The 57671-nt window shown below is 39.0% G+C and carries 62 protein-coding genes, 1 pseudogene and 1 riboswitch (1 of these 64 running past the window's edge); of the genes and pseudogenes, 21 read left to right on the forward strand and 42 right to left on the reverse strand.

The window, feature by feature from the left end; genetic code table 11:
* Positions 1-155 precede the first annotated feature (155 nt).
* The 5 genes from M3206_RS14160 to M3206_RS14180 form a co-directional block, all read right to left on the reverse strand.
* Positions 156-581 (reverse strand): VOC family protein, encoded by a 426-nt coding sequence (locus M3206_RS14160; RefSeq protein WP_251313165.1) that lies wholly within the window; start codon positions 579-581, stop codon positions 156-158.
* 170 nt (positions 582-751) lie between these two features.
* On the reverse strand, positions 752-1255 hold the full coding sequence (locus tag M3206_RS14165; protein ID WP_251313166.1) for a DUF5643 domain-containing protein: 504 nt from the start codon (positions 1253-1255) through the stop codon (positions 752-754).
* Positions 1256-1350: 95 nt separating this feature from the next.
* Positions 1351-1770 carry a DUF4179 domain-containing protein gene (locus M3206_RS14170; RefSeq protein WP_251313167.1) on the reverse strand — a complete coding sequence of 140 codons (420 nt, stop codon included), beginning with the start codon at positions 1768-1770 and terminating at the stop codon, positions 1351-1353.
* Positions 1763-2062 carry an RNA polymerase sigma factor gene (locus tag M3206_RS14175; RefSeq protein WP_251313168.1) on the reverse strand — a complete coding sequence of 100 codons (300 nt, stop codon included), beginning with the start codon at positions 2060-2062 and terminating at the stop codon, positions 1763-1765. The genes M3206_RS14170 and M3206_RS14175 overlap by 8 nt, the downstream gene beginning before the upstream one ends.
* A gap of 8 nt (positions 2063-2070) precedes the next feature.
* The gene (locus M3206_RS14180; protein WP_251313169.1) at positions 2071-2283 is read right to left on the reverse strand and encodes an RNA polymerase sigma factor; all 213 of its coding nucleotides are present in this window, start codon (positions 2281-2283) and stop codon (positions 2071-2073) included.
* A 152-nt stretch (positions 2284-2435) separates the two neighbouring features.
* Between M3206_RS14180 and M3206_RS14185 the strand changes: the two genes are divergently transcribed.
* Positions 2436-2828, forward strand: a complete 393-nt coding sequence (locus tag M3206_RS14185; protein ID WP_251313170.1) for a (deoxy)nucleoside triphosphate pyrophosphohydrolase — start codon at positions 2436-2438, stop codon at positions 2826-2828.
* A gap of 24 nt (positions 2829-2852) precedes the next feature.
* On the opposite strand, the gene M3206_RS14190 is transcribed toward M3206_RS14185, so the two are convergent.
* On the reverse strand, positions 2853-5660 hold the full coding sequence (locus M3206_RS14190; protein WP_251313171.1) for a DEAD/DEAH box helicase: 2808 nt from the start codon (positions 5658-5660) through the stop codon (positions 2853-2855).
* Positions 5661-5807: 147 nt separating this feature from the next.
* The gene (locus M3206_RS14195) at positions 5808-6554 is read right to left on the reverse strand and encodes a L,D-transpeptidase family protein (RefSeq protein WP_251313172.1); all 747 of its coding nucleotides are present in this window, start codon (positions 6552-6554) and stop codon (positions 5808-5810) included.
* Between the two features lie 382 nt (positions 6555-6936).
* Here M3206_RS14195 and M3206_RS14200 point away from each other — a divergent pair.
* Positions 6937-7268, forward strand: a pseudogene (locus M3206_RS14200) (N-acetyltransferase family protein).
* 430 nt (positions 7269-7698) lie between these two features.
* On the opposite strand, the gene M3206_RS14205 reads toward M3206_RS14200, so the two are convergent.
* Together M3206_RS14205 and M3206_RS14210 are read right to left on the reverse strand one after the other, a co-directional pair.
* On the reverse strand, positions 7699-8874 hold the full coding sequence (locus tag M3206_RS14205) for a toxic anion resistance protein (RefSeq protein WP_251313173.1): 1176 nt from the start codon (positions 8872-8874) through the stop codon (positions 7699-7701).
* Complete coding sequence (locus tag M3206_RS14210; RefSeq protein WP_251313175.1) at positions 8861-9526, reverse strand: 5-bromo-4-chloroindolyl phosphate hydrolysis family protein; 666 nt, start codon at positions 9524-9526, stop codon at positions 8861-8863. The genes M3206_RS14205 and M3206_RS14210 overlap by 14 nt, the downstream gene beginning before the upstream one ends.
* Before the next feature lie 952 nt (positions 9527-10478).
* Here M3206_RS14210 and M3206_RS14215 point away from each other — a divergent pair.
* Positions 10479-11579, forward strand: coding sequence for a PRK06851 family protein (locus M3206_RS14215; protein ID WP_251313177.1), 1101 nt, complete (start codon positions 10479-10481; stop codon positions 11577-11579).
* An 84-nt stretch (positions 11580-11663) separates the two neighbouring features.
* Positions 11664-12116: an SgcJ/EcaC family oxidoreductase gene (locus M3206_RS14220; RefSeq protein WP_251313178.1), complete on the forward strand. Its 453-nt coding sequence runs from the start codon at positions 11664-11666 to the stop codon at positions 12114-12116.
* A 40-nt stretch (positions 12117-12156) separates the two neighbouring features.
* Here M3206_RS14220 and M3206_RS14225 read toward each other — a convergent pair whose 3' ends face one another.
* The 5 genes from M3206_RS14225 to recQ form a co-directional block, all read right to left on the reverse strand.
* A complete protein-coding gene (locus tag M3206_RS14225) occupies positions 12157-12348 on the reverse strand; it encodes a hypothetical protein (RefSeq protein ID WP_251313179.1) in 192 nt (63 codons plus the stop codon).
* A gap of 93 nt (positions 12349-12441) precedes the next feature.
* Complete coding sequence (locus tag M3206_RS14230; RefSeq protein ID WP_251313249.1) at positions 12442-13281, reverse strand: 1,4-dihydroxy-6-naphthoate synthase; 840 nt, start codon at positions 13279-13281, stop codon at positions 12442-12444.
* An 8-nt stretch (positions 13282-13289) separates the two neighbouring features.
* Positions 13290-13943 (reverse strand): futalosine hydrolase, encoded by a 654-nt coding sequence (locus M3206_RS14235; protein ID WP_251313180.1) that lies wholly within the window; start codon positions 13941-13943, stop codon positions 13290-13292.
* An 18-nt stretch (positions 13944-13961) separates the two neighbouring features.
* Complete coding sequence (locus tag M3206_RS14240) at positions 13962-15158, reverse strand: class I SAM-dependent rRNA methyltransferase (RefSeq protein WP_251313182.1); 1197 nt, start codon at positions 15156-15158, stop codon at positions 13962-13964.
* Positions 15155-17302, reverse strand: coding sequence for a DNA helicase RecQ (recQ, locus tag M3206_RS14245; protein WP_251313184.1), 2148 nt, complete (start codon positions 17300-17302; stop codon positions 15155-15157). Before recQ ends, M3206_RS14240 begins: the two co-directional genes overlap by 4 nt.
* 267 nt (positions 17303-17569) lie before the next feature.
* Between recQ and M3206_RS14250 the strand changes: the two genes are divergently transcribed.
* From M3206_RS14250 to M3206_RS14265, 4 genes are all read left to right on the forward strand, one after another.
* Complete coding sequence (locus tag M3206_RS14250; protein ID WP_251313185.1) at positions 17570-17917, forward strand: ASCH domain-containing protein; 348 nt, start codon at positions 17570-17572, stop codon at positions 17915-17917.
* Positions 17918-17928: 11 nt separating this feature from the next.
* The gene (locus M3206_RS14255; protein WP_251313186.1) at positions 17929-18369 is read left to right on the forward strand and encodes a hypothetical protein; all 441 of its coding nucleotides are present in this window, start codon (positions 17929-17931) and stop codon (positions 18367-18369) included.
* A 365-nt stretch (positions 18370-18734) separates the two neighbouring features.
* Positions 18735-18935 carry a DUF3311 domain-containing protein gene (locus M3206_RS14260; RefSeq protein ID WP_285876980.1) on the forward strand — a complete coding sequence of 67 codons (201 nt, stop codon included), beginning with the start codon at positions 18735-18737 and terminating at the stop codon, positions 18933-18935.
* Positions 18936-20438 carry a sodium:solute symporter family protein gene (locus M3206_RS14265; protein ID WP_251313187.1) on the forward strand — a complete coding sequence of 501 codons (1503 nt, stop codon included), beginning with the start codon at positions 18936-18938 and terminating at the stop codon, positions 20436-20438.
* A 423-nt stretch (positions 20439-20861) separates the two neighbouring features.
* On the opposite strand, the gene M3206_RS14270 is transcribed toward M3206_RS14265, so the two are convergent.
* Complete coding sequence (locus M3206_RS14270; RefSeq protein ID WP_251313188.1) at positions 20862-21305, reverse strand: hypothetical protein; 444 nt, start codon at positions 21303-21305, stop codon at positions 20862-20864.
* 15 nt (positions 21306-21320) lie between these two features.
* A complete protein-coding gene (locus M3206_RS14275) occupies positions 21321-21758 on the reverse strand; it encodes a LytTR family DNA-binding domain-containing protein (protein WP_251313189.1) in 438 nt (145 codons plus the stop codon).
* A gap of 243 nt (positions 21759-22001) precedes the next feature.
* On the opposite strand from M3206_RS14275, the gene M3206_RS14280 reads away from it, so the two are divergent.
* From M3206_RS14280 to M3206_RS14295, 4 genes are all read left to right on the forward strand, one after another.
* Positions 22002-22778, forward strand: coding sequence for a ferritin-like domain-containing protein (locus M3206_RS14280; RefSeq protein ID WP_251313191.1), 777 nt, complete (start codon positions 22002-22004; stop codon positions 22776-22778).
* Positions 22779-23067: 289 nt separating this feature from the next.
* Positions 23068-23949 carry a cidABC operon transcriptional activator CidR gene (cidR, locus tag M3206_RS14285; RefSeq protein ID WP_251313192.1) on the forward strand — a complete coding sequence of 294 codons (882 nt, stop codon included), beginning with the start codon at positions 23068-23070 and terminating at the stop codon, positions 23947-23949.
* Positions 23950-24128: 179 nt separating this feature from the next.
* Positions 24129-24665 (forward strand): acyl-CoA thioesterase, encoded by a 537-nt coding sequence (locus M3206_RS14290; protein ID WP_251313193.1) that lies wholly within the window; start codon positions 24129-24131, stop codon positions 24663-24665.
* On the forward strand, positions 24662-25036 hold the full coding sequence (locus tag M3206_RS14295; protein ID WP_251313194.1) for a hypothetical protein: 375 nt from the start codon (positions 24662-24664) through the stop codon (positions 25034-25036). The genes M3206_RS14290 and M3206_RS14295 overlap by 4 nt, the downstream gene beginning before the upstream one ends.
* A gap of 41 nt (positions 25037-25077) precedes the next feature.
* Here M3206_RS14295 and M3206_RS14300 read toward each other — a convergent pair whose 3' ends face one another.
* From M3206_RS14300 to M3206_RS14320, 5 genes are all read right to left on the reverse strand, one after another.
* The gene (locus tag M3206_RS14300; RefSeq protein ID WP_251313195.1) at positions 25078-25443 is read right to left on the reverse strand and encodes a YbaN family protein; all 366 of its coding nucleotides are present in this window, start codon (positions 25441-25443) and stop codon (positions 25078-25080) included.
* A gap of 55 nt (positions 25444-25498) precedes the next feature.
* On the reverse strand, positions 25499-25975 hold the full coding sequence (locus M3206_RS14305; RefSeq protein ID WP_251313196.1) for an acyl-CoA thioesterase: 477 nt from the start codon (positions 25973-25975) through the stop codon (positions 25499-25501).
* Between the two features lie 158 nt (positions 25976-26133).
* A riboswitch (cobalamin riboswitch) is annotated at positions 26134-26313 on the reverse strand.
* Positions 26314-26364: 51 nt separating this feature from the next.
* On the reverse strand, positions 26365-27177 hold the full coding sequence (locus M3206_RS14310) for a cytochrome c oxidase assembly protein (protein WP_285876982.1): 813 nt from the start codon (positions 27175-27177) through the stop codon (positions 26365-26367).
* Complete coding sequence (locus M3206_RS14315; RefSeq protein ID WP_251313197.1) at positions 27164-27679, reverse strand: DUF2243 domain-containing protein; 516 nt, start codon at positions 27677-27679, stop codon at positions 27164-27166. The genes M3206_RS14310 and M3206_RS14315 overlap by 14 nt, the downstream gene beginning before the upstream one ends.
* 97 nt (positions 27680-27776) lie before the next feature.
* Entirely contained in the window at positions 27777-28382 is a 606-nt protein-coding gene (locus M3206_RS14320) for a methyltransferase domain-containing protein (RefSeq protein ID WP_251313198.1), read from the reverse strand.
* 266 nt (positions 28383-28648) lie between these two features.
* Here M3206_RS14320 and M3206_RS14325 point away from each other — a divergent pair, with 266 nt between their 5' ends.
* Entirely contained in the window at positions 28649-29989 is a 1341-nt protein-coding gene (locus M3206_RS14325) for a GntP family permease (RefSeq protein WP_251313199.1), read from the forward strand.
* Positions 29990-30079: 90 nt separating this feature from the next.
* Here M3206_RS14325 and M3206_RS14330 read toward each other — a convergent pair whose 3' ends face one another.
* The 20 genes from M3206_RS14330 to M3206_RS14420 all read right to left on the reverse strand — a co-directional run bounded on the left by M3206_RS14330 (position 30080) and on the right by M3206_RS14420 (position 50270).
* Positions 30080-30289, reverse strand: a complete 210-nt coding sequence (locus M3206_RS14330; RefSeq protein WP_251313200.1) for a hypothetical protein — start codon at positions 30287-30289, stop codon at positions 30080-30082.
* A gap of 121 nt (positions 30290-30410) precedes the next feature.
* A complete protein-coding gene (locus M3206_RS14335) occupies positions 30411-31535 on the reverse strand; it encodes an NAD(P)/FAD-dependent oxidoreductase (RefSeq protein ID WP_251313201.1) in 1125 nt (374 codons plus the stop codon).
* A 108-nt stretch (positions 31536-31643) separates the two neighbouring features.
* Complete coding sequence (locus M3206_RS14340) at positions 31644-31799, reverse strand: DUF1540 domain-containing protein (protein WP_251313202.1); 156 nt, start codon at positions 31797-31799, stop codon at positions 31644-31646.
* Between the two features lie 72 nt (positions 31800-31871).
* The gene (locus tag M3206_RS14345; RefSeq protein WP_251313203.1) at positions 31872-32579 is read right to left on the reverse strand and encodes a VCBS repeat-containing protein; all 708 of its coding nucleotides are present in this window, start codon (positions 32577-32579) and stop codon (positions 31872-31874) included.
* Between the two features lie 133 nt (positions 32580-32712).
* Positions 32713-34548: a M6 family metalloprotease domain-containing protein gene (locus M3206_RS14350; RefSeq protein WP_251313204.1), complete on the reverse strand. Its 1836-nt coding sequence runs from the start codon at positions 34546-34548 to the stop codon at positions 32713-32715.
* Between the two features lie 317 nt (positions 34549-34865).
* Complete coding sequence (locus M3206_RS14355; RefSeq protein ID WP_251313205.1) at positions 34866-35930, reverse strand: PQQ-dependent sugar dehydrogenase; 1065 nt, start codon at positions 35928-35930, stop codon at positions 34866-34868.
* Between the two features lie 136 nt (positions 35931-36066).
* Positions 36067-36462, reverse strand: a complete 396-nt coding sequence (locus M3206_RS14360; RefSeq protein WP_251313206.1) for a VOC family protein — start codon at positions 36460-36462, stop codon at positions 36067-36069.
* Positions 36463-36619: 157 nt separating this feature from the next.
* Positions 36620-37858, reverse strand: coding sequence for a serine/threonine transporter SstT (sstT, locus tag M3206_RS14365; RefSeq protein WP_251313207.1), 1239 nt, complete (start codon positions 37856-37858; stop codon positions 36620-36622).
* Positions 37859-38246: 388 nt separating this feature from the next.
* Complete coding sequence (locus M3206_RS14370; RefSeq protein ID WP_251313208.1) at positions 38247-39917, reverse strand: M4 family metallopeptidase; 1671 nt, start codon at positions 39915-39917, stop codon at positions 38247-38249.
* A gap of 280 nt (positions 39918-40197) precedes the next feature.
* Entirely contained in the window at positions 40198-41160 is a 963-nt protein-coding gene (locus tag M3206_RS14375) for a tRNA dihydrouridine synthase (RefSeq protein WP_251313209.1), read from the reverse strand.
* Between the two features lie 198 nt (positions 41161-41358).
* Positions 41359-41667, reverse strand: coding sequence for a hypothetical protein (locus M3206_RS14380; protein WP_251313210.1), 309 nt, complete (start codon positions 41665-41667; stop codon positions 41359-41361).
* 69 nt (positions 41668-41736) lie between these two features.
* Entirely contained in the window at positions 41737-42405 is a 669-nt protein-coding gene (locus M3206_RS14385) for a P-II family nitrogen regulator (protein ID WP_251313212.1), read from the reverse strand.
* Positions 42389-43888, reverse strand: coding sequence for a DUF1538 domain-containing protein (locus tag M3206_RS14390; protein WP_251313213.1), 1500 nt, complete (start codon positions 43886-43888; stop codon positions 42389-42391). The genes M3206_RS14385 and M3206_RS14390 overlap by 17 nt, the downstream gene beginning before the upstream one ends.
* A 254-nt stretch (positions 43889-44142) precedes the next feature.
* Entirely contained in the window at positions 44143-45402 is a 1260-nt protein-coding gene (locus tag M3206_RS14395) for an MFS transporter (RefSeq protein ID WP_251313215.1), read from the reverse strand.
* Positions 45403-45827: 425 nt separating this feature from the next.
* Positions 45828-45872, reverse strand: coding sequence for an erythromycin resistance leader peptide (locus M3206_RS19225; protein ID WP_121128006.1), 45 nt, complete (start codon positions 45870-45872; stop codon positions 45828-45830).
* Positions 45873-46013: 141 nt separating this feature from the next.
* Positions 46014-46670: a molybdate ABC transporter permease subunit gene (gene modB / locus M3206_RS14400; protein WP_251313216.1), complete on the reverse strand. Its 657-nt coding sequence runs from the start codon at positions 46668-46670 to the stop codon at positions 46014-46016.
* A complete protein-coding gene (modA, locus tag M3206_RS14405; protein WP_251313218.1) occupies positions 46660-47475 on the reverse strand; it encodes a molybdate ABC transporter substrate-binding protein in 816 nt (271 codons plus the stop codon). Before modA ends, modB begins: the two co-directional genes overlap by 11 nt.
* Positions 47476-47528: 53 nt before the next feature.
* The gene (locus M3206_RS14410; protein WP_251313219.1) at positions 47529-47726 is read right to left on the reverse strand and encodes a hypothetical protein; all 198 of its coding nucleotides are present in this window, start codon (positions 47724-47726) and stop codon (positions 47529-47531) included.
* Positions 47727-47757: 31 nt separating this feature from the next.
* The gene (gene rlmD, locus M3206_RS14415; RefSeq protein WP_425590738.1) at positions 47758-49134 is read right to left on the reverse strand and encodes a 23S rRNA (uracil(1939)-C(5))-methyltransferase RlmD; all 1377 of its coding nucleotides are present in this window, start codon (positions 49132-49134) and stop codon (positions 47758-47760) included.
* Between the two features lie 230 nt (positions 49135-49364).
* Positions 49365-50270 (reverse strand): diacylglycerol kinase, encoded by a 906-nt coding sequence (locus M3206_RS14420; RefSeq protein ID WP_251313220.1) that lies wholly within the window; start codon positions 50268-50270, stop codon positions 49365-49367.
* A 313-nt stretch (positions 50271-50583) separates the two neighbouring features.
* Between M3206_RS14420 and M3206_RS14425 the strand changes: the two genes are divergently transcribed.
* The 8 genes from M3206_RS14425 (at position 50584) to M3206_RS14460 (ending at position 56847) form a co-directional block, all read left to right on the forward strand.
* Entirely contained in the window at positions 50584-51075 is a 492-nt protein-coding gene (locus M3206_RS14425; protein ID WP_251313222.1) for a GNAT family N-acetyltransferase, read from the forward strand.
* Positions 51076-51129: 54 nt separating this feature from the next.
* Entirely contained in the window at positions 51130-51339 is a 210-nt protein-coding gene (locus tag M3206_RS14430; protein WP_251313224.1) for a hypothetical protein, read from the forward strand.
* A gap of 56 nt (positions 51340-51395) precedes the next feature.
* Positions 51396-52226, forward strand: coding sequence for a TIM barrel protein (locus tag M3206_RS14435; protein WP_251313226.1), 831 nt, complete (start codon positions 51396-51398; stop codon positions 52224-52226).
* A gap of 21 nt (positions 52227-52247) precedes the next feature.
* On the forward strand, positions 52248-53048 hold the full coding sequence (locus tag M3206_RS14440) for a CPBP family intramembrane glutamic endopeptidase (protein ID WP_251313227.1): 801 nt from the start codon (positions 52248-52250) through the stop codon (positions 53046-53048).
* 121 nt (positions 53049-53169) lie between these two features.
* Positions 53170-53991 (forward strand): ABC transporter permease subunit, encoded by an 822-nt coding sequence (locus M3206_RS14445; RefSeq protein ID WP_251313229.1) that lies wholly within the window; start codon positions 53170-53172, stop codon positions 53989-53991.
* On the forward strand, positions 53988-54923 hold the full coding sequence (locus M3206_RS14450; RefSeq protein WP_251313231.1) for a hypothetical protein: 936 nt from the start codon (positions 53988-53990) through the stop codon (positions 54921-54923). The genes M3206_RS14445 and M3206_RS14450 overlap by 4 nt, the downstream gene beginning before the upstream one ends.
* A gap of 15 nt (positions 54924-54938) precedes the next feature.
* Entirely contained in the window at positions 54939-55922 is a 984-nt protein-coding gene (locus M3206_RS14455) for an ABC transporter ATP-binding protein (protein ID WP_251313233.1), read from the forward strand.
* Entirely contained in the window at positions 55915-56847 is a 933-nt protein-coding gene (locus M3206_RS14460; RefSeq protein WP_251313235.1) for an ABC transporter ATP-binding protein, read from the forward strand. The genes M3206_RS14455 and M3206_RS14460 overlap by 8 nt, the downstream gene beginning before the upstream one ends.
* 263 nt (positions 56848-57110) lie before the next feature.
* Here the strand turns inward: M3206_RS14460 and M3206_RS14465 are convergent, their stop codons facing one another.
* A protein-coding gene (locus M3206_RS14465) for an efflux RND transporter permease subunit (RefSeq protein ID WP_251313237.1) crosses the window boundary here: on the reverse strand, positions 57111-57671 show its final stretch. 2523 nt of this gene lie beyond the right edge of the window; only the last 561 of its 3084 coding nucleotides appear in the window; its start codon lies off the right edge, out of view; it ends in the stop codon at positions 57111-57113.

A 57671-nucleotide genomic window follows, 5' to 3' on the forward strand; every position in this document is an offset into this window, starting at 1 on the left:
AGAGTTACTTGGTGACGTCCTTCAGTAGTATGCTTAGATAACATGTATATTTCTCCCCTCAAACATTATCTACTTTAATTGTACAATAAAAAAAGCTTGTAGACATGACTTTGTCTACAAGCTGAGAAGATCGACTAGTTAAAGTCGATCTTCTTTCAGGTACTACTTTCTTTATTTTTCTCAGGGTAATCACATAGTTCAATAATTTGCCCTTGTGAATGAACAGGATTCATATAGATCAATCTTCGACCATAAGGATTGATACGATATGTATCTTTTAAAAAGGTGTATCCTTTTTTCTCAAAGTCTTCAATTGTCTTCATTAGATCATCTACTGCATAAGCTAAATGATGAACACCCTTCCCATTCTGCCTGATAAAACGTTCAATCGGAGAAGTTCTACTCGTAGGTTCCAACAGCTCAATAACCTGGTTTTCCATTTCAATCACGGCAATATGCGTTTCGACTCCAGGCTTCTCACTCGTATAGCGTTCCGTAAGTTTCCCACCTAAGACCGTTGTATAAAATTCAATCGCCTCATCGATCCTTCTAACGGCAATGCCCGTATGATCAAGCCGCATTACATTCACCTCTTCCACTTGTTGAGTAGAATTATAAAGATTTAATCTCTTTTTCGCAAAAAGGGTGATTCTTCAAAAGAGAATCACCCTTTAAATTTTATTTTATTCTTATTTTTTCCTTGCCCTGAACCCAGTCCGGATAATAACTCAGCTTTAGTTTAATCGGCTCTTTACGTGTATAAAGAGCTGGAACAATCTACAATCACAAACAAATCATCTTTATGAACAGCTTGAGCTTTATTTAAAAGGAGATACAACTCTTTCGGCTCATGAAAATAATTACTCTGTAAGTAGATTTCTTGTTTTTCATTATATGAACCAGTTCCTGTTATACCATTCGTAATCTTACCCCAAACCTCACCTTTTTCGTCAATAATTCGTAAATCCTCAAGATGGAGAATCTGTTTGTTGTAACTTGGATCTGCTTCTAGATACACAGCTATTCTTAGAGGATAAACGATTACTTTCTCAACATTAATCTTTTGGCCTTCTAATTCCATCGTTTTATTGATGGGATATACTTTTTTCTTTTTAAAGTCTTTTAACGTAATCGGCAAAGAGAATTTTTCTCCACTTACTTCAATATCAACCATATATTCTTTTGTAGTTAACGGCTTTTCAAAGAAATACTCAATCTCTCCACTATATGAAATGTTGACCTTTCTTTGATTCATGTGGAGCACCATAAGAAATTGTTGCCTCGTCAAGGACAGTTCCATCTGTAGCTTTGATCTTTACCTGATCAATCTGCAAAGATTTCTGCTTTTCTTCAGAGTGGAGAGTAGTATAGAACAATTCCCATTTCATCTGCTATTGTTCCATCCAAAGTAACTTTCAAACCATTTTTTACTTCAGAAGAAACACCTAGTTCCTGATAATATTTATTTTCAACTGCAGCCATTCTTCCCTTATCCTGCCTGATGAGGTCGACGATTTTTTCCATACCAGGAATCTCAGCGATATAGTTTGCAAACACTGGAGAAATTCGAATCGATGAGAATAATCCAATGAATAAAAGAGCGGCTGCTATAAAACTATAAAAACTTTTTCTCTTTCTTTTAGATTTTCGTTCTCCTTTAGCTTTATTAAAACCTGTCAAAATAGCCTGATCTAAATTTTCAAGGGATAAAGGAACATGGTCATATTCCTTTTTAAAGTCGTTCAATTGCTCCTCTTTTCTTTTAAACATTGAGGTTATCCCCTTTCTCTTCAAGTTTTTCTCTTAGTGCTTTCAATGCTTTGTTTAGCCAAGTCTTAACTGTTCCTTCTGGACATTCCATGGTCCCAGCAATATCTTTTATCTTCAAGTCATGAAAGTATTTTAAAGTAAGTATTTCACGGGACCGTTCGTCTAGCCCAAGCATCGCATCCCGGAGTTCCATCTCCGAGTGATCCTCTTTCATCCCAATGGATTTCAACAATGTTTCATTATTAACAACTCGTTTTTGCTTTTTAAGTTGGTCATTGCAATAGTTGATCATAATTCGAATCAGCCAAGTTTGAAATAAGTTGGTTCTTTAACTTTCCGAATTCCTTTATAAGCACGGTATGTTACTTCTTGTATCGCCTCAAGAGCTTCTTCCTCATTTCGTAAAAAGGAGAGCGCTGTTTTATATAGATCCACTTTATATATGTGAATAAGCTGCAAAAAAGCATCATCGTTCCCTTTAACTGCTTTTCTCACTAACTGTTCTGTCTCCAACTTTTCGCCTCCTAACCCCTTACCTATATATTAGACTCTGGAAAATGGAAAAAGTTTTAGAAAACATAAAATAATTTATTAAGGTTTTAGCTTGTTACTAAAAAAATGATATGATGATCAATAGAAATAAAACCATGCCATGGAGGATTACATTGAAAAAGTTAGTAAAAGTAGTAGCCGCTGTTATCGAAAATGAAAACAATGAAATCTTATGTGCTCTAAGATCGCCTAAAATGTTAATCCCGAATATGTGGGAGTTTCCTGGTGGAAAAGTTGAACCCGGTGAGGATTTATTTTCTGCCCTAAAAAGAGAAATTAATGAAGAATTAGGATGTTCCATTGAAACCATTGATCTCTTTAATGAACATACTCACGAATATGAGACATTTAATATTAATCTCATTGCGATTAAGAGCAAAATAACCAAAGGGATTCCTAAAGCCAATGAACACTCTAAATTAATATGGCTAAAAAGAGAAAATCTTTCGGCATTAAAATGGGCTCCTGCAGACATTCCAGCTGTTGAGCAACTAATGAACGAATAAAAGTCTAGACTTCAAACAAGAAGTCTAGACTTTTATTATGAATTCATTATATAAACTTGCTGGAACTTCATTCTCAAGCTTAATTTTAACAGTTATCGGTTTTTCACCCTCATAAGCAACTGAGTCTCCTTTACCGATATAAATAAAAGGTTCTGTTTTCCCATCAATTTTCCCAAACTTACGCACAAAAAGATGTAAATGGACACCTCTTTGTTTATTATGAATGATATTTTGTCCTCTTTCAGAGTGCTGCGTAGTACTATTTACAGATTGCCACTGAAGATACTGTTCGCTCAGGAATTTATCCTGATAATTTATACTCTCTTTAATGTCTTCCTCTTTATGTAAATCAATAAAAAGAAAGTATTCCTTACCATTGGCTAGTAAACCCGAGCCTCTAAAAGAGCTATGAGTTTTTCTGTAATTCGAAAGAAATGCAGCATCCATCATCTGATACTGCTCATATAGTTTAAAATGCGGTACCCCATAATATTCTTTTTTGTATTCCTTTTCGTATCTAAAGATTCCATATGTCACAATATCTTCTACAAATTTTCTGTATTCACTATTCTCCAGAACTCTTTTATACAAATCTGTTTTAAAAAGTTTATTGTCTACTAAAACAAATAACCGAGGCTTACTTTTCTTCTGACCACTATCAAAATATTTATGATCCAAACATTCAAAAGCATGCAATATACTGTCTTTATCTACATTTTTAATTAACTTTAAGATTTCATTTTTTGCTTCGTTTATACCAATAGACTCATGTTCTAATAAAAAGTTAATAATGACAAACTCATAGATCCTCTTAAGTGGCAGATGACTAGACAATTCTTTTATAGTGGCTTCAAAATGATCGCCTAACAAAAGGGTTTTTAGCTTTTCATCCTTTTCTACTTTAGCTACAAAATGCAAATAAGATTTCTCTCTATTTATAAATTTTATAGGATCAGGAGCTCCATCAAATTTAAGGTAATCCAACAGAAGGTATGGGATATGCCCTTGATTTAACTTCTTGAATTCAAAGTATTCTTCTTTTAGGTATTTCATAGAGTTGAAATTTTCATTATCGATTTGCTCTAGTATTCTTTCTTGCGATATTTTGTCCATGTGGATATGTGTGCAACCTGGGATATTCGCGAAACCCGTGACTATCGCAATCTTCAAACTCTCTTTATCGTAATAACGACTACCATTGAGAGCTAAAGCGATTAAGAATGTTTTATTATGGTTCCCTATGAAATCTAATACGGTAAGAAAACTTTTAGTAGCATGTTTTCTTAGTCCTCTTCCTAATTGTTGAATAAAAACAATAGGTGAATTTGTTGGTCTTAACATGAGGACAGAATTGACAGAAGGTATATCAACTCCTTCATTGAAAATATCCACTGTAAATATAAATTCTAATTTGTCGGAGTCGTCTTCTAATCTATTAATATACATTTCTCGTTGAGATGGAGAATGCTCTCCAAATAAACATACACTGTTGTAACCTCTTTTATTAAACTCTGTCGCCATGTATTGTGCATGTTCTATACTTGCACAGAAACCTAAGCACTTTCTTTTATCACCATCATGACCATAAAACTCCATCTTTTCTATTATAAAATCCACACGTTCGTTTATTTTTAATCTTTTCGTGATCTCTGCTATATCATCAATATGAACATCACTAAGATCAATACTTTCAATATCAGTGATCCCAAAGTAATGAAAGGGAGTGACAAGATCATCTTCTAAAGCTTCATGTAGTCTCACTTCTAAAGCTACGTTATTATCAAATAGATCAAAAACATTCCCACTATTTGTCCTCTCAGGAGTAGCTGTCATTCCCAAAGTAAAATTAGGGTTAAAATAATTTAATACTTCTCGATAAGATGGACTAATAGCATGGTGTGCTTCATCAATAATCATATACTCAAATTCATTTCTATCGAATTCTTGGTAACATTTTGATAGGGTTTGTATTGTAGCAAAAATGTAATCAGCATTTTTCTGTTTGGAATTCCCCGTTAACAAACCAAATCTTAGACCTTCATTAGGTAAAAGTGTTTCGAATGTATCTTTTGCTTTCTTAAGGATTTCTTCTCTATGAACGATAAATAACAACCTCTTAGGTCTATTACGTTTTACATCAAAAGCTGACATATACGTTTTACCCGTTCCTGTAGCAGCGATCACGAGTGCTTTCTTCTCATTAAAATGTCGGAGTCTTTCTAGATTTTCTACTGCACGTTTCTGCATCCTATTAGGGACAAAATAACCTTTATGTTCATAAATGACTTGTTGAAATGGTGTTTTCTTAACACTCTTTAAGAATGCTTCATAATCTTGAATAAAATCCTCATTAGCTTCAGCACTTGATTCCCATAATGCATTGTATTCTTTTAATACTTTTTTTATAAAATTAGCATCCTCTTTAGCGATAACTTCAACATTCCATTCTATATTGCTTTTGAGCGCACTTTGAGTGATATTTGATGAACCAATAATAACTTTGAATGAATCTTTGTATTCAAATATATAAGCCTTTGTATGAAACCCTACATCTTTATCTGTAACAAAAACTTTTAGTTCGACGTTATCAAATTCTTTCATTTTTTCTAACGCTTTTGCATCTGTAAAGTTCAGGTAAGTTGAAGTGATAATCTTACCTTTCACTCCCTTTTCTCGTGCTTCTTTTAATGGATCAAGCAAAAGTTGAAGCCCGCTAAAATTCACAAAAGCCACACTAAAATAAAACGAGATACACTCATTCATTGAATGAATAAGTTCCCCAAGTAAGTTTTCTTTATCTGAGTTGACGATTAACTTCTTCTCAAAGTCCATAATAATCCCCTAATACCAAAATTTTCTTTCTGTTACTTAGAAATACTACTATAAGCAGCTTTTAATAAAAAGATCATAATCTTAGTTAAAGTGCTTTTTTCAAAAAAAAGAACTCATTAATGAGTCCTTTTTTAAACACTTGTTTAATTAAAACATCCCCAACGCCTTCTTTGTGGCTGGTCCTACAATCCCATCCACTTTTAATTTTTTTGCCTTCTGAAACTTCCGAACGGCTGCGTCTGTATTTTTCCCAAAGATACCATCAATGCCTTTTGTGCTGTATCCTAATTGCGTTAATCTTCGTTGCAGCTCCATGACTTCGGCTCCGCGGCTTCCTTTTTTCAGATTCACGGTTGAGGCTACTGGCACTGTTTGAGCGTTAGTAATTTTATATCCATTCGCTGCTGCTATTGTTGGAAGTGTCTTGCTTGAAGTAGTGATAACGACTGGTGTATTCACTGGAATTCTGGCGTAAAGCCATTGCACATCGTTGTTATACATGCGGATACATCCTGCACTGACATATTTTCCAATGGAACTTGCATTATTGTTTCCATGAATCGCATAGGTTGTTCCCCAAGTCCCTCTTGCATTTAGCCCGAGCCATCGGTTGCCTAGCGGGTTTCGGGGATCTCCACCCGGTATTTTCCCTGTATAATAAGGCCGATTTAAAATCTTGTTTACAATTTTAAATTTCCCTTCTGGTGTGTAGGAGGGTAGTTTACCTGTCGCAACTTTGAACACTTTCGATAATTTATTATTCTCGAAATACGCTAATTGGTTTGTAGATTTATTGATCACGATAAAGGACGAAGATGCTGCATGGGCCGGTTGCACGAAAAAGAACATAAAGCAAAACATGAGTAACCCGATCATTAATTTTTTCGTTTTCATTCTTTCTCTCCTATTCCTTATTGAAATAACAAATCCTCATATTCTATGCGAGGGAACAGGAGATGCATTACTGTTTTGTAAAAAAAATTAATCAAAAAAACATGAATATTCGGGGTAACCCATGAATAGACTGATAGGTTATATTTAATTTAAGAATGAATAGCTAAAGGAATGAGTATACTTGCGCAAACTAAATCATGAAAAACAAAAAAGAAGTGACGATACGGGAAGCAAATAAAGAAGATGCCCAATGCATTATCGACTTTTACAACGTGGTTGGTGGTTAAACAGATTTCCTTTCTTTCGGAGCAAACGAATTTAAGCGGGATTTAGGAGAGTATGAAAACCACATTACAGAAACCTAAATGAGCCAAATTCTATTATGTTGCTGGCCCTCATAAATTCTGAAATCATCGGTATCGCCACCATTCATTCCTCACAAAAAGAACGAATTAAACATGTTGGAACACTAGGGATCGTCATTTCTAAAAAGTATACGGGTTTGGGATTAGGCAAGTACTAATGAACGACCTCATCGGATGGGCTAAACAAAATGGCGTGACCAAAAAGATCAGTCTCGTCACCAATGAAACCAATACCGTTGCGATCGAGCTTTATAAAGCGTTGGAGTTTGTGGTGGAAGGAGTACTGAAAAAAGACAATTTTATTAGAGGTGAATATCGAAACACGGTAATGATGGGGTTATTACTTTAAGGATTTATAAGTGGGCTGATCAACGTCAGCCTTTTTTTAATGAAAAGATCGAATAGAGATTTTCACGGTACGTGTTCTTTTATTCTGTTACACGTTCGCGCAAAATGACCCTCGTTTCGCTCAAAATCCTCGAGTTACGCTCAGAATCGCCGAGCTACGCTCTAAATTCCTAGTCTTCGCTAAGAATGGGCGACTTTTCGCTCAAACTTGCTGGTTTAAGTCTTACTTAGTATTTAAAACGGCTTGATAGACAGTCACGTTTGCTTGAACTCATAACCTCATCTAGTTTTGATTCATCAAAACGTCCTTTTTTCTCTTTTTTGATTTAAAAAAGGGCTTGAACTCAAAAGATTTATAACTTTTGAATCAGCCCCACATTTTTTTATTCAATTGTGAAGTAAACTGCTAAAATCCCTGTATCCATTCACTCTTATTCCCCTTTAATCTCAAGCAGCTTCTGTCTTAATCCGATCTCCATGGATGCGAGTTCTTCTTCTGCCAGACGGCGCTTCATGCGTCCTTCTTCTTGAATGCGAAGCGTTTCTTCGAGTGTAGAGAGCAAGTTTTCCTGGGTTTTCTTTAAAGTTTCAATATCGATTAAGCCGCGCTCATTTTCTTTAGCTGTTTCAATCGTATTGCTTTTGAGCATCTCTGCATTTTTTAATAAAAGTTCATTCGTTGTTTTAGAAACTTGTTTTTGAGCTTCTACCGCATTACGTTGTCTGATCAATGTGAGTGCAATCGCTACTTGGTTTTTCCATAGCGGGATCGCAGTCATGATGGACGATTGAATCTTTTCAATAAGTGCCTGGTTCGTATTTTGAATAAGGCGAATCTGGGGTGCACTTTGAATGGTGATTTCACGGCTTAATTTTAAATCATGGATGCGTTTATCTAAGCGATCAGCAAATTGGACCATGTCGTTTACTTCCTGGAACTTCATTTGATCATTTGTTTGCTCCGCTACTTTTCTCATTTCAGGGATCGTGACTTGATTCAATTCTTCCAGCTTCAACTCGCCTGCAGCAATATATACATTCAGCGCCTCGAAGTATTCCTTATTGTTTTCATACAATTTCTCCAGCATAACGATATCTGACATCAGTACATTTTTGCTTCCATCCAGTTTTACCGAAATGCGGTCAATTTGTGCACCAGTCTTCTGATACTTGGAAAGCACTTCTTGAACAGAACCGGAAATCTTACCAAACATGCGGCCGATCAATGTTGGTTTATTCGGTTTTAGTTCTTCAGGATTTACATCTTGAAGCTTTCTCATCAAGTCACCAATGATCTCACCGATTTGGCCTGTGTCTTTCCCTTTCACATGTTCCAGCATCGTGTTAGAAAAGGAATGAAGCTTCGCTTGTGCAGGTGCTCCGTAAGTGATCATTGACTGGTGGTTGCTCGGATCGATCTGCTTAGCTAATTGATAAGCCTTTTCTTTATTTTCTTCTGGCAGAACATCAATCAAACGAATCTGTTTGTTTTCCCCTTCTTGCAAGTTTTGTTCCTTCTCTTCACCAAACGGATTAGCCAGCAAGTCATCCATCAGGTTGGTTGGTTCATTTGTATGATCAAACAGGGGTGCGTTATTTTCTTTCATTTATATCTCCTGCCTTTTTAATAGATTGTGATTCTTTCAATGATTGAATCGAATACTTTGCGACATCGATTTCATAATGAAGATCTTCTATATCATTTGACAAAACCTGGTACAAATCCTTTTCGATGTATTCCTTTAACTCATCGAGGGTTCGTTTCGTTTCTACTAAAGATTTGGTAAGTTCCTTTGTTTTTCGAGGCTGTGCTGATAGAAACATATATTTTTCCGTAAGTTCAACAGCTGAATCCAAATGCGAAAAGTAAAATTGTTCAGCTAGATAAAAACGTCTTGGCTCTTTTTGAGTTAAGCTATATATCTTCCGCACGACCCGCACTAGATCCACTCTTTGCTTTAAGGTTGGCAGGTCTCTGACAGAAAGCAGTGCTTTTTGGAGACGATTGATCTTTGGTTTGGCTTCGTCTAAATTGTGTCTGATGTATTTATATTCTCGTCTTGATAGTTGATGGCTGTTCAAAAATCGCTGCTTTTGCAGAAGCCCTGTTGCTGTATAGGCGGCAGCTCCACCTGCCACGGCGATTCCAGATGACATAAGATACGACTGTTCATACGCAATGATACTCGCCAGCCACACTCCTACTGATGATGGGACAGCAACAAACATGCGGATAAAAAAAGCTAAAAATCCGTTCATTGTAATCGACTCCTGACATGAACTCTTTATTAATCATACGAATGTACAAGTTTTATAGTTTCATTTTTTCATGAAAAAAGTTCCTTATACATAGTTTCTAGTCTTACCTTATCGGAACCTTCCTAAAATAACCATGGCTTCAGGAAGTAATGTGCTCTAAGACTTAAGGCGTATTTATTAAAAAAACTCACCTGGGTTAATACAGGTGAGTTTGGATTAGCTATATTTACCTTCATTGTAACGTATGTAGGATTAGAACCAAACAAAACAAAGACGCTGAATATGCATATATCACATAAACAGCGCCTTTAGCTTATACTCACACTATTCACTTAAACTTTCTTTCCTTTCTTACTAATACACAATGCTAGTTATTTATCCCATAACTAGACTTCAATTAATTGTCCGTTCAATCAATTGCCTTGCATTAGATCAATATTTTTCCTTCACTCTGGTTTCCCACATGCCCACACGCTGCGAAAATAGTTTTCACCGGCTATTTCCATCTGCAACATGATCCTAGCATGCTTCGCTCACATACGTCATTGGAATCATCCTCTTTCGTATTGTGTATTGCGCGTTCCCGCATATTCACACATCTCGAAATCAGTTTTCACGGGCTGATTTCTACCTGGATGTGATTTAATATGCTTCGCTTACTTGCGTCATTGGAATCACGCCTTCCTTGTAAAGGTGGTGTTTCTTTGTAAATACATATTAACCTATTTTGAACGTATTTCAAATATTCAGAATAATCAATATTATGTGATTTCAGTTGATTTTATTCCTCTTTTGTTTGTCATACTTCTTTTTTCGTAATGTTTCTTTATCTTTCATCATATTTCAACAATCTAATTATTAAACTTTTTTATTAGGCTCTCACCTATTCGATTCTTCTCTCATAGAATGCATCTAGGAAACACAACTAACTATAAGAGGAGTGTTTTTAACATTGGCTGGAAAAATATTAAATTACTATGCTGGCGGCAATACAGCAAGAGGTTTTCATAACTTATTTGAATCGAACTTAAATGACCTTGAACGTCTTTTTATCCTTAAAGGAGGACCAGGAACGGGAAAATCCACTTTGATGAAAGCCATCGGGAAGAAATGGAACGAAGAGGGTTACGATGTTGAGTATATACATTGTGCTTCTGATAACGGTTCGATCGATGGGATCATTTTACGTGATTTGAAGGTTGGTATTGTGGATGGTACGGCTCCGCATGTTATTGAACCAAAAGCTCCGGGTGCCATTGAGGAATATGTAAACTTAGGTGTTGCCTGGGACTCAAGTAAGCTCGCTAAGAACAAGGAAGAAATCCTGAAGCTATCCGAGGACATTTCTGCCGATTTCCAAACGGCCTATTCGATCTTTCACGAAGCACTTCTTGTTCATGATGAATGGGAAAAGATTTATATCAAGAACATGGACTACAATAAGGCAAATGAACTGACAGATGAACTGATGCATAAATTCTTTTCGAAAAAGCAGAACAAACAAGGCAAGGTCTATCATCGTTTCTTAGGGGCGGCTACTCCGCTAGGAGCGAAGGATTTTGTTCCAAATTTAACAGAAGGTTTAAAGGAAAGATATCTTATTAAAGGACGTCCAGGCTCGGGTAAGTCCACCATGTTAAAAAAGCTCGCAGCCAACGCAGAAGCCTCTGGTTACGATGTAGAGATCTACCACTGTGGTTTTGATCCAAACAGCCTCGATATGATTATTGTGAGAGAACTTGGCTTTGCGATTTTCGACAGTACTGCTCCACACGAGTATTTTCCTGAGCGACCAGGAGATTCCATTGTTGATATGTACGCAAAAACGATTACACCAGGTACAGACGAAAAGTATGCAGCTGAGCTAAAAGTGATTAGCTGGCGATATTCTGAAAAAATGAAAGAAGCCATCAGCTTTTTAGCAGAAGCGAAACGAAAACATGATGAGTTAGAAAAATATTATATAGAAGCGATAGATTTTACAAAGATTGATGAAATTCAGAAGTCACTCCATGCAGAGATTGAAAAGAGAGCAGCTGCAAGACAAAAATAACTTAGAATAGGCCACCATTTTTCTTATGGTGGCTTTTTTTGATATGATGAATACACGTTAAATCATACATATGGAGGACTAGCTATGAATACGAAGGAAGGCAAATTGGTTCAAGATCTATATCACCGCTTTTTAAACTCGTGGAACGACAGAAATGCTCAAGGAATGGCTGACCACTTCACCGGTGATGCTGAGATGATCGGCTATGATGGCAGTCAGGCGATCGGACGTGAGGAAATTTATTCACATTTAAATCCGATCTTCGAAAACTTTCCTACCCCGCCTTATTACGGAAAAGTGAAGAGTGTTTCTTTTTTAAGCGATAATGCTGCGATTCTTCGTGCTATAGCTGGGATGGTACCGATCGGAAAGACAGAACTTTCTCCTGAGCTGAATACTCATCATACAGTTGTTGCTATAAAAGAAGGCGAAAGCTGGTTCATTAAGCTATTCCAAAACACACCAGCACAATTTCATGGCCGGCCTGAACTTTTAGAAAAAATGACGGATGAACTAAAAGAATTGTTAACTAAATAAAAGAACCCGCTGGTGTCAGCGGGTTTAACTTTTTCTATAACTAATGCTTACCTAATAAGTTCAATATTCCTTTGTAGATCAATACTGCTGCAAACACTAACACAGTTAGGATAGCGATAATATTGATCGCTGGAGCGAACGGAGCTAAAAACGTTCCGCCTAACGGCAAGCCAAGGAGAAAATAACCAGCTAGTAAAGCACCAATCAATGTTAACACGTTTGTATTAGACATGTTGCGCCTCCTTATAACAGATTTTCCTGCTTGTTATAAGGTATGCATGATAGGGCCAAGTGGTTAAAAGCGGAAAATATGCCGCATTTCTCGTTAATCGTTTAATAGATTCGTATAGTCTTTGTTCGGTACAATGCCTTCTTGACCTGCACGATTTAGAAGCGTAGTAATCGCTTCAAACCCTTTTTCACCAAGATCAGCGGTAAAATCATTTACATAGAGATTGATGTGAGACTGAGCCACTTCTGGAGACAGCTCGCTCGCATGCTGCATCACATAATCTTTTGACGCTTCAGGATTTCTCCATGCATATTCTACTGATTCTTTTATCCATTTTGTAATAGACTCTAAATCTAGTGAACGGCGTGCGATGATCGCGCCTAATGGAATCGGGAGTCCAGTATCTTCTTCCCACCAATTCCCCATATCCGCAAGCATCGTCAGTCCATAGTCTTGATAGGTAAACCGTGCTTCATGAATAACGAGACCAGCGTCAATTCTTCCATCCTTAACGGCAGGCATGATCTCATTAAACGGCATCACAATGATCTCACCTACTCCGCCTGGAACATTTTGTGCTGCCCACAAACGGAATAGCATATAAGCAGTCGAGCGTTCACTTGGAACAGCCACCTTTGCCCCAGAAAGCATTTCAGGGTTCACATCACCTGCTTGGTTTACGAGAACGAGCGGACCACATCCACGTCCTAGCGCACCACCACAAGGAATAAGAGCATATTTATCAAGTACCCAAGGCAAAGCAGCATAAGAAATTTTCAAAATATCGAGTTCATCTGATCGAGCTGCTAAACCATTTGTTATATCGATATCTGTATAAGTAACATCAAATTCAGGAGCATCTGGTACAAGGCCATGAACCAGAGCATGAAAAACAAACGTATCATTCGGACAAGGAGAAAAAGCAATACTCATTTTACTCATTACAAAACCTCCGCAATCACTTTACTTGCTGATTCTAGTGTAACTAAAGCATCTTTGATCCGCCAAGCAGAACGATCTCGAGGGCCGATTGGATTGGAAATGGCGCGAATCTCTAAAACTGGTATGCCAAACTCTTTTGCAGCTATCGCGACCCCGTACCCTTCCATCGCTTCAGCTAAGGCACCTGGTTCACGCTGCTGCAGTTTAGCAGTTGTTTCTTCCGTCCCTGTTACTGTCGATAGCGTTAAAATGTTTCCCGCTTTTACTTGTATATCTGCTGCTTTACTCGTTTCCAGTAGAATCTGAACTACATCACTATCTGTTTTCACACGGGTGGAAGCTCCAAACCCAAGCTCGTCCAATGTAATAAAACCTTCTGGCGATTCAGCCCCTAAGTCTGCCGAAATAATTTCGTTAGCGATTACGAGTGAACCAACCTCTGCTTTCCCTGTAAAACCTCCAGCTATGCCCATGTTCACAACAAGATCATATTCATCAGCTGTTAAACCCCTTGCCGTCTGAATCCCAGCAGAAATAGGACCGACGCCTGCTAACTTAACGTCGATCCTTGAATCTGTGCCAATCCCTCGCAAAATGGCATCTCGTTCTGCTTCTACTGAGGTCATGATTAAAATGCGGCGATATTTATTCATCTAGATCCCTCCGCGTTTTTAACTTAACTTTTTAATGAAAACAACTTTCAGGTAGTTACCTTCTTTAAACTCTTTATGCGTTTTGAAATCGGTAGGAAGCTTGAATTCCTCTAAGATTTCATAGGCTCCACCCGTTTGTTTAAAGGCTGAAGCAATAAAATCTTTGAACTTTCTCATACCGAACGTACTGCAGTTAGAAGATGCTACAATGACTCCATCTTCTTCTGTAATTTGAATCGCTTGTGCCAACAGTTCCGGATAATCCTTTCCTGCACTGAACGTATGTTTTTTCGAACGGGCAAAGCTTGGCGGATCAAGAATGACCAAATCAAACAATAGCTCTTTTCGAACCGCATACTTAAAATAATGGAATACATCTTCAACAATGATGTCATGTTCCTCATAGTCCAGACCATTTACACTAAACTGTTCCTGCGTTTTACTGCGGCTTCTATTAGCAAGATCGACGCTCGTCGTTTTCGTTGCTCCACCTAGTGCAGCTGCTACTGAGAATGCACCTGTATAAGAGAATGTATTTAATACCGTCTTCCCATTCGCATAACGGTCACGAATCGTTTTTCGAACGTCTCGCTGATCTAAGAAAACACCGACCATCGCGCCATCGTTTAAATAAACAGCAAAGTGGATTCCATTTTCCCGAACGAGTAAAGGACTTGGTGCTTGCTCGCCTTCTACAAAATCATCATCATCGATGTATTTTCCTTTAACAGCAAAACGCTTCTTCTCGTATAGTCCCTTTACCTTCACTATCTTTTTAAGAGACTCGATCACTTCATTCTTAAACGTATAGATTCCTTCACTATACCAAGTCAAAACATAATAACCGTTATAGTGATCGATGGTTAGGCCACCGATTCCATCTCCTTCACCGTTAAAAACACGGAACGCAGTTGTCTCATAATCATTGTACAAAGCTTCTCGGTGATCGATCGCTTTCTTAATTTTCTTTTCAAAGAAGTTTTGATCGATCATTTCTTGTGGATTTTGAGTGAGGACCCATCCTCTTCCTTTGTTCTGCTTGCCATAGTATCCTTTTCCAAGGAACACACTCTTGTCATCAAAAAGTTCGATGATTGTACCTTCTTCTTTAACATGGCTGATATTTTGAAGCGCATCCTCTGTAATAAGAGGATAACCTGCTTTTAAGCCTTTCACATAAGAAGGTTTTACTTTTAACCGGACGTTCTTTTTCATAATGTCACCCGTTTCTCATTCTCATTTTGAAGCAAAAACACTTTGATCATAAAATAGCTTACTTCATCAGGAAGCAACTCTTTAATCGGCTTTAACTTATCGCCTCCAGCTTGCTGGATGGCACTTTCAATCTCGAGAATATATTCATCTGGAATAAGATCTTCCATATGAACGTCCATCCCTTCCTGCATGCATTGTATCAAGTGGCTTTCCACTGTACTCACTGCTAGATCCCGATGCTCAGCTATTTCCTCAACAGACATTTCCTCTTTATAAAACGCGTATGTTTCAAGGTGAGAATTTGGTGTCGGTTTTTTCCGAACTGGGCCTGTCTCCGTAGTAGAGCCCTTACTTGCAAGTTCTTTACGCTCAGGGTTTTGTACTAAAAACTCCTGAATAGCCTCAATAAACTGCTCACCATACTTCTCTAGTTTATTTTGGCCAACTCCTGTAACCGTTAAAAATTCTTCTTTTGTTTCAGGAAGCTTTACGCACATATCTTTTAACGCGGTATCTGCAAAAATAACGAACGGCGGTACATTTTCCTTTTCCGCGATTTGCTTTCGTACCATTCTAAGTTCTTCAAACAATGGATCGTCATTAGACACCTGCTTGGTTTGAACCGCTTCTTTTCGCATAACCTTCTCTTTACCCAACAGAACTTCTTTTCCTTTTTCTTTTATGTAAAGAGTAGGGAAAGAACCATGCTCAACAGCAATAAGTTCTTGAGAGATAAAAAACTCGATAAAATCGGTGACTTCTTTCATGCTTTTTTCTTTCAGCATGCCATAGGTCGGCAATTTATCAAAACGCAGCTCCAGTACTTTTTTATTTCTAGACCCTGTGAGCACTTGGGCGATAATCGTTTTACCGAACCTCTTCTGTCCCATTCTTACGATACAAGACAGTACGATTTGAGCCTCCCTCGTCACCTCAACGCTCTCCCTGGAGTCTGTACAATTTCCGCAACGTCCACACGGAGATATCACTTCGTCACTGAAGTATCGAACAATCATTTTTTGCAAGCAGCTCTCGGTATGACAGTAATCTACCATTAGCTGCAACTTTTCAAGTTCCTGTGAGATACGATCTGCTTCACTTGATTGATCGATCAAGAACCGCTGTACTTGAACGTCCTGTGACGAATAGAGCAGAATACATTCACTCGGAAGTCCGTCTCGTCCAGCACGGCCAGCTTCCTGATAATAACTTTCCATATTTTTCGGCAGCTGAAAATGGATGGCATATCGAATGTTCGATTTATCAATACCCATCCCAAACGCAGATGTCGCGACCATGACGGAAGATTCATCCTGCAGAAACTGCTCCTGCTGCTCCATCCGTTCTTGATCGCTCATCCCGGCATGATAGCGTGAAACCTGTATTCCACTCTTTCTCAGTTGTTCATACAGCTGATCAACCGTTTTTCGTGTCGCTGCATAAATAATGCCTGCTTCTTTTTCATTCTTTTTTATAAAATCTTTTAAGAAGGATAAACGGTCTTGTCCTTTAATGACGGAAAAAGAAAGATTCTCACGTTCAAAACCTGTTAACACCGTCTTGTTTTCATCAATATTAAGCGACCAGCAAATATCCTGACGGACCCTTGGTGTAGCTGTTGCGGTTAATGCCAGCACAACAGGCCGCTTCGGCAGATTTCCTATCATTCTTTGAATCCGCTGGTAGCTCGGACGGAAGTCGTGTCCCCATTGTGAGATACAGTGCGCTTCATCCACGGCTACTAAAGGAATATCAATCTGTTTTAAGTGATCCATAAAGTCATAAGATTCAAGTCTCTCTGGTGCAATATATAAAAGTTTATATTCCCCACGCTTTGCTTTTTCTATCCGCTCTCTTGTCTCAGCCGCTGTTATCGAACTATTAATGAAGGCTGCGGAAATCCCTAACTGCAATAATGTATCAACCTGATCTTTCATCAATGAGATTAAAGGAGAAATGACAATCGTAGTTCCTTCAAAAACAAGGGCTGGAATCTGATAGCAGATCGATTTTCCTCCGCCTGTCGGCATGACACAAAGCGTATCTTCACCTGCTAAAACTGACTGTATCGCTTGCTCTTGTCCATTCCGGAAAGAAGAATAACCGTAATGCAACTCTAGCATTTGCTTTGCTTTTTGTATCAAAACTTTCCTTGCCCCCTCAGGATTAGTCATCTCTTGATTATAAAGGTACATTCCGAACATAGCAAAGACACATCTTACCGTTTTCGTTCATGCAAACGGCCGTTTTTGGATAATTAACTGTTTGAAGTAAACGAATGGAACTTTTTGTGTTAGAATCCTTCTTGATTATGGTGTACGTAAACTTTTTCTGATTTAGTGTCGCTAGGAGGCTAGCCATAATATGTGGTACATTAGAGAATGGAGAAATTAATAAAGGAGCGATTACATATGACAAATCATGAAAACAACAATTTACCCCCAAAAACCTGTTCGATCGAAAGACTTGTAACCATGCCATCCGATGTCGAATTGGTGATTGCGGGCAAAAAGACTGCTACTCGCCGTAATGGAAGATATGCCGATGTAGGGGAAATCATGGACCTTAACGGCCACAAATTTGTAGTAGACAAGGTATACTCTCAAACATTAGGAGAATTAACCGACAAACACGCACAAGATGAAGGGTTTGAAACAGTAGAAGCATATAAAGAAGCGATTCTATCATACCACCCTGGAATGCCTTGGCTTCCACACATGCAAGTATGGGTTCACGAATTTAGTCCAGTTAAAGGTTAATACATACTTCAATGGATTTACTGTATAGGGGTTTACTTTATATTCATGTTGTTAGCGTTATCGTATCTGTCGGTCCCTTCTTTATCCTTTTTCCGATCATAAAAAAGCTTCGGACGGCAAGAGGTACTGAATTAGACGCACATGTGAGTACTTTTCGCTTTATTGTATGGCTGGCTAAACACGCTGGGCATGTCCTAGTAGGATCTGGAGCTTTATTATTAATTTTGGGACCGTGGTCATGGAGAACGCCATGGGTACTATTAACGCTGCTTCTTTTATTTTGCTCACTTTTCTTTTTGGCGCGTGCGTTTTCACCAACGCTGCGTAGATTTACGGAAGACGGCAGTGATCAAAATGAGTTGGCAGACAAATTAAAGAAAGCGGTTTGGATCTACCTTATTCTATTGATGATCATGTTGTGGTTCATGGTGGTAAAGCCGTATTTATGGTAGAGAGATTCTAAGCTGGCCGATAGTGCTGGCTTTTTTTGTGGAATTTTTTGGCGATGCGTTGTTGTTCTTGATGGTAGTTGATTTGCGCTCCAGGTTGTACGCTTTCCGCGGGGCGAAAACAACCTAATAAAACACTTTATATTTAAAAAGAATCACCCTTTGTTTATAGAATAGATATCGTAATAAGTTCTTAGTAGTCCTATTTCGGTGAAACGAAATAGGACTTTTTAGTTGTAAACCCTTTCAATTTCAAATTAGCGTAAATATTTTAAAAATTTATTTAATTCCCCTTGTTAGTGGGATTTAAAGCTGTTATGATTGTGAACATTATATTTCACAAAACACCTTAGAAGGAGCACAGCATCATGAAAAAAATTCTTTTGATCTTATTCATTGTTTTACCAATTTTAGCTCAACTTGTTGTCTTACCATTCGTTAACAGGATTGACCCTATTATTTTAGGATTGCCGTTTCTTCAATTCTGGTTGTTTTTATGGATTGTTCTAACTCCTTTTTGCACCTTTGGCATCTATCAACTTCAGAAATCACAAGGAGGCTTGGATTAAATGCAGCAGGGAAATCTTACAGCACTTTCAATCACAATTTGTATTATCTTAACAGTCGTTCTTATCGGTTTTCTTGCAGGCAGAGATAAAGCTACCCGTAGTTCTGTTGAAGAATGGTCTGTCGGTGGACGCCGATTCGGAGGTCTTCTTGTTTGGTTTTTAGTCGGAGCCGATCTATATACAGCTTACACATTTTTAGGATTAACAAGTACAGCTTACACAGCAGGAAGCTTAGCTTTCTTCGCAATCCCATATTCCGTTCTAGCATATTTTATCTCGTACTTTTTCCTGCCAAAGCTTTGGAAAGTAGCCAACCATCATAAGCTCACTACTCTGGCAGATTATGCCCGTGAGCGCTTTGATTCTAAACTACTTTCATCCCTAATCGCTATCGTGGGTGTACTGATGCTCATTCCGTATATCTGTTTGCAGCTTAGCGGTATTCAAGATACCCTTCAAGTTGCTGGGACAGGCTTTATCAACGTAAAAGTAGTCGTGATCACATCATTCTTGCTCGTTGCTCTTTATACATTCTTTAGCGGAATTAAAGGACCGACGTATACAGCAATCATTAAAGATGTGCTCGTTTGGGCAATCATGCTGTTTATGGTCGTATCCCTCCCGATCATGCATTTTGGCGGCTGGAATCCAATGGTAGATAAGATCGTTACTGAAGCACCTCAGCTTCTGACGATTCCTACTGAAGGACCTAAAGGCATACCATGGTTCATCACAGCTTCTTTTGTTTCAGCTCTTGCTTTGTTTATGTGGGCTCACGCTGCAACGGGTGTGTTTACAGCGAAAAGTGCGGATGCTATTCGTAAAAATGCTCTGTATCTGCCGCTTTACAATATTGTTTTAATTCTTGTTGTATTTTTAGGTTTTATCGCATTCTTAGTTCTGCCAAATGGTACAGATCCACGTTTTGCCTTATTAGCATTGATCCAAACTTCGTATGGCGGTATCGGACAAGGTTTGGCTTATTCAACCATTGCACTGGCTTCACTTATTCCATGTTCAATCATGGCAATCGGTGCATCGAACCTCTTTGCGAATAACATTTACCGTGATTTGATCAACCCAAAAGTAAAAGGTGCAAAACTAACGATGATCACACGTGGCATGGTGTTCGTCGTAATCGGACTAGCTTTATTGTTTGGACTTGTATTCCCACAAGCACTTGTTTCACTACAGCTTTTGGGTGTATCCGGTATGGTCCAGATTTTCCCGGCAATCGTAGTAAGTCTTTTCTGGAGAAACCAATCTAGAGAAGCTACAATCATCGGCTTGCTTGTCGGACTAACAGTTACGTTCACTGTTTATTCAACAGGAACATCCCTTGGCATCTATGAAGGTTTCTGGGGACTAATGGCTAACTTTGCTACAATCGTGGTAATGAATCCACTTTTTGTTAAAAAAGCAAAATCCACTACAAATGATGTGAAAGAATACTTGTTTGAAGAAAAGACAAAGAAAGTAGATCTTGTACGTAAAGGCGCGTAAAAGCATAAAAAGGAAGGGGCTGATTCAAAAGTGGAAAAAACTTTTGAGTTCAAGCCCCTTTTTTATATCAATCAAGATAAAAAAGTCAGTTTTGATGAATCAAAACTGACTTTTTAAGATAACAAGCAAAAGTGACAGCCTATCAAGCCGTTTTTTAATGTTATATAAGGCTCGAATAAGTAAGCTTGAGCGAAAGTTCACTCATTTTGAGCGAAGATCTGGAATTTTGAGCGTAGCTCGTCGATTCTGAGCGGTACTCGAAGATTTTGAGCGAAGAGTGGGGTATCTTGAGCGAACGTGTAACAGAATAAAAAAACACGTACCGTAAAAAACTTACACACCTCTCTTAAATCAAAAAAGAAGGCTGACATGTCAGCCACCTTTCAAAAAATCTTTTACAGACTCAGAAAATAACTTACGGCACTAATTCCCCTGTTTCTGTTCTTGGTAATGCAACATTTTTTTATTAAAGCGCATGCCAAGTACTTTATAGTATAGAGAAAAGCCGAAAATACCGCCTAAATAGATAAAGTGATATAAAAGGAGTAGTTTATAAAAAGTTTTTGTTCCGATTACAAACCAATCGAACAACTGTGACATCCCCAAAAGTACTGCACCTAGTAAAAAGTACTGAATCAGCAATTTGTTAAAGGTGTTTAATTTAACTTTGCTTTCATCCTCCCATAATAAGTATTGAAGACACGTTACAAAAATACTCAAAAAGAAGAGCTGTACAATCATCTCAAATGAAATTTCTCGAACCCCCAACATAAATCCGAACACCACATAAATAATAATCCCTGCTGAAAAGAACAATCCAACCATCGTTTTAAATACAAGGGTTTGCTCCATTATTTTATTCCACATCTCAAATCCTCCTTCTTATAATCCAAGTTTTTCTTTTAACACAGGAACATATTGCCGTGAGACCATCATGTTCTCACCATTCTTAAGCGTTACTTCTACCCTTCCTCCAAGTCGAGGAGTAAGAGATTTAATCTTATCGAGGTTCAGGATGGTTGCTTTTGTAGCCCGAAAGAAATTCCCGTCACCGAACATCTCCTCGATCTGATAAAGCCGCATGGATACTTCATAAACAGCTTGTTTCGTATATGCGAAATTTTTTTTATCTACAGATTCAAAATAAAAAATATCATTCGGCAAGAGAAGATGGATTTTCCCATCCAGTGTTCCGAGTACTTTTCTTTCTAGAGACCTGATTGACGTTAGGAGCTGAATAACCTCATCGTTTAACTCTTTGCACTTTACGATAACCTCAATTTCATCCTGATCATCACATTCATGAATGGTCAATTTCATTTCTTTTATCTCCTCCTTCCATTTAATGGCCTTGAATGAAGCTTGTGTCCACAGTATATGTTAGCTGGATTCAGTCGTAAATCTAATGACAACCGACCTGCATAAAACAGCTTCTGAGCTGCATAGTAGCAAAGCTGAACTTAAAGTGGTTTTAATCCCCTATCTCTTCATATAAAAGTTACGCGCAAAAAATTAGGCTCCTGCATAGACTATTGCGACTTTATTTTTTGGAGGTAAGTTTTTATGAGTTACATGAATCCACAGCAGCAAACGAGCGGACAGCAGCAAGCACTCCAGCTTTCTTTGCAATTTATTAGAGAAGCTGTGGCTGGAGAACGAGAAGATCAGTTGTTTTATGAATATTTGATGTCACAAGCTCCTACCGAAGAAGAAAAATCAATTATCGCAACGATCCGTGATGATGAAAAAAGACATAACCGGCTGTTCAAAAAAATTTATAAAGATCTTACAGGAAAAGAGGTTCCACAGGTAGAAAGCGAAGAAGTCCAGCGTCCAAAAACGTATAAAGATGGCCTTATTAAAGCAATTTTTGGTGAATTAGCGGCAGTCGAGAAATATCGTGTAATTCGTCAAGGTCTCCCTAACCGGTTTTATCGGGACATTTTATTTAATATCATAACGGATGAAATGAAACATAGCGCAAAATACAATTACCTAATTACGCTTATTAGCCAGTCTAGCTCAAGCTCTCGGATTACTGAATCAGAAACGGAACCACAGAGAGAATTACAGGAAGAAACACAAACAGAAACACAAAATCATTCACAACCCCAAAGCACAGTAGACCAATGGCTGATCTATATCAATCCTTTAGTAAAAAGAGCTTTGGATCAATCTAAGGAGGGCATGAATTTAACTCATCTATTTCAAGAAATCATTCTTTCTGGCATATTGGTCGGGCAAGGTTTCTCTCCGCAAGAAGCAAATGAACTTGTTGAAAAATGGGAGAGAACCGGTGAATCTCAATTGTTAAAGAGGAGCAAAATGTTGGGAAACTAGAAAAGAATCCTAACGAGGAGGCGAGATACGACTCAGCAACAGGGATATATAAAGCGGTTTATTGGAGGTTCGTTCCCGAAGATGACAGTTACCACCCTTGGGGAGCATGTCCAGCCAACAAGCTATCAAGATCCATGGTATTTATGATTGAGTCTTAAACATTCTTTCTAGAGCAGCCTATTTTGGGCTGTTCTTTTTTAAGGCTCGTATGTAGTATTTGGTAAATTAATTTGATAAGCTACATACTAAACTTACTCGAACTTTTTCTCTAAGGAAATCAGGTGATGAAATGGATATTAAACAGTTGCAATACTTTATTGAAGTTGCAAAATATAATAGTTTTACTCGTGCTGCTGAAGAACTGTTCATCACACAGCCTACAATCAGTAAAATGATTAAGAATTTAGAAGATGAACTTGGGTTAGTTCTATTTGATCGCTCCAGCCGGAAAAAGCTTATTTTAACCGATGCAGGACGGCTTATTTTTGAACAGGCCAAACTCGTCGATAAAGCATTTAAAAATTTAGAATCAGAGATGGACAATTTACTTGGTCTGCAAAAAGGTCATGTTCGTATTGGGTTGCCCCCCATTTTTGACTCTCGTCTTTTCCCAAAGCTTGTTGGACGTTTTCATGAACAGTATCCAGCGATCACGTTCGAGTTGATGGAGGATGGGTCTAAGAAAATTGAAGAAGAAGTAGCTAATCACCATCTGGATATTGGAGTGGTTGTACTTCCAACTAACAATGATATGTTTCAGTACTTTTCATTTATGAAGGAAGATTTGAAGCTAATTATTCATCCCGATCATCCCCTCGCACAGAATGAAGAGGTGCACTTATCTGACTTAAGCAAAGAATCCTTTATATTATTCAACAAAGATTTTGTTTTACATGACCGGATTATCTCCTCTTGCAATCAAGCAGGTTTCAATCCTCATGTAATTTCCGAAAGTTCACAATGGTCGTTTATTGAAGAGATGGTCGTCGGCAAACTTGGTGTTTCTTTATTGCCAGAAAGTATATGTCGGCACCTCACAAGTAATGTGAAAACCATTAAGTTGGGGAATCCATCAATCGGATGGGAACTTGCCCTGATTTGGAGAAAAGATCAATATTTATCTTTTGCCGCAAAAGAATGGCTGCGTTTTGCAAAAGAACAACTTTTATAAAAAAGTTAACGATGATTCCTAAAGAGAATCATCTTTTTTTATGCAGGCATGGCATAGTTGTAAGCATTTACATAGATAAAAGCTATCTTTGGAATGAAAAATAACCATTTTACTCCATGCAAATTCAGGCGTAAACTTGCCTTGTAAATGGAAATTCCATTCGGAAGGACTGATTCATTTTGAATAAAAAGAAAGCAAGAGAAAGCCGCATTATAAATACAGACCAGGTAATGTCCCTGGATTTAAATAATTACAATACTTTATTCGGCGGAGTGTTGATGAGAAAACTCGATAACAACGCCACTTTGTCTGCCCGCAGACATGCACGAGTAAAAGAATGCGTAACAGCATCAACTGACTCCATCGACTTTTTACATCCGATCCATCAAACGGACTCAGTTTGTATTGAATCGTTCGTTTCATATACCGGAAAAAGTTCAATGGAGATCTTTTGTAAGGTAATTGCAGAAGACATGATTACAGGGGATCGCAGAATTGCAGCAACAGCTTTCTTAACGTTCGTTGCGTTAGGAGAAGATAAAAAGCCTGTTGATGTTCCGCAAGTTATCCCTGAAACAGAAGAAGAGAAATTCTTATATGAAACGGCACAAGAAAGAGCGGAAGTCCGTAAGCTGAGACGCAAAAAAAGTAAAGAACTAGCAGCTGTCATTTCATTGGATAAACCTTGGGATGCTAAAGAGGAGGTATATGCATGATCACATTATGCAGTCAAAACGAATTAAAATCAGCACAAGCTGCACTCGTTGAACTAGAACAATCTTATCCTGAGCTTTATGAAAAGTTCATCGATGTCATCAACCTTACGCGTGCGATGCAGTTGAAATATCAATATATGGGTTCTCTTATCATGAACGAAGATCCCGGAAACGCTAAACCCGAATTTGTTATTGGTTCCGTTATTCGCTTGTATCAAAGAGAAATGAAGAAACTAACAAGCGACAAGGATATCGAGGCGTTACGAAACGTATTCCTTGAGTATAAACACACAGGTTACTCCAGACTTAGTCAGCTAGCTCTTGGAAAAGCACCTGAATCATTGGCAGGAAGCTCAGCCATTATTCAATAAATACGAGAAAACCTGAGTGTACATGTATGCACTCAGGTTTTTCATATCGTTTTAATTTTGGTTATAAAATAATAGTATTTATAAGCAACAATTAGGAGCAGTACTACCCTCACGATCATACTATCTGTCATGATAAAAGCTACAGCAATCATCGAATCCGCAAACAAATTGATCGTGATTTTCTTTTTTCTTGTCATGGATTTTTCTTTGATGAATGTCTCTAAATGATTTTTGTAGATGGATGTTCCTTTAAACCATCGTTCAAACTTTTTAGAACCTTTCACAAAGAAGTAAGACGCTAGAAGAAGAAAAGGTGTTGTTGGGATTAGTGGTAAAACAATACCTACAAGGCCTAATCCAAGGAATACGAATCCCAAAGATACATAAAGCATATTCACGATTTTCACTGAGATCCCCACTCCTTTCCTCTCTGCCTATCTTATCTTCTTCATTAACGGTTGGCTATTGATTCACGTTTTTATATAACATACGCCTTTCTCTTCGTAAAGGGGCACCTTCAAAGAATTGCTTTTCCTCTTCTGTTTCAGGGATCACACTCGGTACAGGAGCTGGCTTTCCATCCTTATCAATGGCAACCATCGTAAGAATCGATGTCGTGTTTAACGTTCTGTGTCTCGTCTCTAAGTTTTGGCATTCCACTTTCACGTAGACTTCCATGGATGTTCTGCCTGTTGATATGACAAAACCTTCGAGTATTAAGATATCTCCAACTTTTGCAGATGATAAAAAATTTACATTATCGATAGAAGCCGTTACAACCACATTGCCACTATGTTTCATGGCAGAGATCGCAGCGATTTCATCAATATATGATAATACCGTTCCTCCAAAAATAGTCCCCATATGATTTGTATCCGGAGGCAAAACAAGCTTTGTTTGAATCGTTCTTGAGACATTTGATGATAATTGTTGGACCATACCATTCCTCTTTCCCGGAGTTCTTCATGCTCCTATTTTAGATGTGGGAATGGGAATGACAATAAAAATACCCATCACAAAGGATGGGCAGGCATGAATACTCAATAGAAACCCTCTATTAAAATATCCTCGTCCTATCTTCCCAACTCCCGAAGAAGATCAACACTTTAAACAAGGCAGGTCTCCTGACTCATGCATCACTCTACTCTAAGCCCTTCCCGTCATTACACAGTGGTTTTTGCTTATTTCGTCAGCACTTACAGTTGCGGGTACAGTTCTGGATTTTCACCAGATTCCCTATTACGTCTGTAACAGACACCTTATTTACCGGATTGAATCTATTTATTATTTACAATTTATTATAAGGTGCTGATTTCTAAAAGACAACTTCAACCCTTTACTAAATCATAAGAAGCATACTGATATTTTCGCGGTTTTGCAACTCTATACCATTGTAAACAAAATACAAAAATCAATACACCATCAATGATATCCCCACCATAATACATGATCATGCTCCCTAGTTCAGCCTCTTCAGCGGGTACTCCTGTTAAAGAGTTCGAATATATGTACTTGGATAAGATGCTATGTCCAGCGAAGGATACAAGCAAAACACTAGCACGATATAAAAAACTGGTTTTACGAGGGAGTTCTAAAGAAATGAAGGATAAAGTATAAAGGTATCCTGCTAAAAATATATGAATATGGATAAACGCATATAAAAGTGCGTTATGATGCATCTGACTATATAGATCTGTTGTATAAAGGAGCCATAACCCGCCTATGTTTAAGAGAGAAGTAAATATGGGATTTGTATATAAACGTACAAATCGGGTTTTCATCATCCGTGTAACCCGTCTTGCCAGACTAACAGAAATAGCCCTCAAAAAAAGTGTTAAAGGAGCAGCTCCTACCATTAAAAGAGGGGTCAACATACCAAGTAAAAGGTGGGTAAGCATATGTGCCGGAAAATGTTCATGAGCACGATCGGCTAATGGTCCAATCAGTGATACAGCTGCGGAAATTACAGCAAATACCCACAGAACTGCACGAAAAATCGGCCATGGTTTATAATGCCTGTTTGATCTGATCACAGCATATAGATAGAGGAGGATGAGAGCTGTAAACAGAAGAATGAGCAATATATCTACGGATATCCACTGATGCTGATGGGTGTGAGGAATATGATTAGAACTTATCATGTGAAGCTGCCTTCATGGATCGTTCTTTTCGTTTTGTTTGAATCACAATCCAAGTTCCTAATAAAACCAAGATTGTCGCAAGTATATTCCATACCCAATCATAGATATAAACGGAATCTACATAACGAATCTGGTGAATCCTCATCAATTTATGCTGGATGGTACCGTCATATAATTGAAATCCACCCGCTCCAAGCAGGACTCCTCCCATCCATCTGGTCACCCATAAGGCACCCCGCCGGCGAAGATCTGCAAATAAAAACAATCCTCCGATTGTCGAAAACCAGCTAAAAGCATGGAAAAAACCATCTGAAATCAGTCCAACATCCTTCGTAGATTTATCATAAAAATGGTGCCAATGAAGGAGTTGATGAAAGATCATTTCATCAATAAACGCAACCAGACCTACACCGAACAATAAGCCAGATAATAGGTTCCTGCCAAGATAGTGATAACGACTAGAGAGAGCTGAGTGATCAGTTCTTTTAGTTTGTGGATTCATAATTTCCTCCTACACATCTCATTCTTTTGTATATCTATTTCCGATAATGGAATTTATAAACAAAATCAAAAGAAAAACCAGAGATTCTACTCTCTGGTTAAACCAAATGATAAATTAAAAACTTCTCATATGGATTTTTTTCATATAGATCCCCTAATATGATTTCCTCTTTTAACTCAAAAGCTGTTTGATTCTCTAGGAAAAAAATATAATCTTCTGGAGCATAATATAAGATTAATTCGATGTCCCTTGGTTTTTGCTCTACAGAACGTAAGATGTTATTGATTGTTCTCATGAAGATCTGCTGAGAAAAGGGATTAAAAAAATAAAACCGATTATCTTTAGAATCGATTTTGTATTCTTCAGCCAAACAACATTGAAAATGAATGTTCTCCATTCCCTCTCTGTTTCTCTTTATATAATTCTTCTTGTTCTCAAGCGCTTCTTCATAAAAGGTTTCATCCATTTCAATTCCTACTGCTGATGCACCAAACAAGTGATGAACCAAAAAGTTTAACCGGCCTTTCCCGCATCCAAAATCTACCAATCGATCACTGTTTTTTAACACATACTGCTCAAATAGGATTTCTAACGCTTCATAGGGAGTAGGTTCATAACGGTTATAGTGCAAGGATGGATGAAATCCTTTTTGTTTGCCATCTGTATGAATGTTGAGTAACTGATCATAATATTGTTCTTTCATGATGGAAGACTCCTATTATTAATTCGTTCAATCTTATCATAACAAAAATCTTCTCACACGAAAGAAAGACATTTTTTGTTTTCTTCTGCATAGGATGTAAGGCCTTTCTTATAATTCCTAAACATATGTAAACCAATCGGTATCTATTAAACACTTTCAACAAAGAGGAATTGACATTGCTGAACTTTGTACTACACTTGTAGAAAGTTTAAAGAATGTCTCCGGACACCAAGAACGCTAACAAAATTAGATTTGGAGGAAACATCATGCTATTTTTCATTTTATTAATCGGTGTACTGTTAGTTGTAATCGTTACCACAAAATTTAAGCTCCATCCATTTTTATCTTTGATTTTAGGTACCTTTTTTGTAGGAATCGCTTCGGGCATGCCTTTAATGAAAATTGTTGAAAGCGTTAACGAAGGATTTGGCGGTCTCATGGGCGGAATCGGACTTGTAATCGTCTTTGGAACCATAATTGGTACGATTCTTGAGAAATCAGGGGCAGCTCTTCGTATGGCAGATGTGGTTCTTCGAGTTGTTGGGCCAAAACGCCCGCAGCTCGCAATGAGTTTGATCGGCTACATTGTTTCTATTCCGGTTTTCTGTGATTCCGGTTTTGTTATCCTGTCTTCTTTAAGAAAAGCACTCGCAAAACGTGCAAAAGTTGTTGTTGCATCGATGTCTGTAGCCCTGGCTACAGGTTTATATGCTACACATACACTCGTTCCTCCAACCCCTGGTCCCATTGCTGCCGCTGGTAATATCGGGGCAAATGGATTTTTAGGAACGATTATTATCATCGGACTGATCGTTGCCATCCCTGCTACCATCGCCGGGTATATTTGGGCTGTGAAAGTTGCTGATAAGATCGAAGTGGAAGATGACGGTGAAGAATTGAACTATGACGAGATCGTCTCTTCTTTTGGGAAGATGCCATCTACGTTTTTATCCTTTTTACCGATCGTGCTTCCCATTCTTTTAATAGGGGCTGGATCTGTTGTGACCTTTACCGGTGCAGAAGGAAATATAGCAAACTTCCTGCTTTTCTTAGGAAGCCCGCTCGTCGCTTTATTAGCAGGGGTTATTGCAGCCTTCTTCTTGCTGCCAAAGTACAACGAAGAAACAATGACCAAATGGGTGGGAGACGCGTTGTTAGATGCTGCTCCTATCCTATTGATCACTGGAGCAGGCGGAGCATTTGGTGGAGTGATCAAGAATACAGGGATAGCAGATATCATTCAAAGCTGGTCGTTAGGGGATCTATTCAGTGGAGCACTATTCTTGCTCATCCCATTCTTGATTGCAGCTGCACTAAAAACGGCTCAAGGATCTTCGACTGCTGCACTCGTAATCACATCTTCCCTCATCGCGCCAATGCTACCGGGTCTTGGAATCGAAGGAGCTGTTCCGCTGGCATTGGTCGTAATGGCTATTGGAGCAGGAGCTATGACAGTGAGTCATGTGAACGACAGCTTTTTCTGGGTTGTTACAGAGTTTACAGGCATGACCGTTACAGATGCTTACAAGGCTCAAACAATGGCTACCCTTCTACAAGGCGTCGTAACAATTGTCTTCTCGATGATTTTGTGGGTGATTTTGGTTTGATTTAGAGAGAAGACTTATTTAACAAAATAACCTCATCAATAGATGATTACAATAAGGAAAAAAAACAGAGTCGCAACCGCGCTCTGTTTTTTAATCTTCTTTTGCCCCGTCTTCTGCAATTGCTCTTAAGTCCGTGTAGAAAAAGTCGTCATTGCATAAAGGGGAATGTTCTTTTTTATCCTCATATTTATTAGCAATCTCTTTTAATTCACCTGTATCGCCTTTCGCATTAATGATCTCAACCAGCTGGGTTAAATCATCTGAATCACCTTGAGTCAATTTTCCCTCTTTTTCTCTCATCGTTATCCCTCCTATGATTTTTTATATTCCCCTAAAAAGAAAGAATTACACAGGACAAAGAACTACCCTAGCCGTTATAAAGACGAAAAAAGACAACCTAACGTTGTCTCTTTACACACTTCTATATAAGATTCTCAATGGCTCCCGCTACATCATAATTGCTGATATCAATTTCAGGTCCCTGATGAAGAGCTAGCTTGGCAAGTTCTGCACCAAGGTATGGACCGCTCGTTAGCCCGGAAGCTCCCAATCCATTGGCGAGCAGGATGTTCTCATAGTCAGGCAGAGGACCGATCACCGGTAAAAAACCGGGTGTAAACGGCCGGAATCCCACTCGGGTTTCGATCATTGTACTGTCCGCTAAACCAGGCGCGACCGCTAATGATTTAGTAAGGATCTCATTGATTCCACCTGCGGTTATACGATAATCAAATCCCGCTTCATCCTCATGTGTAGCACCGACAACGACCCTGCCGCCTTCAAAGGTTAGGATGTATTGATTGGTTGGAGGCATAACAACTGGCCAAGAATCAGTCTCTGTTTGAGGCAATTCCAGATGAACAATTTGAGCCTTTTGTGGTGTTACTTTGAAGTTCACCCCTAACGGCTTTAGCAGTTCCTGCGACCATGCACCTGCAGTAACAATGACTTTCTCCGCTAGTAGCGTTTTTCCCTCTAGGTTTATTCCAAGGACTTTATTCTTTTCATAAAGAATGGATGCGTCACCTTTTATAACCTTAGCTCCGTTCTTAACTGCAGCATTCACTAGAGCATTTCGCAGTGCCCTGCCATTCACTCGAGCACCACCACTCACAAAAACAGATCCGTATTCTCCTCCAATAGGAGGAAATAAGCGTTGTGTTTCTGAAGGCGAAAGCACACGAACCTCTCCAATCTCAGGAGCGTCTTCCCTTCGCTTTATCGCTCTATCTGCCATCTTCTCCAGCTTTTCTGGGTCTGAATGGAGACTGATCGTCCCTACCCGTTTATAACCGGTTTCATATTCCCCATCTGCTTCCAATTGTGCAATTAATTTAGGATAATAGCGCGCACCGCCTTTTACTAACTGATACCACGCTTTGTTCCTTCGTTGTGAAAGCCATGGACAGACAATGCCAGCTGCAGCATCTGTTGCCTGGCCTTTGTCCCCGCGATCCACTAACGTAACCTCTGCTCCTAATTTTGCGAGGTGATAAGCTGTAGATGCACCAAGGACCCCTGATCCGATTACAATCATATTTTGCATAGATAGACACCTTTGTTTTTTAAGTATATTTAAGTATATCCTAACAGGAGTTCTTCAATAATCCCAATAAAAAAGGACGGCTATCAGCCATCCCGTCCAACACAAACTCTATTGCCGTTCCTCAAAGGTTTTACAAGCCGTTTCCATTACACTTTCTGCTTCTCTTCCATCTTCTCCAATGACAAAAATGGAGTCAGCGACACATTTATCGCCTTCTTCCCAGTACTTACAATTCTCTACATTGCATAATACTTCAGTAGCCATTTAGAGCCACCTCCTTAAAGGTTTAATAGTCTATTACCCTTTTTAGAGATGCCCAAACGTTACATCAACATTTTAATACCCATCAATCGCGATGTTCTGATTTTGCAAAACGAAACGATCGTTCTTCCATGCTAGCGTATTTAAAACATAGCCTAAAGCATCCGCATTATATCGGCCTGCGACTTTTTGATAAGCCAATAGCTCATATACGCCGTTTGAATCAAAATCTACTGGGTACAAACCGCTAAGTGGATTAACAAAACCCTCAATCGGACTTATCAGCTTTCCGTTCGCCTCATAAATTTCATTTAAATACTCTGGATCTCTTAATGAAATATCTATTAAGTAGGTTAGCTGATTACTTTTACTGACCACTTTCACTTTATAGTTATCTTGGTAGTTCACATCATATTGGAATCGATCGTTATATGTTTGAAAATCAAATAAAAGCTGTGGGTTATTGTTCACAAAGGAATAAACGTAATCAAATGTGAACGCTCCACTTCCCCCAGATTGAATACGTATTAAAATGTCATCCGCACCGTCTCCTGTGAAATCCCCTAAAAATAGGGTGGGATCATATCCGGCATTCTCAGACAAATTCACCGATTGATGTCTCCCTGTTCTCCCGTCCTGAACGACAAGTGTAATATGTTGTATGAAAGGACTATCAGGCGTTTTTGTACCCGTTAAATACACATTGTCAGGAACTTTATCCCCTGTTACATCACCCTTGGCAAAAGAAACAACGGTTGGGTCCACTCTATAATAGTTATACATCTCAATGCTCCTTGCCTCATTAAACTTTATATCTATCCTATGGGCTTTCAAAGGCATTGGTGTATAAAGAGATATTTAACAAAAAACACCCTTCTTCGGTTAGAGAGAAAGGGTGTTTCTACGTTTATTTTGTTTATTTCTTCTTATTTCCTTCGTTGGCACTATAGTAAAATTTAGCTGAAACAGATCCATCTTTATTTTCGACAATGTCTGTTACATGAATGCCAGAGTCAGCTGGTGTTGGACTATAGCCCTTCCAGAAGTAATAAGAACCTGTATGCACGTTAGATGAATTTGGAGTCAACTTAGAACCTGTCTTAAAGAAATCGCCTGCATCTCCACGATTTGCATACTTTTCAAGATCATACTTCCCATCAGCTTGCAGAACAGATAACCCATAATGTGTTACAACTGTACCATCACTGGCTACTTCTGATTGGTTATATTGGAAACGTTTATTCATCCAGTTTTCAACATTGTTCGGGCGGAAGCCTGCAGATTGATACAACTCAATAATATTTTCATCAACATGCCAAGCTACTAAACCGTGAGAATCTTCACCCTGACGGATTAACCCTTTATTAAAGCCATCTTGCTGAACATTTTCAAACAAGAAATACTCCGTTCCGTTTGAGCCAGGCACTTCCATTTTTACAATACCATTATTGGCAGTTGCTTTATTAATAGGAGGTAATGTGATTTTTTGAACTCCGCTATCTGGTGTTACTTCGATAGGATTCGCCCAACCTAAGAAAATCTTAGAGAATGGATCAAAATGTGTTGGTGAGTTACCAGAGTAAGCTGCAGCATCGGGATAGCGCATCCATGAACCGCCTGCCATCATAGAATAGTTTCCAACACCTTCAGATGTATAAACAGTGTCATAGAAATCCGGCAAACCAAGAGCATGTCCAAATTCGTGAGCATAAACTCCTGTTTGAGCAGGGAAAGGACCTTGTTTTAATTCTTCTTTATACGTATTCGTTGCAGCATCAAACCCGGCAACGTTTCCGCCGATACCTGGCTGGATATTGTAGTTGTTAACGATGACCCCATCATATGTCATATCTTGAGCAACTGTTTTATTAATCCAAGCTGATTGGGTCATTCCTTCATAAATATCTGCAGGTTTACCAGTTTCATAGTACTTGCCATAATAAAGCGCACTTAGAAGACTCCACTTGTGAGACCAGAACTGTGCAGGATCACGGCTGAATTCAGCGCCCGTACCTTCATGGACGACAAATACGTTTGGAACTTCTCCATCCACTGCATATTGTGAGAAATCAATCTGCTCGTCAGCCGCTTTTAGAAGATCACGAATAAATTCACCCGTGTGAGCATCACCATTTACATTTCCAAGCACATACTTACCATTCTCAGCATACTTACCTTCTTGATCTAAATAATAGGATGCCCCTCTAGGCATTTCCACCCATGCAAAGTCTGTATTTTCTTTTCGAACCAGATTTACTTTTCCATAGCTGGACTCTTTGTAGGCATTTTGCATCGTACGGTCCTTTGGTACGTCAGGCCCGTCATATTTTTTAAATTGTTCGAGCTCATAAGGATTGTATTCTGTTCCAAAAATTAAATCCTCATAATACTTTGCCGGAACCTGACCAGGCATGTCTCCAACCGGCTCATCTCCATCCGGATACTTAGCTAAGATTACTAGGACCGGCACATCGCCTTTTGTTTCGTTATAAGCAACATGGTTATCTCCAGGCTCTTGAAACTTTTCTCCGTTTTTAGCGATCTTTTCAGCTGGATCCACTTTGGAAATATCGATATTTAATTCTTTGGCCCGTTCAACCAGTTCAGGTGAGGCACCAACATAATGTGCCAAATTTAAATCGTATGTATGTTTGGCTTGTTCTTGAACCTCAGCTGGCTGAAGATAATTAGTGAATCCAACACTACCAACTAAAGCTAAAGATAAGCCTGCCTGTGACAAAATTTTCAACAAAACGATCACTCCCCTATATTTACTTTTCTTACAAATAAAAATATATCTGAATTTTTAGTCTATTCATAGAGGAATCATTCTACCTACTTCGACAAAATCATAGTTAAAAAAGACTTACTGGTTGGTTTTCTTTCAAAAATCTTAAAATTGTTGTCGTTTTATTAGGGTTTTAGTCTAATCCTGTTGAAAAGTTTTAGATTAAAACTTTTTATTATGAAATAGTTTCCTGTCCTAATTAATAGAAGCAAGACAAAAACCAGCACGATAAATGCTGGTTTTTATTACTTCTATGAAACTATAATCTAGCGAGAATGAGTCTACTCTGCCAACGAAAGACGAATCAATTTATCATCACCTTCTCGCGGGGTGCCTCTTCCGTCACGGTTATTGGTGATCGTATATAATGTTCGGTCTTCAATCAGCACATCACGCATTCTACCTGCTTCTTGAAAAAAGGTACCAACCGTTTTTTCGTCCAAATCAATCACTAAGATTTGTTCACCCCGTAAATTCGATACATAAATTTTGTTATCTTTAATAGCCATTCCGGAAGGTGCCCATGTGTCACCTCCTGAGTGAAAGAGCGGTGAAATCATGTCAGGTTCTTGTTCATCACCTTCTATTATCGGCCAACCATAGTTTTTTCCTGGCTGGACGAGATTGATCTCATCATGTGCGGATTGACCATGCTCTGAGCTATAAAGATTTCCGCTCTGATCCCAAGCTAGACCTTGCGGATTTCGATGCCCATATGAATAAACATAGGAATCCGTATACGGATTATCCTCAGGGACCGTACCATCTATATTCATACGTAATATCTTTCCTGCAAGCGTATTTAAGTTTTGCGCATTATCCGGATTCCCTGCATCACCCGCGGTGGCATACAGTTTACCATCAGGACCGATTTGAATCCTTCCGCCGTTATGGATTCTTCCCCCAGGGATATTTTCGAGTATAACCGCTATTTCTCTCCACGTATTTCCTTCGAGTTTTAGCCTAATGATACGGTTAAGAACCGTACCATCTTCTCGGTATGTATGGTAAGCAAGAGCTTCCTGGGATTGAGTAAAATCAGGAGCCAATAGAAACCCGAGCAATCCACCTTCGCCACTATGAAGAACCTTTTTTGAGACTTCGATATTCTGAACCGTTTTTGTACCGCTATCCGCATCAACTTTCACAATATATCCTCGCCGTTCGCTTAAATAAAAGGTGTTGTTGTGTTTTGTAATATTCCATGGTATTTCTAGATCTGTAGCAATAACTTCAGCTTGTCTACTAAATATCTCTACCGCATCTTTATCCGATGGATTTTTATCTTTATTAAAACAACCAGAAAGAAGAATGAAAGAAACGAATATACATATAAAGCCCTTCACAAGAACACCGCCTTTTTTGCTATGGTTCTCCCCTTATAGAATAGCCATAATTTCAATAGATTCTACGATGTTTGTTTTTTAGAAATAAGAAAAAGGAGCTCATAGAATGAACTCCTTTTTTATTTTTAACAGCTTATTATTTTGCATTCTCATCAGGCTGATGGATTCCAAAAACATTGCCCTCTGTGTCTATGTAATATCCTTGCCAAGCCATACCTGGGAGTGCATACTTTGGCATAGCTACCTTGCCACCTTGCTCCAATATCTTTGCCTCTGTCTGATCGTAATCTTCTACACCTATCGTACATGTATAGCCATTGATAGGCTGATTGGCTTGTGGCGGAGGACTTTGTCTTTTCATTAGCGCACCATTAATTCCGGGTGTATTGTCATCACCGGTTACTGCTCCAAAGTAAGGCAATCCCGCATATTCACTCCAATCTTGAAACGACCAGCCAAAGATCTCTCCATAAAATGTCATTGCTCTTTCCATATCGTCCACGTGAATTTCAAAATGAACCAACCTTCCCATGAGTACCCTCCTGTGGTTATAAATTATTTACCAGTTAAGTCATTCCACATCCTTCCACAAATTCCTCTTCAAGCTTAGATATGTTTCAACGAAAAAAGACACCTCTAGCGGAAGAATGCTTGAGGTGCCGACCTTTTTGCTGTTAATAATTTTTTTCTTAAGCTGCTTTTTTAATTTTTATTGTTTTACCTTCTTTACGCCACTCTTTATATTCTGCAGCTGCCGTGAAAAGTGCGTCTGTTGATGAATTCAGAGCCGTTTCAAAGGAATCTTGAAGCACACCGATGATAAAGCCTACTCCAACTACTTGCATTGCCACATCACCTGAAATCCCAAATAAACTACATGCTAGTGGAATCAATAATAGCGATCCGCCAGCAACCCCTGAAGCCCCACACGCACAAACAGCCGAAAGAACGCTAAGGATAATAGCTGTCGGAAGGTCAACATCTATGCCTAATGTATGAACTGCCGCTAATGTTAAAACAGAAATGGTAACAGCAGCACCCGCCATGTTGATGGTAGCCCCTAATGGAATGGATATAGAATAGCTATCCTTATCCAAACCTAGATTTTCACAAAGCTTCATATTTACAGGGATGTTGGAAGCTGAACTGCGCGTGAAGAAAGCTGTAATGCCACTTTCCTTTAAACATCTAAATACAAGCGAATATGGGTTTTGTTTGATCATAAAGTACACGATGGCTGGATTCACGACCAGCGCTACGAAGATCATGCAGCCGATCAGCACACCAAGCAACTTACCATAACTCAAGAGTGTATCTAAACCGTTTACTGTAATCGATTCAAACACTAATCCCAAAATCCCTAACGGAGCGAACTTAATCACCCAAGTAACCAATTTAGCGATGGCATCAGAAAAATTAGAGATCATCGTTTTTGTTGTATCCTGTGCTTTTCTTAGAGCTAGACCCAATAGGACAGCCCACGTCAAAATACCAACATAGTTTGCATTAACAAGAGCATTAAACGGATTATCAACGATGTTCATCAGTAGAGTTTTTAGTACTTCGGCAACCCCGCTAGGAGGCGTGACACCCTCTGCTCCCTTCCCAAGGGTCAGTTCTACTGGGAATATAAAGCTTGCAAGAACAGCTGTTAGTCCTGCCAAAAATGTACCTAAAAGGTATAAAATAATAATGGATTTCATATTCGTTTGTTGCCCTGCTTTATGCTGGGCGATCGCTGACATAACTAAGAATAATACCAGTACAGGTGCAATCGCTTTTAAGGCACCTACAAATAATGAACCGAAAATCACAACAGGTTTTGCTGCTTGCGGAATCGTTAACGCTAGGATAATCCCAACAATCAATCCGATCATAATCTGTTTAACAAGACTCAACTGATTCCACTTTTTCATCATACTTTTCATAGATGTCATCACCAATCTAAGTTAGAGTTGTAAAGCTGAAGATCTAAACCTGTAAATAAAGGCTGTTTTTCGTATCATGGATGTTCTATGATAGTTGTTAATTTCCGCTCTAGGTACACGCTTCAATCCACCTGCATAGAAGGCTAGAAAGAATAACAGCCAAAAATAAAAAATCACAATAATATATTCCACCTGAAAAAGACAATTGTCTTTCCTAATATCTAGTATTATAGTAGGTAATTCGACAGATTACAATTTATTTATAAAAGTTGTAATTATATGAATATTTTAATAATTTTTACTGAGTCACTCACCAACTAATAAAGCACCTCAGAAAATTTCCTGAGGTGCTTCAGTAAATTTTATTTTCTTTCTGTTTTTTTTATTTTTAATAAATTCCTACAGCATCAAACCCTGCGTTAACTGCAGTGACTTCAGCACTTCCTTCACCATACAGATCTCCAGCTGACTGAACAAGAGCTTGACGAGCATCGCTGAAATTAGAATTTGAAGTTAGATAAACAGAGATTGCACGATAATAGATTTTTCCTAGCTTTTCCCTACCCAGTTCTTGTCCGATTAAATAAGCAGCATGGTTTGTAATAGAAGAGTTCACATGCACCCCGCCGTTATCTACATTAAGCGGCATGTTATAATATTCATCCATATGGTCTGGATAGACGCCGCTTCCGAAAGCCGCTCTCTCCGGGTTACTTACCACTACACTGTTCGGATCGCTTAAGCTGCGTAATCTCGTTACACCATCCGCTTTTGCAGCTGGAGCCATAATGTCCTCACCCATCTCCCAATCACTATCGTCAACGAGTGCACCGAAAACGTCAGCGAAGGATTCATTCAATGCTCCAGATTGATTACGATAAGCGAGGTTCGCTGTATGAGTGATTACGCCGTGAGTCATTTCATGGGCCGCAACATCAAGACCTGCAGACAATGGAATGAAGAATTCACCATCTCCATCTCCATATGCCATATAGCTCCCGTTCCAAAATGCATTATTGTAGTCTACGCCCATGTGTACATAAGAATTAATAGCCATTCCTTCGCCATCAAGAGAATTCCGGCCATGTTCTTTTAAATAATACTCATACACCTTCTCTGAATTATAATGAGCATCAACCGCAGCCCGGTCATAGTCACTTATGAAGGACGCAGAATTTCCCTTATATAAAACATCATTGGTTGTATCCCAATCAGCCGTAGCATCATAGGTGAAGATTCCTTCTAGATTTTGGTGGGAGTAATCAGCTAACGCAAACTTCGTACCTGAATTCGGTTCCTTCACCCGGGTGATATGCAGTTTCCTGTGCTCACCATTGACACCTCTACCAGATCCTGTTTGTGTTTTCTTATTTTCTTCTGCATGCATCAAGCCATTAAATTTATCAATGACTTTCCCTGACTTTGCATCTACATACACAAACCAGTTCCCAGGATCCTCACCCATAAAGTTAACATTTACTTTATACGCGATATAATTTTTGTTTTGAAAAGGATAGACAACAAGTTCAGCAGTCGGTTCATAAGTCAGTTCTTGAGGAGCATTTACAGATACTATAGCTTCTTGTAGAGCGACTTCCTTGCTCAAAGAAGGAGTTGTATCCACATTTTCGACAGCAAGTGTCTGGTTTGTTCTTCCGTTCACGGTTACTACTTCATTGTTTTTATTGAAATGAGCAATCACTTCTGTTCCTTCTATAGGTATTCCATTGATCGCTTGAGAAAAACGAACATGTGTCATGCCCAGTTCATCTTTTTGTACATTTTTCACTTTTAACTGTTTATCAGGATTAACGATTCCGGTCTTATCCTGATTTTTCTTCAAATAGTTTAAGGCATTGGAAGAATTGCTGGAAGAGAACTTTTCTGCAGAACGCTCCTTTACAAAAAAAGGAACACTTGCTCTTTCATTCCACTCTTTCATAGCTTGTACATGACTAACCTCCTTAGATTCCATAGGATGAGCTAGAACATTCACGGGAATTGAGCCTATCAACATCGCTGATGATAAAAGTACAGGGGCTAAAAGCTTTTTCTTCACTATGTAATACCTCCTAGTAATTGGATAGTATCTATTATAGAGTAGAAGAAAAAGTTTAAAATGAACAATAAGAATTATCTTAATTTTTAAAAAATAAAGCAGGTCACACTATTGATTAAGGAAATTTAGGTAGAAACTACCAATTTTTTAATAAATTTTTTCCTGGAAAAAGAAGGAGAAATCAGGCATTTATCCCGCTTTCTCCTTCTTCTTTATTAATTAAATTTGCCTTTAAGTTAAAATGTTGAACGGCGTTGCTTTAGAACTAACCATAAAAAATTTATATCTTCTTTTCATACTGATCTAGTAATTCACGCACTTCATCTGTAGATTTCGTGCTCATTAATTGATTTCGTAGTTCAGCAGCTCCAGGAAATCCTTTAACATAAATCTTAAAAAAGCGATGAAGCCCTGTTATCGATCGTGGAACTTCTTCTGCATACTTATCTTGCAGATCTAACTGAAGTCTTAGAAGATCGAGATATTCCTGACTGCTGTGCTCCCTAGGTTCTTTTTCAAAAGCGAAAGGATTCTTAAAAATCCCCCGGCCGATCATGACACCATCAATATTGTATTTTTCAGCGAGCTGCAATCCAACTTGACGATCTGGTATGTCTCCATTGATGGTTAACAGCGTATCTGGTGCGATACGATCACGCAGTTTTTTGATCTCCGGAATAAGCTCCCAATGTGCATCTACCTGGCTCATTTCTTCTCTCGTACGTAAATGAATAGAAAGGTTTGCAATATCTTGTTTTAAAATATGTCCAAGCCACTCCTCCCACTCATCAACCTCTTTATAACCGAGTCGTGTTTTTACGCTGACAGGCAGTCCACCTGCTTTTGCTGCTTGGATAAGTTCTGCCGCTACATCTGGACGCAGAATAAGTCCGCTCCCTTTCCCTCTTGAAGCAACATTCGGTACAGGGCAGCCCATGTTAATATCAATGCCTTTAAAGCCCATCTCTTTCATGCCAACACTCATTTGACGGAAATATTCCGGTTTATCTCCCCAAATATGGGCCACGATCGGCTGTTCATCTTCTGTAAATGTTAAGCGGCCACGGACACTCTTTAAGCCCTCGGGATGACAATAACTATCCGAGTTTGTAAATTCTGTGAAAAATACATCTGGCCGGCCGGCTTCACTTACAACATGGCGAAAAACTACATCTGTCACATCTTCCATGGGTGCTAGAACAAAAAACGGACGCGGCAGATCATGCCAAAAATTATCTATCATAAATAACTCAAATCCTCTCACTGTGGATACAACTTCAAAATACCGGTAAAAAATATTCCTTCATACTTATAACATGACCATTAACTGTTTTTCAAACACTATTCGTCTATTATTTTTGAGAATGTGCTTTAAGTCAAAACAAAGAGCCTCATTCACAAGGAATAAGGCTCTTATCGTTATAAAAATGGGTTCTAGAATTCATCTTAGTCTTTTAAAACCTTTTTTCGTCATCAAGTAGAGACTTCCGCCAAGAGTAAGCACAGAAATGAACTTACTAATCAAAATCAATAAAGAAGTGGTTTGATGATCCAGGTCTGTGTGTGGATGAATGACTATGGTATAAACAAGAAGCATACCAAATAATAAAACCGTATAAGCTCGATAGAATGACGATGTAATGATTTTCTCACTTTTGTCCTCACCCATGTTGATGAAAATCATAACTGCATAGGCGAATACCAACAACAAGATATAAACGAGCGCTGCAACAACGTAATGGATAAACATATTAACTGCCTCCCTATGATTCCTATAGGCTAGTGGCGATCAAAACAGGATGACTATTTTTGTGTCTTTTTATTCATAAAGACCATAAGTGTTCGTAACATCTTGAAGATAAATAATCCCATTCCCAGGTTCATCAATTTTAAGCTTCGTTCTTATTGACGAAACAATAGCATCGGTTTTATCTCGCTTAGACAAAATCATGACAATTTCTTTTTCAGGTTCAATATCCATATTAAACACCTTGCTGGTCTCATGGATACCGGATCCTCTAGCATTAATAATCGTTCCACCTTTAGATCCTGCTTCCGTTGCCGCATCAATTACGTCTGAAGCATTCCCTTTATCTACGATTACGGTAATAGCTTGATACATGTTCTCATTTGCACTCCCTTCGACCTTCTCATCTATAGGCTTACAGCTTCTGGCTCCTATTACAGAACCGACAGATGTAGTAAAGGCAATTCCATGATTTTTCCTTGTAAACTTTAACTTATTATCGAGTTGTTCGAGTACTTTATAGGCCGTCGTTTTACGAGCAACCATTAAAACAATTTCTTTTCGCGTTGAAGACAAAGAGAAAAATTCCAGGAGGCTGTTTTTTATCGTTCCTTTTCCGAGCAGGACAGTACCTCCTGAAATACCGAATTTTTTTGCTGTCTGCATCACTTTGCTTCCTACTCCGTAATCTACAACTATACAAATCAGTTCAAATTCGGGTATTTCATTGTGGTTGGACATCCTCATCAAAACCTCCCTTTTTCGATTTTAATTTAAAGATTAGTCCCAAAACCTGTAAAGCGATAATCGGTGTCATTGCTACCATCGCAATCATCCCAAATCCATCTTTTAATACATCGGCCCCTTCAACGGCTTCTGCTGCACCTTGAACAAAGGCCAAGATGAATGTCGCAGTCATCGGTCCTGAAGCAACGCCACCTGAGTCAAATCCAATTCCTACAAACAGCTTTGGAACAATATAAGACAGGGCTAGAGCAATAATGTAACCTGGCAGCAGATAATGCCATAATTGAAGATTCGGTACGAGAATTCTTATAATTGACAACGTTATAGCTAGACCGACACCTATACTAAGTGTGGCCAAAACAGCTTTTCTTTTAACATATCCACTTGTAACATCCTCAATCTGGTGGGTAAGAACATGTACAGCCGGTTCTGCGAGAATGGTTACAAGTCCAAGAACAAAGGCTATGACTATAACATATGCTTTATTGTCATGAGAGGCAATACTATGTCCGATCTCATTTCCAACGTCCATGAAGCCAGCGTTTACTCCTACCAAGAATAATACAAGCCCAATAAAAGTAAGGAGAACGCCCATCAGGATCTTTTTAACCTTCTTATTGGACATTTTAAATGATAGAAACTGGAATACTAAAAACGTAATGACGATCGGGAGAAGCGCAATAGCGATTTCTTTAGATAAAAATGGCAGATGATTAATAAATGGACTGAAAATATCCGTGGCGTCTGAATGCATGGAATCAAGACTTCCCGTAATTTCATTCGTGTGAGAAATAATGTTCATTATCATCACTGTAATGATGGCACCTGTTGAAGCTATGGCGACTAAGCCAAAACTGTCCTTTTCAGATGCTTTACTATCCTTTTTCAATCCAGAAACCCCTAAAGCAAGGGCTAAAATAAAGGGAACTGTCAAAGCACCTGTTGTGGCACCTGAGGCATCAAAGGAGATCGCCAGAAACTCAGGTGAAGTAAAGATGGCTAGAACGAAAATGATGAGATAAAGAATGGTTAAAAGCTTATACAGTGGGAAATTGTACACAATACGAGCCAGACCTACTGCAATCAATAAGCCGATACCGATCGAAACGACTACGACAATACTTCCCTTTGAGATCAGTCCAGAAGTAACACTTTCTACCTGTCCAGCGAGTATATGCAAGTCAGGTTCCGCAATCGAGATAAAGAATCCAAGCGCCAAACCAATGAATATCACAAACCAGATTTTATTAGATTTTGCTAGCATATTCCCCATCAACTGACCGATAGGTGTTATGCCGATATCAATACCAAATAAGAAGATCGTTAATCCTATAACAATGATTATAGCTCCGATGATAAATCGAAACATAACAGTAGGATCTAGTGGGGTTAGTGTAAAGTTTAAAATCACGACTAAAGTGGTTATGGGGATAACTGCATATAACACTTCTTTTAACTTCTCAAATAATACATTCAAAAGTCCTTCATTCCTTCCATTCATTTTATTTGGGGGTTTTTTAGTATCACCTCCGCTATTTAATAAACCTCAGGTACGAGGCTATGAAAAAATAAAATAAAAAGAGTCTGTCATTTTGGTCATACGTATCCCAAAGTGACAGACTCCACCTAAAAAAACCTATTGAATTTTCTTTACTCTTCCTTTCCAATTGTAACATAAAAAAGTTAATATGTTTAATTATATGCATGGATGGTAAGAATCCTGACTCCCTTTCACCCCTTTACAGGTAAAGCCGATTCAACTACTGGTTTTCCAGCTTCCATTAAACGATGATTACGCCACAACATGACAGCTAATAGGATAATGAATAATCCAGTTCCTACAAGCAGCCATTCAATTTTGATGAAATCTGCAATTGGGCCGAAGATAAGCATTCCAAGCGGCATCATCGATGTTGAGATCATCCCCATTACTCCAAAAACTCTACCTAAATAACTTTCTTCAACTTTTTCTTGTAATAAAACCGTAGCCGGCGTATTAAAGATCGGCATAGAAACGCCGAATAGAACCATGAATCCGAAATAAACCCAGAAGTTAGGAACCACTCCAAGCGCAAAGGTGCAGACACCCATAATGACACTTGCAAACCCTAACGTTTTGATTCTATTTTCAAAACCTCCCCAAGAAGCAATGATTCCACCACCAATCATCATGCCGATCGAAAAAGCAATTTCGATCGCAGATAATCGCCACACATCGTCACCAAAACTTCGTGTAATCTGTAGTGGTGTTAAGAATGCCGCAGGCGCCATCAATACGAAAAATACAGCAAAAAAGATAAAAAAGCTCTTCAAGAACTGATGGTTATTTACATATTGCAATCCTAGTTTAAAATCGCTAAAATAGCTCGTCGTTTGTTTTTCTGTTGCTTTCGCATGAACAGAAATCTTCAAAAAGAAAAGTAATGTAAAAATCGCAATGGCTGCGGTAATGACATCAATAACAAATATCATCTCTAGTGAGCTAAAACCTAAAAGTGCTGCACTTACCATTGGGGCCACAAACATAATAACTGCTTGAATAGAACCATTTACTCCGTTTACCTTCGTCAGTTTATCCTTGGGAACAATTTGCGGTAATATAGCACCGACTGCTGGCATTTGAATGCCCGCCCCAAACGCACGGACCGCCGCCATGACAAAAAGCAGCCAGATTGCGTTATACCCCATTATGAAGAGGATTGCAAGGATCAAAGTTGCAAAAGCGATCAGTGCATCTGCTACTATAATTAGTATTTTTCGGTTATACCGATCGGCCCAAACCCCTGCCACTGGAGACAAAATAAAGGTTGGAATAAAACCACAAATGATGTACAACGTCATCATCAAACCTGATTCTGTCGTAAGCGTTATATGCCACATCATGGCATATTGAACGAGTGCCGATCCAAAAAGGGATATCCCTTGGCTGCTCAAAAAGAGGGTGATATTCCTTAACCAATTCTCTTTTGTCTGATTTTCTACTGTATTCATGTGCTAACAACTCATTTCTTTATTTATTTTACTTACTTCCTTATAAAACTTGTAAAGCTCTTTGAACGAACTGTTCCTCCAACAAATTCACGAGCTTCTGCCTTTGTTTGAGAGTAAAGAGAGCAGACCACCTTATATCATTAAAAAGCAAGTTAAAGCTGTCAGCAAAAAACCAATTTGCAGTTAAAAAAGCACGGCGAAATTAGACAAAAATAAAGAAAGGCAGAATAAGCCGCCTTTCCCACATTACATATTTTCACACACCAATAGATCCTTTTGATTCCCTTCCAAATAATTAGTCGGGAAACCAATTGTAAGACCTATCGTGACAACTTCATGTTAAATATGAAATGAAGATTATTAAAAAAGGACAGACTACTCCCGTTTACTCTGCTTATCCAAACAGAGCCTTTGACCAAATTCAATTACTGGTTCAAAGCTGGAAATCGTAGTCTCATAGAATGTGTCATTTTTTAATAATCCTCCTTACCGATTAAAATTCACTATTATTGTAGAACGACTTACAGAAAAAGTAAAGAAGAATGTTAACTTCTTAATCACAAATTAAAAAGACATCCCAAATGCCTGGAATGCCCATTCGTTCATATTTATTACGATTTCATAAGGTGTACACATACTAACATGATAAATGAAATCCCGATCATACTCGTTACCCATAACCAAGCTAATTCCATATTCCCTGAATCAAGTGCTACATATATAGCTGTTGGAATGGTTTGAGTCTTCCCTGGGATATTTCCAGCAAACATTAACGTAGCTCCAAACTCCCCTAAAGCTCTTGCAAAGCTTAAAATTGCACCAGAAATGATCGCTTTAAGTGCGAGTGGAGCGGATATCCGCATAAATAAATGAAAATCATTTGCCCCGTCAACACGAGCCGCATTTTCAATATCTTCATCAATTGCTTCAAATCCTGCCTTAACGGATTGATACATGAGAGGAAATGCTACCACAGTTGCGGCAATCACAGCAGCCCACCATGTAAACATCAGCGGTTGTTTAAAAAGCCATTCGATCCCTTGCCCTACACCACTATTTCTTCCAAAAATGATAATTAGCAAAAACCCGACAACAGATGGAGGTAATACTAAAGGTAAAAGAAAAACAGTTTCGATCAACGCTATTCCCTTGAATTTTTTATTAGCCATCTTCTTCCCTAAAAACAACCCCAAAATTACAACCAAAATACTAGAGACAGTGGCTACTTCAATGGAAAGTCTAACGGGTGACCAAAAATCAATCGCCATTTTCATTTAATCCTTTAAAACCATATTTTTTAAATGTTTTCATCGAATAATCATTTTGTAGATAGTCGTAAAATAATTGAGCTTCTTCAGGATGTGAACTATTCTTAATCACACCCAAAGGGTAAATAATAGGAGCGTGGGAATTCTCATCTGTTTTTGCTGCAACCTTAACCTTTTTAGAAAGGAATGCATCGGTTCTATAAACAATTCCTGCATCAACATTGTTCGTCTCTATATATGTAAGGACCTGCCTAACATCCTTGGCATATACCACTTTTTCTTGGATAGCTTCCCAAACATTTAATTTTTTTAAAGTTTCCTTCGCATATCGGCCAGCTGGCACTGCTTCTGGAATCCCAATCGAAATCTTATCTGTTTGAGTAAGGTCTTCAAATGCTTTTATCGCTTTTTTAGAATCGTTTGGTACCACCAGCACGAGTTCATTCCCAACTAAATCAGTTCCTTCTGATTCTTCGATTAACCCATCTTGGACCAATTTATCGAATTTATCTTCTGCGGCTGAGAAGAAGAGATCGACAGGTGCTCCCTGAGAAATTTGTTGTTGAAGGGCACCTGAAGCACCAAAGTTAAAGTTTACTTTCACATTCGGATGTTCCTTCTCAAAGTTTGCTTTAATATCATTTAGCGCATCTTGTAGGCTAGCTGCTGCAGAAACTGTCAATTCAACTTCCTTTTCTGAAGCTTCTTGTTTCTTACCTTCATTCTTTATTCCCAGATCATTGGTTGAACACCCAACTAGTGTCCATAGAATGATAGATAAAAATAAAAGAAATAGCTTTTTCATCGTCCACCTTCCTTTTATTTTATCTAAGTATAAACAAGGGTAGTTGCCTTCTATTAAAACGTTTCAATTAATCTTATCACTTCATGTCCGCACTGCTGGCACTTGCCCTTCATAACAATGCCCAATTTATCGTCTTCAACCGTGAAATTCTCAATAGCTACGGCATCATTACAATTTGTACAGTACACATTATTTTTAATCTGGCTTCTTGTTTCTTTAGGAATAGATAGCCATTTCTTATTTGCATCCATTTAACCACAACCTACTTTTAAAATTAAACGGTTATTTAAGCTCAAGTAATGCGACACCTTCGACATGAGTCGTCTGAGGAAACATATCAACCGGTTGGACTTCTACCGTTTTAAATCCGCCATCTTCTAAAACCCGAAGGTCACGTGCTAATGTCGCTGGATTACAGCTTACATAGACAACCCGCTCAGGCTTCATCTCAATAATCGTTTTTAATAGTTCCTCGTCACACCCTTTACGCGGTGGATCGACTACGATTACGTCTGGAGTTATCCCTTGTTTTTTCCATTCCGGAATCACATCTTCCGACTTCCCTACAGCGAACTCTGCGTTTGTGATGTTGTTTAGTTCTGCGTTTCGTCTAGCGTCTTCTATCGCTTCTGGCACGATTTCTACTCCGTATACTTTCTTCGCTTTTTGCGCCAAGAAAAGAGAGATGGTTCCGATGCCGCAATACGCATCAATGACGGTTTCGTCTCCGTTCAGCTCTGCGTATTTTAACGCTCGGTCGTAAAGGACTTTCGTTTGATCAGGGTTGATCTGATAGAAAGATCGTGCTGATATCGCAAACTTGATGTCACCGATAAAATCATAGATGTATTCAGCGCCCCATAATACTCGTGTTTCTTCTCCAAAAATAACATTCGTGCGTTTCGTGTTTACGTTCTGCACGATGGATTTAATCTCGGGAAGGGTTGTCGTAATGTCTTCAATAATCTTTTTACGCTGCGGCAAATCTTTACCGTTTGTCACGAGTACTATCATCAGATCACCCGTGGTTTTTCCATAACGTGCGATAATATGACGAAGAATGCCTTTATGTTTTTGTTCATTATAGGCCGTGATGTTGTATTTGTTTACGATTTCTTTCACTGCCTGAACGGCGTCATCATTCGTATCACCGGTAATGATGCAGCTGTCCATCTCTACGATCTCATGGCTGCGTTTTTGATAGAAGCCTGTAATGATCCGGCCGTCTCGCTCACCTACTGGAACTTGTGCTTTATTTCGATAGCGCCAAGGTTCATCACCCATCCCGAGTGTTGGTAATACCGGCACTCCCTCCAGTTTTCCGATTCGTGTGAGCACCTCTTCTACCTGCTTGCGTTTATAGTCTAACTGTCCTTCATAGGATAGATGCTGGAGCTGGCATCCACCGCACCATTTGTAGATCGGACATGGTGGTTCAACTCGTTCCGAACTCGCTTCTATAAGTTCTTCTAATCGGCCGAATCCGAAGCCTTTTTTAACACCAATAACTTTTATCTTCGCACGTTCTCCCGGCAAAGTGTTCGGTATAAACAAAGTAAACCCATTAACGCGGGCAACTCCTGCACCTTCATGGGTAAGATCTAATATATCGACTTCATAACTTTCATTTTTATGAACAGGCAAATCTGCCTTTCCCATTTTCATCGTCCCTTTTTGTCCAATATGCTTTTCTGATTGTAGCACAACTGCCTATGGACACCAAATGGCAAAATGTAAAAAAAAGACCCAAAAGTTCAGGGCCACCTGCCAATCTTTTATACTTTTGAATGTTTGTACTGTTTTTCATATTTCACTTCCCCCATCAACTTTATCATTAAAAAAGAACACCTACTCGCTCTTTGCTTAGGTGTTCTGTCTCGTTTGTATGTTTAAGATTTGATTCTTTCTTTTGGTACTAACAATTCAAAGTGGTGGTGCAGGTTTTCGAATTCGCCTGGTAGAATGCCCCCTAGCTCTCCATCTAAGTTGATCTGCATCTTTTCACGCGGTGTTACTTTCACACGCTTCGCCTTTTTGTAGATAACATGCTCATCATGAATGTGTTCGCCTCGGATTGCAAGGGATGCGATACGGACAAACTCGGCAAGGTTTGTTTTCTTTAAGATGATCACATCGAAAAGACCGTCATGAAATTCAGAAGATGGAGCGAGCTTTTCAAACCCTCCAACAGAGTTTGTATTAGCGACTAGAAACAGCATGATCTCGCCTTCGTATTTTTCCTTGTTATCGAATTCAATCTCAACATATGTCGGACGAATGGACGGCAGCATCTCGATTCCTTTTAAGAAATACGCTAGCTGACCGATCATCGTTTTGAGTTTGCTCGGGACTTCATAGGTAAGTTCTGTTATACGCCCGCCGCCTGCAATATTAATAAAGAATTTATCATTTACCTTCCCGATATCAACCGGCATATGAGTACCGCCGCAAAGTACGTCACAAGCACCTTCAATCGTACGAGGCACACCTACTGCACGAGCAAAATCGTTAGTTGTTCCGGCGGGGATGATTCCAAGCATCGGACGATTGTCAAGGCCAGCAAGTCCGTTTACCACTTCATAGATGGTTCCGTCTCCGCCAGCTGCGATAACAAGATCAAAACCTCGTTCTCCTGCCTGGCGTGCCGCACGTGTAGCGCAGCCATCTTCGGGTGTTGTCGCATGACAAGATGTTTCGTATCCTGCATTTTCAAGTCGATCCAGAATATAAGGAAGCTGTTTCTTTACCGTTTCCCTTCCGGAACTTGGATTATATATGAGTCTTGCACGTTTCATAACTTTCACCTTCACTGTTTGACTTCTATTAAAAGCTTTAACTTAAATCTTTCACTGTATAACCACAAAAAACAGCCCGTACAAGGACTGCTTCTAAAGATTCCTCTTTTATTATAGTAATACATTTCCTAAAAAGCAAAGCTGTTTACACGTTCACATGTGTTGAAATTGTGTCTGAATTGTAGGGGGTCTGTCCCGGGACAGACCCCCTACAATTCTCCTACAATTCTACAGTTCTAACAAATTAGTCTAACCAAAATAAAGGAGTTTCCTGTCTCATTATGGAATTTTCTAGATGAGGAGTGTGTCACTTATGGAGAAACCTACGCTAGAGATATCCTTATCAACCCCTTCAGATTATCCAGGGCTCGTTGAGATTGATCATCTCGTTTGGAACATAGAAACAACACCAGCACCAGACATCTACTGGGATTCACCTGAAGCTTACGGTAAGCAGTTTCCAGCCGGCAGTCAAATTGTCGCAAGGTGCAACGGAAAGGTTTGCGGCTACATTTTTTATAAAGATGTGATTCCCGTTCCTTCTAATTTGCATGTAGCAGATGTAGCGATGGCGGTTCATCCTGATTTTCATGGGCAAAACATCGGCTTAGAACTTATGCGGGCAGTTGAGGAACTAGCTCGGGACAACGGCAAAACGAAGCTTTCCTTGCGCGTACTATCGACGAACGAGAAAGCTATCCGCTTTTACAAAAAATGCGGCTATCAACAACAAGGTCGACTTGTCGGTGAATTTTATTTAAACGGGCGCTTTGTCGATGATCTGCTCTTTTATAAGCATATCTAACACTTAACTTCATAGATTAACAGTGCACCAACTAAAACCAGGAGGTGCTTTCAGATGTTTTGGGTTTATATTTTGTCACCGCTTGCTGCCATTCTCTTGCTTTTTGCCATTGTGCATTGGCGAACGAAACAGAGGTATAAGAGATACTATGCAAAATATGATATTGAAGAAAATGTAAGTGATCAAAACAAAATCAACAATGCTGCTGCCTGGAACTCATCTCAGCGTAATCACCATTCTGGCGGTAGTGGAGGAGGATTCTAAAAAGACGGGAAGCCATCCTGTCTTTTTTCTCGCCTGCATATAGAAAGGAGAAGCCAATGACACACAAAATCGCGATATCTGGAAGTACTATCATGTCTGATACTTCTCTATTACAAGACCTTTTTATCGATGAAACGAGCCATATAGAAATAGGAGAACTCGAGAATGAAGCGGCTTATAAACAATTTTTAAGTATGATTAGAAACTCCAACAAAAGTTTCGGCCTTCACTCACCCCTCTTTCGCAATAACAGCAAGTATGATCTTATCGAATATGTACAGTTTGAGCCTAAACAATCATGGCTTCAGTTTGAGGATGAAGTAAAGCGGATGGCTGAAGCTGGTGCAGCTTACATACTTGTTCATTTCCCTTATTTTCGAGATGAAGCCAAGCAACCCGAACAATTAATAGAAGAGGGATTACAAAAGTTATCACTCCTACAGGAAAAGTATGATCTGTCTATTGTCTGCGAACCGAAACTAGGCATGTGGAAGTCTGCCAGAGGCATTGAATATCTTCATAAGTTCCCTGTATCTCTCTGGAAAAAATATGGGTTAGAGCTTTGCATCGATATCGGTGATTACCTCTTGTCAGCCACTAAGTTATCTATGAACCCGCTGACATTGATAAAAAAATGGCAGGACCACATCAAAGTGGTTCATCTTCACAATATTGAGTTCATTGAAGGTAAATACATCTGGATCCCGATTCATCCTTCCCATGAGAATGATGACGTCCACTTTCCGTTGAAAGAGATTTTAAGTACGATCGCAAACCGCAACAATGTTTATTGGGTTTTAGAACATACACCGCACTCATGCCCGAAGAAAGAATTCGTGATGGAAGGCATACAGTGGTTAAAGGAAGAGATTTTAAAAATAGAATAGGGAAACGGGAGGATGCACCAGATGAAACACTTTAAAATTGCTTTATTCCTTGCTTTTATGAGCTTAATTGCAGGAGCTTTTGTCGTACCTTTTCAGCTGGAATCACTAAAAAATACTTTACCAGCAGCTGAATATAACAAAATTATAGATTCTATTCCATTTCCGCTTCCACTTATGATTACGTTAGCTGCACTACAAATTGGCTTATTATGCTTTGTTCTAGGCTGGATTGGTTTAAAACTTACAGAACGAACAAAATTGAAGTTACCCTTCTTACAGTCGTGGTTTCTTGAAAAAAATAAGCCTATTATCGACATGCCTGCTTTAAAGATCAGTCTCATAGGCGGTGCCATTGCCTCACTCTTGATGGTCCTCACCGACCTTTTCATCTTTCAGCCCTACATGCCAGAGCTAGAAAATGGAGAAGGTCCCGTATGGTGGAAAGCAACACTTGCTGGAGTTTGGTACGGTGGTATTGTGGAAGAAATATTATTGAGGCTCTTCCTGATGACATTCATAGTCTGGCTATTATCTTTCTTATTCAAAAAATCTGGAGAAACGATCCCTTCCTCCTTTTACTGGGTAGGAATAATACTTTCGGCTCTTCTATTTTCAGCGGGGCACTTGCCAGCTACTGAAGCTTTATATGGAGAGCTCAATAACCTCATCATAACCCGTGCTTTCGTATTAAATGGAGTCCTCGCTGTTTTCTTTGGATACCTGTATTGGAAGAAAGGATTGGAATATGCGATGATCGCGCATATGATGCTGCACGTGGTGACACAGCTGGCTGTACTTCCGTTTATCAAATTCATCTCATAGTTCTTACAATAACTGGATAAGATCCGGTTATTTTTTTTTTGAAGAATTTGAGCCGAGTTATCCGTCAAATAAAATAAAGATGTTATTTATTTCAATTATTTTTCAAGAGATGAGGTGCATGATGAATTTTTCATTCAGAAGTTATTTGAAAAGACTTCGATCGATTATATTCGGAATCCTAATAATAGGCATAATGCCTGCTCTTTTATTCGGAACCAATACTCAGGTTGAACAAAACGTTTGGGAATACTCAATTAAAAACTTCAAATACCCGCTTTTTCCTGACGTGTTTGAAAAGTATCAATATTCCATGACGATTTTCTTTGGGGCTTTGCTTATTGGTTTAACGGCCGCTCTGATTCTCACTTTTTTCACAACACTTCTGCCAAGGTTTCTTCAGCGTGTTGTCTATGGTTTATTAACGTTCTTCGAATCCCTGCCCGATCTATTTATCGTAGTCATCCTGCAGTTTGGCATTATATATATCTATCGATCTTCGGGAGTTCTGATCGCTAATGTGACAAACGTATATAACAATCCTATCTATCTTTTGCCGATCCTTACTCTCTCCATACTGCCAACGATTCAGCTGTTTAAGATCGCTTTGCTGCTGATGAAGGATGAACAACATAAACCATATGTAACGGTCGGCAGAGCGATAGGGCTCAGTCGTTCTTACATCACAATAGTTCATGTTTTTAGAAACATTCTAACGAGTCTCGTTCAGTATTACAAAACAATCTTTGTATTTATGCTTTCCAATCTGTTTATTGTAGAATATGTGTTTAATTTGAATGGGATCATGAATATTTTGCTCAACACAAAGGGTGTTGCTTTTATGGTAACCGCACTCATGATCGCTATCCCTTTTTCTCTACTTTTTGAAATTGCAGAAAGTAATACGATCAAAGGAAATAGACAAGAAGGGGTGGAAGCTGCATGATGATCAAACTGTTAAAGCAGCCTCAGGCTATAATAGGGTTTCTGTTTATTACAAGTCTACTGGCTTTTAGTTTTTATTGGCCTAATTTGCTAGATGTGAATAAAACAGAAGCCTTAAAGCTGCAGGATTTTTTGTACGACGATGAAGGAAGGATCATAGATGCTCCTCCTTATACACCATCACAAGTTCCCCCATTAGGGTCGGATATGTTTGGCAAACATATTTTTTATCAGGTAATCGATGGAGCAAAATATACCATTCTAATCGCATTGGGTATTGCCTTATTTCGAATTCTTTTTTCTGTAGGAATCACTCTAATCAATCCTAAATCAAACTTTTCTTTCTTAAACGACATTGTTCAAGCTACACTTTATATCCCGACCGCTATACTAACCTTTATCTTTATGAATTCATTAATCGTAAAACAATCCATGGAGCCTATGAGTGCTTTAAAATTTATCATAATTCAGTGCCTTATACTCATCGGTGTGGGAATACCGCCACTGATCTCAACCTTTTCAAATGAGATTAAAGCAATCTTAAATAAAGATTACATCACGAATACCTTTGCGTTAGGCTCAAATAAAGTTTATGTGTATTACAAGCACGTACTGCCTGAACTTTCTACCAAATTGGTCCTTTTATATGCTCAGCAAGTCGTACAGACATTAATACTCATGGCACACCTCGGTGTTCTCGCCATTTTCATTGGAGGCTCAGCTATAGTCGTTTTGGGAGATATTTTTGCTCCGATGCCAGTAGCCATTCCGTTAGCTGGTGAATGGGCAGGTATTATTGGAATGAATTTCGCTAAAATAAAGGCTGCTCCATGGACCATCATCACTCCTCTAACCTGTTTTGCACTGTTAATCTTTGCATTAAATTTAATCATACAAGGAATCCAAAATTGTCTGGAAACGAACAAGTCGTAAAGCGAGGTGAAAGATATGAATCAGCATAGTTTACAGATTAAAAACTTAAGAGTTTCTTTTCATAAAAATAAAGAACGGACAACAGCTGTTAGTGATGTAAGTCTTCAAATCGAAAAAGGACAGACCGTTGCTCTGATCGGAGAATCGGGTTCAGGCAAAAGTATTACCTCTCTTTCCATCCTGCAGCTCCTTCCTCCAAATGGTGAGATAGAGAAGGGTACTATCACTTTTAATGGGAAAGAACTTCTCAAAATGACGGAAAAGGAAATGCGAAAAATTCGTGGCAATGAAATCTCAATGATCTTTCAAGATGCTATCGCCTCTTTGAATCCCGGGATGAAAGTTGGCGTGCAGATTACAGAAGGACTTAAATATCACAAGCTGGTCCCAAAAGAAGAGCTTAAAACAGAAGCACTTCAATTACTGGAACAAGTCGGTTTTAAAAATCCGGCCCAGGTCTATAACCAATACCCTGATCAGCTTTCTGGAGGTATGAAACAGCGCATTTTGATTGCAATGGCTATTTCATGTAAACCAAAGCTGATTATTGCAGACGAACCGACCACTTCTCTAGACGTTACGATTCAGAGGCAAGTACTCGACTTAATCGATCATTATAAAACAGATCTAGATGCTTCTGTTCTGCTGATCACCCACGATTTTGGGGTAGTCGCTGAATATGCCGATTGGGTTTATGTCATGTTAGGCGGTCATATAGTTGAGTCTGCCGATGTTTATACGACCTTTAGAAACCCACTACACCCCTATACAAAAGCGTTAATTGGAAGTATTCCCAATCCGGAGAACGGACAGGAACGGCTGAAAAGCATTCAAGATTATACATTTGAAGATACCGGCTATGAGGGGAGAAAGTTTGCTCCTGCAACGTACACCTATGAAAGCAGTTCTTTTGATGCTCCTTCTTCATTAGTAGAAGTAGAACCCATGCATTATGTCCGGTTTTATGAGGATGAAAGGAAGGTAGTTACCATTGGATAAACTACTTGTAAGAGCACAGAATCTATCAAAATATTTTACAGACAGCACAGGTGTTCATAAAGCAGTGGATGGCGTCTCACTAAACATCCATCGCGGAGAAACTCTTGGCGTTGTGGGGGAATCTGGTTCTGGAAAAACAACGCTCGGAAGAACCCTCATGCGATTATATAAACCAGAACACGGACAGATCTGGTTTGACGGTAAGGAAATAACGAAACTAAATGACAATAAACTCAGACCCTACAGAAGAGAAATACAAATGATTTTTCAAAACCCATATGAATCGCTCAGCCCGCGTTTAACAGTTGGAGAAATTCTTGAGGAACCTCTTTATATCCAAAAAATAGGGACAAAAAAAGAGCGGATGGACAGAGCATTAAGTATGCTTGAAAAGGTCGGCCTTTCTCGGAATTCGTATCGACGAAAGATTCACGAGTTTTCTGGAGGACAGCGTCAAAGGATTGGAATCGCACGCGCTTTAATGCTCGAGCCGAAGTTCGTTATAGCCGATGAGCCCGTTTCCGCACTTGATGTTTCTGTTCAAGCTCAAGTGTTGAATCTATTAAAAGATTTGCAGGTGGAGATGAACCTTACATGCCTGTTCATATCTCATGACTTAAGCGTCGTCCATTACATGAGTGACCGTGTAGCAGTTATGTATCTAGGACATTTAATAGAATTGGCTCCTAAAGAAGAGCTGTATCGCAATCCGATACACCCTTATACAAAGTCTCTGCTGTCTTCTATACCTGTACCGGACCCAGATCGGCGCAATCCATATCGCGAACCGATCAACCTGCCAGAAAAACCGCTTTATCCCCCTCAGCTCGTCCATGTCGGAAATGAACATTATGTGTCGGCTAATATGATTCAAATAAAAGATTTTGCGATTAAAAGTACAGAAAGACAAGTGAGCTATATATAAAAAAGTGAAAGACAGGCTGGTGGCCAGTCTTTCTTTATTCTCTTTTCTTCTTTAAACCCTATTTTGTTCTCAATGTGTTTTTATCTTCATCGAAAAGTTGACAGGAGTGCAAGGTAGGGAAAATCCTATTAGCGCATAGAGGCAGGAGGCTCACCGCACGCCCCGCGGAAAGCGAGCATCCTGGAACGGAAGCACTTCCATAAATCCTCTTATTAAAAAACCCTGCAGGATGACATAACATCACCTTGCAGGGCTTAAACCTTTTAGTTTTCTTGTACTTCTTTACGATTTTTCTTAAAGATCTTCGACAGTACTTCATACACGATAGGTACGATAATCAGTGTTAACAACGTAGAACTTGTTAATCCGCCGATTACGGTTATCGCAAGACCTTTCGAGATCAGACCGCCACCGCCTGAGCCAATCGCTAATGGGATTAATGCTCCGATCGTCGCGATTGCTGTCATCAGAATCGGACGGAGACGCGTTGCCCCCGCTTCGAGGACTGCTTCTCGCATACTCATTCCATCACGTTCCATATGAATGATGCGGTCTACTAATACGATAGCGTTCGTTACTACGATACCGATCAGCATCAATAGTCCCATCATGACAGATACAGAGATGGTTTCACCAGCGATCAATAAGCCAACGAATGAGCCAATTACTGCAAACGGAAGCGAGAACAGGATCGCAAATGGCGCAACACCTTCACGGAAGGTTACAACAAGGATGAAGTACACGATTGCGATTGCGGCAAGCATCGCTGCTCCTAGCTGTGTAAATGTTTCCGTCATATCCGCTTGTACACCTGCAACACCAAC

Source organism: Fictibacillus phosphorivorans, from assembly GCF_023715845.1.
GTDB classification, from domain to species: Bacteria; Bacillota; Bacilli; order Bacillales; family Fictibacillaceae; genus Fictibacillus; species Fictibacillus phosphorivorans_D.

Bases quoted from the DNA above. Each gene is read 5' to 3' on its own strand.
- rlmD (WP_425590738.1), bottom strand. From the start codon at position 49,134: ATGGGAAAGGCAGATTTGCCTGTTCATAAAAATGAAAGTTATGAAGTC.
- M3206_RS14235 (WP_251313180.1), bottom strand. From the start codon at position 13,943: ATGAATAAATATCGCCGCATTTTAATCATGACCTCAGTAGAAGCAGAA.
- M3206_RS14385 (WP_251313212.1), bottom strand. From the start codon at position 42,405: ATGTCCAACCACAATGAAATACCCGAATTTGAACTGATTTGTATAGTT.
- M3206_RS14260 (WP_285876980.1), top strand. From the start codon at position 18,735: ATGAAAAAAATTCTTTTGATCTTATTCATTGTTTTACCAATTTTAGCT.
- M3206_RS14210 (WP_251313175.1), bottom strand. From the start codon at position 9,526: ATGAACGGATTTTTAGCTTTTTTTATCCGCATGTTTGTTGCTGTCCCA.
- M3206_RS14305 (WP_251313196.1), bottom strand. From the start codon at position 25,975: ATGGTCCAACAATTATCATCAAATGTCTCAAGAACGATTCAAACAAAG.
- M3206_RS14455 (WP_251313233.1), top strand. From the start codon at position 54,939: ATGAATCAGCATAGTTTACAGATTAAAAACTTAAGAGTTTCTTTTCAT.
- M3206_RS14330 (WP_251313200.1), bottom strand. From the start codon at position 30,289: ATGAGAGAAAAAGAGGGAAAATTGACTCAAGGTGATTCAGATGATTTA.
- M3206_RS14375 (WP_251313209.1), bottom strand. From the start codon at position 41,160: ATGATAGATAATTTTTGGCATGATCTGCCGCGTCCGTTTTTTGTTCTA.
- M3206_RS14440 (WP_251313227.1), top strand. From the start codon at position 52,248: ATGAAACACTTTAAAATTGCTTTATTCCTTGCTTTTATGAGCTTAATT.
- M3206_RS14425 (WP_251313222.1), top strand. From the start codon at position 50,584: ATGGAGAAACCTACGCTAGAGATATCCTTATCAACCCCTTCAGATTAT.
- M3206_RS14435 (WP_251313226.1), top strand. From the start codon at position 51,396: ATGACACACAAAATCGCGATATCTGGAAGTACTATCATGTCTGATACT.
- M3206_RS14335 (WP_251313201.1), bottom strand. From the start codon at position 31,535: ATGCAAAATATGATTGTAATCGGATCAGGGGTCCTTGGTGCATCTACA.
- M3206_RS14160 (WP_251313165.1), bottom strand. From the start codon at position 581: ATGCGGCTTGATCATACGGGCATTGCCGTTAGAAGGATCGATGAGGCG.
- modB (WP_251313216.1), bottom strand. From the start codon at position 46,670: ATGGCGATTGATTTTTGGTCACCCGTTAGACTTTCCATTGAAGTAGCC.
- M3206_RS14410 (WP_251313219.1), bottom strand. From the start codon at position 47,726: ATGGATGCAAATAAGAAATGGCTATCTATTCCTAAAGAAACAAGAAGC.
- M3206_RS14255 (WP_251313186.1), top strand. From the start codon at position 17,929: ATGGATTTACTGTATAGGGGTTTACTTTATATTCATGTTGTTAGCGTT.
- M3206_RS14310 (WP_285876982.1), bottom strand. From the start codon at position 27,177: ATGATAAGTTCTAATCATATTCCTCACACCCATCAGCATCAGTGGATA.
- M3206_RS14325 (WP_251313199.1), top strand. From the start codon at position 28,649: ATGCTATTTTTCATTTTATTAATCGGTGTACTGTTAGTTGTAATCGTT.
- M3206_RS14270 (WP_251313188.1), bottom strand. From the start codon at position 21,305: ATGTGGAATAAAATAATGGAGCAAACCCTTGTATTTAAAACGATGGTT.
- modA (WP_251313218.1), bottom strand. From the start codon at position 47,475: ATGAAAAAGCTATTTCTTTTATTTTTATCTATCATTCTATGGACACTA.
- M3206_RS14295 (WP_251313194.1), top strand. From the start codon at position 24,662: ATGATCACATTATGCAGTCAAAACGAATTAAAATCAGCACAAGCTGCA.
- M3206_RS14195 (WP_251313172.1), bottom strand. From the start codon at position 6,554: ATGAAAACGAAAAAATTAATGATCGGGTTACTCATGTTTTGCTTTATG.
- M3206_RS14230 (WP_251313249.1), bottom strand. From the start codon at position 13,281: ATGAGTATTGCTTTTTCTCCTTGTCCGAATGATACGTTTGTTTTTCAT.
- M3206_RS14220 (WP_251313178.1), top strand. From the start codon at position 11,664: ATGAATACGAAGGAAGGCAAATTGGTTCAAGATCTATATCACCGCTTT.
- M3206_RS14250 (WP_251313185.1), top strand. From the start codon at position 17,570: ATGACAAATCATGAAAACAACAATTTACCCCCAAAAACCTGTTCGATC.
- M3206_RS14360 (WP_251313206.1), bottom strand. From the start codon at position 36,462: ATGGGAAGGTTGGTTCATTTTGAAATTCACGTGGACGATATGGAAAGA.
- M3206_RS14225 (WP_251313179.1), bottom strand. From the start codon at position 12,348: ATGTCTAATACAAACGTGTTAACATTGATTGGTGCTTTACTAGCTGGT.
- M3206_RS14275 (WP_251313189.1), bottom strand. From the start codon at position 21,758: ATGAAATTGACCATTCATGAATGTGATGATCAGGATGAAATTGAGGTT.
- M3206_RS14420 (WP_251313220.1), bottom strand. From the start codon at position 50,270: ATGAAACGTGCAAGACTCATATATAATCCAAGTTCCGGAAGGGAAACG.
- M3206_RS14320 (WP_251313198.1), bottom strand. From the start codon at position 28,382: ATGAAAGAACAATATTATGATCAGTTACTCAACATTCATACAGATGGC.
- M3206_RS14265 (WP_251313187.1), top strand. From the start codon at position 18,936: ATGCAGCAGGGAAATCTTACAGCACTTTCAATCACAATTTGTATTATC.
- M3206_RS14380 (WP_251313210.1), bottom strand. From the start codon at position 41,667: ATGTTTATCCATTACGTTGTTGCAGCGCTCGTTTATATCTTGTTGTTG.
- M3206_RS14315 (WP_251313197.1), bottom strand. From the start codon at position 27,679: ATGAATCCACAAACTAAAAGAACTGATCACTCAGCTCTCTCTAGTCGT.
- M3206_RS14165 (WP_251313166.1), bottom strand. From the start codon at position 1,255: ATGAATCAAAGAAAGGTCAACATTTCATATAGTGGAGAGATTGAGTAT.
- M3206_RS14430 (WP_251313224.1), top strand. From the start codon at position 51,130: ATGTTTTGGGTTTATATTTTGTCACCGCTTGCTGCCATTCTCTTGCTT.
- M3206_RS14190 (WP_251313171.1), bottom strand. From the start codon at position 5,660: ATGGACTTTGAGAAGAAGTTAATCGTCAACTCAGATAAAGAAAACTTA.
- M3206_RS14170 (WP_251313167.1), bottom strand. From the start codon at position 1,770: ATGTTTAAAAGAAAAGAGGAGCAATTGAACGACTTTAAAAAGGAATAT.
- M3206_RS14240 (WP_251313182.1), bottom strand. From the start codon at position 15,158: ATGAAAAAGAACGTCCGGTTAAAAGTAAAACCTTCTTATGTGAAAGGC.
- M3206_RS14395 (WP_251313215.1), bottom strand. From the start codon at position 45,402: ATGAATACAGTAGAAAATCAGACAAAAGAGAATTGGTTAAGGAATATC.
- M3206_RS14450 (WP_251313231.1), top strand. From the start codon at position 53,988: ATGATGATCAAACTGTTAAAGCAGCCTCAGGCTATAATAGGGTTTCTG.
- sstT (WP_251313207.1), bottom strand. From the start codon at position 37,858: ATGAAAAGTATGATGAAAAAGTGGAATCAGTTGAGTCTTGTTAAACAG.
- M3206_RS14205 (WP_251313173.1), bottom strand. From the start codon at position 8,874: ATGAAAGAAAATAACGCACCCCTGTTTGATCATACAAATGAACCAACC.
- M3206_RS14340 (WP_251313202.1), bottom strand. From the start codon at position 31,799: ATGGCTACTGAAGTATTATGCAATGTAGAGAATTGTAAGTACTGGGAA.
- M3206_RS14345 (WP_251313203.1), bottom strand. From the start codon at position 32,579: ATGTATAACTATTATAGAGTGGACCCAACCGTTGTTTCTTTTGCCAAG.
- M3206_RS14175 (WP_251313168.1), bottom strand. From the start codon at position 2,062: ATGATCAACTATTGCAATGACCAACTTAAAAAGCAAAAACGAGTTGTT.
- M3206_RS14280 (WP_251313191.1), top strand. From the start codon at position 22,002: ATGAGTTACATGAATCCACAGCAGCAAACGAGCGGACAGCAGCAAGCA.
- cidR (WP_251313192.1), top strand. From the start codon at position 23,068: ATGGATATTAAACAGTTGCAATACTTTATTGAAGTTGCAAAATATAAT.
- M3206_RS14445 (WP_251313229.1), top strand. From the start codon at position 53,170: ATGAATTTTTCATTCAGAAGTTATTTGAAAAGACTTCGATCGATTATA.